The sequence below is a fragment of the Rhodococcus chondri genome, assembly GCF_036327435.1.
GTDB lineage: Bacteria > Actinomycetota > Actinomycetes > Mycobacteriales > Mycobacteriaceae > Rhodococcus > Rhodococcus chondri.
The window spans coordinates 1-51,012 of record NZ_JAUZMZ010000013.1 but is presented as its reverse complement, the minus strand read 5'-3'; the positions used below and the strand labels follow the sequence as shown (position 1 = coordinate 51,012).

At 65.5% G+C, this 51,012-nt stretch carries 52 protein-coding genes; 14 read left to right on the top strand and 38 right to left on the bottom strand.

The features are described from left to right. Positions 1–90: 90 nt before the first annotated feature. Together Q8814_RS04275 and clpB are read right to left on the bottom strand one after the other, a co-directional pair. On the bottom strand, positions 91–885 hold the full coding sequence (locus tag Q8814_RS04275; RefSeq protein ID WP_330150772.1) for a hypothetical protein: 795 nt from the start codon (positions 883–885) through the stop codon (positions 91–93). A gap of 67 nt (positions 886–952) precedes the next feature. Further along, positions 953–3,508, bottom strand: a complete 2,556-nt coding sequence (clpB, locus tag Q8814_RS04270) for an ATP-dependent chaperone ClpB (protein WP_330150771.1) — start codon at positions 3,506–3,508, stop codon at positions 953–955. Between the two features lie 237 nt (positions 3,509–3,745). Here clpB and Q8814_RS04265 point away from each other — a divergent pair, with 237 nt between their 5' ends. Further along, complete coding sequence (locus Q8814_RS04265) at positions 3,746–4,906, top strand: FAD-binding oxidoreductase (RefSeq protein ID WP_330150770.1); 1,161 nt, start codon at positions 3,746–3,748, stop codon at positions 4,904–4,906. Here Q8814_RS04265 and Q8814_RS04260 read toward each other — a convergent pair. Both Q8814_RS04260 and Q8814_RS04255 read right to left on the bottom strand, forming a co-directional pair. Then, positions 4,903–5,484, bottom strand: a complete 582-nt coding sequence (locus tag Q8814_RS04260; protein ID WP_330150769.1) for a hypothetical protein — start codon at positions 5,482–5,484, stop codon at positions 4,903–4,905. The genes Q8814_RS04265 and Q8814_RS04260 overlap by 4 nt on opposite strands. An 82-nt stretch (positions 5,485–5,566) precedes the next feature. Then, entirely contained in the window at positions 5,567–6,289 is a 723-nt protein-coding gene (locus Q8814_RS04255; protein WP_330150768.1) for a hypothetical protein, read from the bottom strand. Between the two features lie 84 nt (positions 6,290–6,373). Between Q8814_RS04255 and Q8814_RS04250 the strand changes: the two genes are divergently transcribed. The 3 genes from Q8814_RS04250 to Q8814_RS04240 are packed head-to-tail and all read left to right on the top strand — an operon-like array spanning position 6,374 to position 7,693. Beyond that, a complete protein-coding gene (locus Q8814_RS04250) occupies positions 6,374–6,697 on the top strand; it encodes a type VII secretion target (protein ID WP_330150767.1) in 324 nt (107 codons plus the stop codon). Continuing rightward, on the top strand, positions 6,694–7,392 hold the full coding sequence (locus tag Q8814_RS04245) for a hypothetical protein (RefSeq protein WP_330150766.1): 699 nt from the start codon (positions 6,694–6,696) through the stop codon (positions 7,390–7,392). Before Q8814_RS04250 ends, Q8814_RS04245 begins: the two co-directional genes overlap by 4 nt. Positions 7,393–7,411: 19 nt before the next feature. Further along, positions 7,412–7,693: a hypothetical protein gene (locus Q8814_RS04240; protein ID WP_330150765.1), complete on the top strand. Its 282-nt coding sequence runs from the start codon at positions 7,412–7,414 to the stop codon at positions 7,691–7,693. A 17-nt stretch (positions 7,694–7,710) separates the two neighbouring features. On the opposite strand, the gene Q8814_RS04235 is transcribed toward Q8814_RS04240, so the two are convergent. Continuing rightward, on the bottom strand, positions 7,711–8,928 hold the full coding sequence (locus Q8814_RS04235; RefSeq protein WP_330150764.1) for a globin domain-containing protein: 1,218 nt from the start codon (positions 8,926–8,928) through the stop codon (positions 7,711–7,713). Between the two features lie 398 nt (positions 8,929–9,326). On the opposite strand from Q8814_RS04235, the gene Q8814_RS04230 reads away from it, so the two are divergent. Next, entirely contained in the window at positions 9,327–10,697 is a 1,371-nt protein-coding gene (locus Q8814_RS04230) for an ISL3 family transposase (RefSeq protein WP_330150763.1), read from the top strand. Between the two features lie 64 nt (positions 10,698–10,761). Here Q8814_RS04230 and Q8814_RS04225 read toward each other — a convergent pair whose 3' ends face one another. From Q8814_RS04225 to Q8814_RS04180, 10 genes are all read right to left on the bottom strand, one after another. Beyond that, on the bottom strand, positions 10,762–11,238 hold the full coding sequence (locus Q8814_RS04225) for a hypothetical protein (protein WP_330150762.1): 477 nt from the start codon (positions 11,236–11,238) through the stop codon (positions 10,762–10,764). A gap of 217 nt (positions 11,239–11,455) precedes the next feature. Then, positions 11,456–12,991 (bottom strand): acyl-CoA synthetase, encoded by a 1,536-nt coding sequence (locus tag Q8814_RS04220; RefSeq protein WP_330150761.1) that lies wholly within the window; start codon positions 12,989–12,991, stop codon positions 11,456–11,458. A gap of 117 nt (positions 12,992–13,108) precedes the next feature. Continuing rightward, positions 13,109–14,338 carry a CaiB/BaiF CoA transferase family protein gene (locus Q8814_RS04215; protein WP_330150760.1) on the bottom strand — a complete coding sequence of 410 codons (1,230 nt, stop codon included), beginning with the start codon at positions 14,336–14,338 and terminating at the stop codon, positions 13,109–13,111. Positions 14,339–14,389: 51 nt separating this feature from the next. Then, the gene (locus Q8814_RS04210; RefSeq protein WP_330150759.1) at positions 14,390–16,057 is read right to left on the bottom strand and encodes a thiolase C-terminal domain-containing protein; all 1,668 of its coding nucleotides are present in this window, start codon (positions 16,055–16,057) and stop codon (positions 14,390–14,392) included. 21 nt (positions 16,058–16,078) lie between these two features. After that, complete coding sequence (locus tag Q8814_RS04205) at positions 16,079–16,321, bottom strand: hypothetical protein (RefSeq protein ID WP_330150758.1); 243 nt, start codon at positions 16,319–16,321, stop codon at positions 16,079–16,081. Positions 16,322–16,364: 43 nt separating this feature from the next. Next, on the bottom strand, positions 16,365–17,543 hold the full coding sequence (locus Q8814_RS04200) for an amidohydrolase family protein (protein ID WP_330150757.1): 1,179 nt from the start codon (positions 17,541–17,543) through the stop codon (positions 16,365–16,367). Positions 17,544–17,596: 53 nt separating this feature from the next. After that, on the bottom strand, positions 17,597–18,817 hold the full coding sequence (locus tag Q8814_RS04195) for a cytochrome P450 (protein WP_330150756.1): 1,221 nt from the start codon (positions 18,815–18,817) through the stop codon (positions 17,597–17,599). 57 nt (positions 18,818–18,874) lie between these two features. After that, positions 18,875–20,341, bottom strand: a complete 1,467-nt coding sequence (locus Q8814_RS04190; RefSeq protein ID WP_330150755.1) for an aldehyde dehydrogenase family protein — start codon at positions 20,339–20,341, stop codon at positions 18,875–18,877. Between the two features lie 30 nt (positions 20,342–20,371). After that, entirely contained in the window at positions 20,372–21,232 is an 861-nt protein-coding gene (locus Q8814_RS04185) for a mycofactocin-coupled SDR family oxidoreductase (protein ID WP_330150754.1), read from the bottom strand. Positions 21,233–21,360: 128 nt separating this feature from the next. Beyond that, on the bottom strand, positions 21,361–21,549 hold the full coding sequence (locus Q8814_RS04180) for a ferredoxin (protein ID WP_330150753.1): 189 nt from the start codon (positions 21,547–21,549) through the stop codon (positions 21,361–21,363). A gap of 246 nt (positions 21,550–21,795) precedes the next feature. Here Q8814_RS04180 and Q8814_RS04175 point away from each other — a divergent pair, with 246 nt between their 5' ends. After that, entirely contained in the window at positions 21,796–22,530 is a 735-nt protein-coding gene (locus Q8814_RS04175) for a TetR/AcrR family transcriptional regulator (protein ID WP_330150752.1), read from the top strand. A 26-nt stretch (positions 22,531–22,556) separates the two neighbouring features. On the opposite strand, the gene Q8814_RS04170 is transcribed toward Q8814_RS04175, so the two are convergent. The 11 genes from Q8814_RS04170 to Q8814_RS04120 form a co-directional block, all read right to left on the bottom strand. Further along, positions 22,557–23,486, bottom strand: a complete 930-nt coding sequence (locus tag Q8814_RS04170; protein ID WP_330150751.1) for a DUF7065 domain-containing protein — start codon at positions 23,484–23,486, stop codon at positions 22,557–22,559. A gap of 111 nt (positions 23,487–23,597) precedes the next feature. After that, on the bottom strand, positions 23,598–24,377 hold the full coding sequence (locus tag Q8814_RS04165) for a maleylpyruvate isomerase family mycothiol-dependent enzyme (RefSeq protein ID WP_330150750.1): 780 nt from the start codon (positions 24,375–24,377) through the stop codon (positions 23,598–23,600). Between the two features lie 123 nt (positions 24,378–24,500). Beyond that, the gene (locus Q8814_RS04160) at positions 24,501–25,289 is read right to left on the bottom strand and encodes an SDR family NAD(P)-dependent oxidoreductase (RefSeq protein WP_330150749.1); all 789 of its coding nucleotides are present in this window, start codon (positions 25,287–25,289) and stop codon (positions 24,501–24,503) included. Between the two features lie 10 nt (positions 25,290–25,299). Beyond that, positions 25,300–26,142 (bottom strand): enoyl-CoA hydratase/isomerase family protein, encoded by an 843-nt coding sequence (locus Q8814_RS04155; protein WP_330150748.1) that lies wholly within the window; start codon positions 26,140–26,142, stop codon positions 25,300–25,302. Then, the gene (locus Q8814_RS04150) at positions 26,139–26,543 is read right to left on the bottom strand and encodes a PaaI family thioesterase (RefSeq protein ID WP_330150747.1); all 405 of its coding nucleotides are present in this window, start codon (positions 26,541–26,543) and stop codon (positions 26,139–26,141) included. Before Q8814_RS04150 ends, Q8814_RS04155 begins: the two co-directional genes overlap by 4 nt. Further along, entirely contained in the window at positions 26,540–27,532 is a 993-nt protein-coding gene (locus tag Q8814_RS04145) for an NAD(P)H-dependent flavin oxidoreductase (RefSeq protein ID WP_330150746.1), read from the bottom strand. Before Q8814_RS04145 ends, Q8814_RS04150 begins: the two co-directional genes overlap by 4 nt. Beyond that, on the bottom strand, positions 27,529–29,187 hold the full coding sequence (locus Q8814_RS04140) for an AMP-binding protein (RefSeq protein ID WP_330150745.1): 1,659 nt from the start codon (positions 29,185–29,187) through the stop codon (positions 27,529–27,531). Before Q8814_RS04140 ends, Q8814_RS04145 begins: the two co-directional genes overlap by 4 nt. A 40-nt stretch (positions 29,188–29,227) precedes the next feature. Then, on the bottom strand, positions 29,228–30,043 hold the full coding sequence (locus Q8814_RS04135; RefSeq protein WP_330150744.1) for an enoyl-CoA hydratase-related protein: 816 nt from the start codon (positions 30,041–30,043) through the stop codon (positions 29,228–29,230). Then, positions 30,040–30,774: a tyrosine-protein phosphatase gene (locus Q8814_RS04130; RefSeq protein ID WP_330150742.1), complete on the bottom strand. Its 735-nt coding sequence runs from the start codon at positions 30,772–30,774 to the stop codon at positions 30,040–30,042. The genes Q8814_RS04135 and Q8814_RS04130 overlap by 4 nt, the downstream gene beginning before the upstream one ends. Beyond that, complete coding sequence (locus Q8814_RS04125) at positions 30,771–31,226, bottom strand: nuclear transport factor 2 family protein (protein WP_330150774.1); 456 nt, start codon at positions 31,224–31,226, stop codon at positions 30,771–30,773. The genes Q8814_RS04130 and Q8814_RS04125 overlap by 4 nt, the downstream gene beginning before the upstream one ends. Before the next feature lie 2 nt (positions 31,227–31,228). Beyond that, a complete protein-coding gene (locus Q8814_RS04120; protein WP_330150741.1) occupies positions 31,229–31,756 on the bottom strand; it encodes a DoxX family protein in 528 nt (175 codons plus the stop codon). 176 nt (positions 31,757–31,932) lie between these two features. Between Q8814_RS04120 and Q8814_RS04115 the strand changes: the two genes are divergently transcribed. The 4 genes from Q8814_RS04115 (at position 31,933) to Q8814_RS04100 (ending at position 36,181) form a co-directional block, all read left to right on the top strand. After that, complete coding sequence (locus Q8814_RS04115) at positions 31,933–32,697, top strand: SDR family NAD(P)-dependent oxidoreductase (RefSeq protein WP_330150740.1); 765 nt, start codon at positions 31,933–31,935, stop codon at positions 32,695–32,697. A gap of 154 nt (positions 32,698–32,851) precedes the next feature. Next, a complete protein-coding gene (locus Q8814_RS04110; protein ID WP_330150739.1) occupies positions 32,852–33,892 on the top strand; it encodes a phosphotransferase family protein in 1,041 nt (346 codons plus the stop codon). Between the two features lie 37 nt (positions 33,893–33,929). Beyond that, entirely contained in the window at positions 33,930–35,159 is a 1,230-nt protein-coding gene (locus Q8814_RS04105; RefSeq protein ID WP_330150738.1) for an acyl-CoA dehydrogenase family protein, read from the top strand. 77 nt (positions 35,160–35,236) lie between these two features. Then, on the top strand, positions 35,237–36,181 hold the full coding sequence (locus Q8814_RS04100) for a TetR family transcriptional regulator (RefSeq protein ID WP_330150737.1): 945 nt from the start codon (positions 35,237–35,239) through the stop codon (positions 36,179–36,181). A 204-nt stretch (positions 36,182–36,385) separates the two neighbouring features. On the opposite strand, the gene Q8814_RS04095 is transcribed toward Q8814_RS04100, so the two are convergent. Then, complete coding sequence (locus tag Q8814_RS04095) at positions 36,386–37,855, bottom strand: aldehyde dehydrogenase family protein (RefSeq protein WP_330150736.1); 1,470 nt, start codon at positions 37,853–37,855, stop codon at positions 36,386–36,388. Between the two features lie 39 nt (positions 37,856–37,894). Then, positions 37,895–38,728, bottom strand: a complete 834-nt coding sequence (locus Q8814_RS04090) for a mycofactocin-coupled SDR family oxidoreductase (RefSeq protein ID WP_330150735.1) — start codon at positions 38,726–38,728, stop codon at positions 37,895–37,897. A gap of 218 nt (positions 38,729–38,946) precedes the next feature. Here Q8814_RS04090 and Q8814_RS04085 point away from each other — a divergent pair, with 218 nt between their 5' ends. Next, positions 38,947–39,567 carry a TetR/AcrR family transcriptional regulator gene (locus Q8814_RS04085; protein WP_330150734.1) on the top strand — a complete coding sequence of 207 codons (621 nt, stop codon included), beginning with the start codon at positions 38,947–38,949 and terminating at the stop codon, positions 39,565–39,567. Between the two features lie 26 nt (positions 39,568–39,593). Here Q8814_RS04085 and Q8814_RS04080 read toward each other — a convergent pair whose 3' ends face one another. The 7 genes from Q8814_RS04080 to Q8814_RS04050 all read right to left on the bottom strand — a co-directional run bounded on the left by Q8814_RS04080 (position 39,594) and on the right by Q8814_RS04050 (position 44,815). Next, entirely contained in the window at positions 39,594–40,565 is a 972-nt protein-coding gene (locus tag Q8814_RS04080; RefSeq protein WP_330150733.1) for an aldo/keto reductase, read from the bottom strand. After that, the gene (locus tag Q8814_RS04075) at positions 40,562–41,215 is read right to left on the bottom strand and encodes a PaaI family thioesterase (RefSeq protein ID WP_330150773.1); all 654 of its coding nucleotides are present in this window, start codon (positions 41,213–41,215) and stop codon (positions 40,562–40,564) included. Before Q8814_RS04075 ends, Q8814_RS04080 begins: the two co-directional genes overlap by 4 nt. A gap of 57 nt (positions 41,216–41,272) precedes the next feature. After that, positions 41,273–41,896 (bottom strand): PaaI family thioesterase, encoded by a 624-nt coding sequence (locus Q8814_RS04070; protein WP_330150732.1) that lies wholly within the window; start codon positions 41,894–41,896, stop codon positions 41,273–41,275. Continuing rightward, positions 41,893–42,477: a PaaI family thioesterase gene (locus Q8814_RS04065; RefSeq protein ID WP_330150731.1), complete on the bottom strand. Its 585-nt coding sequence runs from the start codon at positions 42,475–42,477 to the stop codon at positions 41,893–41,895. Before Q8814_RS04065 ends, Q8814_RS04070 begins: the two co-directional genes overlap by 4 nt. A gap of 10 nt (positions 42,478–42,487) precedes the next feature. Further along, positions 42,488–43,309, bottom strand: a complete 822-nt coding sequence (locus Q8814_RS04060; RefSeq protein ID WP_330150730.1) for an acyl-CoA thioesterase — start codon at positions 43,307–43,309, stop codon at positions 42,488–42,490. Between the two features lie 88 nt (positions 43,310–43,397). Beyond that, complete coding sequence (locus tag Q8814_RS04055) at positions 43,398–44,165, bottom strand: enoyl-CoA hydratase-related protein (protein WP_330150729.1); 768 nt, start codon at positions 44,163–44,165, stop codon at positions 43,398–43,400. Further along, complete coding sequence (locus Q8814_RS04050; protein WP_330150728.1) at positions 44,162–44,815, bottom strand: PaaI family thioesterase; 654 nt, start codon at positions 44,813–44,815, stop codon at positions 44,162–44,164. The genes Q8814_RS04055 and Q8814_RS04050 overlap by 4 nt, the downstream gene beginning before the upstream one ends. 129 nt (positions 44,816–44,944) lie before the next feature. On the opposite strand from Q8814_RS04050, the gene Q8814_RS04045 reads away from it, so the two are divergent. Further along, a complete protein-coding gene (locus Q8814_RS04045) occupies positions 44,945–46,000 on the top strand; it encodes an acyl-CoA dehydrogenase family protein (protein ID WP_330150727.1) in 1,056 nt (351 codons plus the stop codon). Between the two features lie 78 nt (positions 46,001–46,078). Here the strand turns inward: Q8814_RS04045 and Q8814_RS04040 are convergent, their stop codons facing one another. Further along, positions 46,079–46,690, bottom strand: a complete 612-nt coding sequence (locus tag Q8814_RS04040; protein WP_330150726.1) for a TetR/AcrR family transcriptional regulator — start codon at positions 46,688–46,690, stop codon at positions 46,079–46,081. A gap of 162 nt (positions 46,691–46,852) precedes the next feature. Between Q8814_RS04040 and Q8814_RS04035 the strand changes: the two genes are divergently transcribed. Together Q8814_RS04035 and Q8814_RS04030 are read left to right on the top strand one after the other, a co-directional pair. Continuing rightward, positions 46,853–48,019, top strand: a complete 1,167-nt coding sequence (locus Q8814_RS04035) for an amidohydrolase family protein (RefSeq protein WP_408015827.1) — start codon at positions 46,853–46,855, stop codon at positions 48,017–48,019. Positions 48,020–48,102: 83 nt separating this feature from the next. Next, positions 48,103–48,312, top strand: coding sequence for a hypothetical protein (locus Q8814_RS04030; protein ID WP_330150724.1), 210 nt, complete (start codon positions 48,103–48,105; stop codon positions 48,310–48,312). A gap of 179 nt (positions 48,313–48,491) precedes the next feature. Here the strand turns inward: Q8814_RS04030 and Q8814_RS04025 are convergent, their stop codons facing one another. Together Q8814_RS04025 and Q8814_RS04020 are read right to left on the bottom strand one after the other, a co-directional pair. Beyond that, positions 48,492–50,012 carry an ABC transporter substrate-binding protein gene (locus Q8814_RS04025; protein ID WP_330150723.1) on the bottom strand — a complete coding sequence of 507 codons (1,521 nt, stop codon included), beginning with the start codon at positions 50,010–50,012 and terminating at the stop codon, positions 48,492–48,494. Between the two features lie 161 nt (positions 50,013–50,173). Further along, positions 50,174–51,012 (bottom strand): DUF2889 domain-containing protein (locus tag Q8814_RS04020; RefSeq protein ID WP_330150722.1); only part of this gene is annotated, 839 nt, incomplete at its 5' end.

The window sequence follows — 51,012 nt, the reverse complement described above, 5'->3', positions numbered from 1 at the left end:
GGTCGATGTAGAGCAGTACGAGCGCGCCGAGAAGCGCGATCGCTGCCAGAGCGAACCACATGAACGTCATCGCCAATCAGACTAGCGTCTTCAGTTGCCGGAGCGCCCGAACGCGGGCAGCGACGCGCTGACGACGGTCTCCGCGGTCATCCGGCCCTGTTCCACCGGGGTACCCGTCGCCACCGCGGTCGCGCCGATCGTGAGGGCGTCCGGGGTATTGCCGGCGAGGGCGATGATCTGCGTCTCGGGCGTCAACAGCACGGTGACGAGCGAGCCGCCGAGGCTGCTGAGCGTGAGGCTGGTGCCGTCGTTGGCGGTGATGGTGCCCACGACCGCGCCGGACGACCCGATCACTTCCCCGAGACCGCCGGGCAACTCGTCGAGCGGCAGGGCCGGGATGCTCGGTGCGTTGTTCGGTGCGGGCGCGGGGGCGGTAGTGGTGGGCACCGGTGCGGCGGTGGTGGTGGGGCCGGTTGCGGTCGCGGCACCGTCGCTGCCGCTGCCGCTGAGCAGGAAGCCGGCGAGAGCGCCCGACACGATCAGCACACCGGCGGCGAGGGCGAGCATTCCCCAGCGCGGTCCGCGAGGACGGCGCGACTCCGGATCGGGCTCGGCGGGAGGTGCGCCGGGAGGTTGGTATCCGGGCGGCTGGTACTGCGGAGGCGGATACCCCGGCTGCCCGAGTTGCTGCGTGGGGTTCGGCTGAGGCGCCGCCGGGTCGAACCGCGGGTCGTACTGCGGATAGACCAGGGTCGGGTTGCTCACCGGGCGCCCGTAGGCCTCGGTCGGGTCGGACGTATAGAGCACCCGGGTGTCGTCGTCGCCCGACTCGTCGAGCGAGTAGGCGCGCTCCTGCGGGGTGCGCGGATCCTTCGGATTCGTCATGGCCGTGTCCAGGATAGCCGTGCGCGGTTCCGGTAGCAGGTGCTACCGGAACCGCGCACGGGCGCCGTCAGGCGCCGATCACGAGATGATCGCCGTCCTCGCTGACCACGACCGGGACGGTGTCACCGTCCTTGATCTCCCCTGCCAGCAGTTTCCTGGCGAGCTGGTCGCCGATCGACTGCTGCACGAGCCGGCGTAGCGGGCGCGCGCCGTACTGCGGATCGTAGCCGCGCACGGCCAGCCAGAACCGGGCCGACGAGTTGACGTCGAGCACCAACCGGCGTGCCGCCAGCCGCGACGACAGCTGCTCGAGCTGGATGTCGACGATCTGCTCGAGCTGCTCTTCCGACAGCGGATCGAAGATCACCACGTCGTCGAGCCGGTTGATGAACTCCGGCTTGAACGCCGCGCGCACCGCCGCCATCACCTGATCCTTGTCGCCACCCGAACCGAGGTTCGAGGTGAGGATCAGGATGGTGTTGCGGAAGTCGACGGTGCGACCCTGCCCGTCGGTGAGACGGCCGTCGTCGAGTACCTGGAGCAACGTGTCGAACACGTCCGGGTGGGCCTTCTCGACCTCGTCGAACAGCACCACCGAGTAGGGGCGGCGACGCACCGCCTCGGTGAGCTGCCCGCCCGACTCGTAGCCGACGTAGCCGGGAGGTGCCCCGACGAGCCGCGCGACGGAGTGCTTCTCGCTGTACTCCGACATGTCGATGCGGACCATGGCGCGTTCGTCGTCGAACAGGAAACCCGCGAGCGCCTTGGCGAGCTCCGTCTTGCCGACGCCGGTTGGGCCGAGGAACAGGAACGAGCCCGTGGGCCGGTTCGGGTCGGCGACACCGGCCCGGGAGCGGCGCACCGCATCCGAGACGGACTGCACGGCCTTCGTCTGTCCCACCACGCGTTTGCCGAGTTCGTCTTCCATGCGCAGCAGCTTCTGGGTTTCTCCCTCGAGCATGCGGCCGGCCGGGATACCGGTCCAGGCGGCGACGACATCGGCGACGTCGTCCGGGCCGACCTCCTCCTTGAGCATCACGTCGCCGTCGGCGGCGGCACCGGAAGCGGCCGCGGCGGCTTCGAGCCGCTTCTCCAGTTCGGGGATGCGGCCGTAGCGCAGTTCGGCGACCTTACCGAGATCACCGTCGCGTTCGGCGCGTTCCTCTTCACCGCGCAGCGCCTCGAGTTGTTCCTTGACTTCGCGGACGGAGTCGATGGCGGACTTCTCGTTCTGCCAGCGGGTGGTGAGCTGGTTCAGCTTCTCCCGTTCGTCGGCGAGTTCGGAGCGCAGCTTCTCGAGCCGTTCCTTCGACGCTTCGTCGGTTTCCTTCTCCAAGGCCATCTCCTCGATCTCGAGGCGACGGACGATGCGTTCGACGGTGTCGATCTCCTCGGGACGCGAGTCGATCTCCATCCGCAGCCGCGACGCGGCCTCGTCGACGAGGTCGATGGCCTTGTCGGGCAGGAACCGCGAGGTGATGTACCGGTCGGACAGGGTGGCCGCGGCGACGAGCGCGGAGTCGGTGATGCGCACACCGTGGTGCACCTCGTACCGCTCCTTGAGGCCACGCAGGATGCCGACGGTGTCCTCGACGCTGGGCTCACCGACGAGTACCTGCTGGAAGCGACGTTCGAGTGCCGCATCCTTCTCGATGTACTTGCGGTACTCGTCGAGGGTGGTCGCGCCCACGAGCCGCAGCTCGCCACGGGCGAGCATCGGCTTGATCATGTTGCCGGCGTCCATCGCGGATTCACCGGTCGCGCCGGCGCCGACGATGGTGTGCAGCTCGTCGATGAATGTGATGATCTGACCGGCAGACTGCTTGATCTCGTCGAGCACCGCCTTGAGGCGTTCCTCGAATTCGCCACGGTACTTGGCGCCGGCGACCATCGACCCGAGGTCGAGGGAGATGACGGTCTTGCCACGCAGCGATTCGGGAACGTCACCGGCCACGACGCGCTGGGCGAGCCCTTCGACGATGGCGGTCTTGCCGACGCCCGGCTCGCCGATGAGTACCGGGTTGTTCTTGGTGCGGCGGGAGAGCACCTGCACGACGCGGCGAATCTCGTTGTCGCGGCCGATGACCGGGTCGAGCTTGCCTTCGCGGGCGCGGGCGGTCAGGTCGGTCGAGTACTTCTCGAGCGCCTGGAAGGTGCCCTCGGGGTCGGCGCTGGTGACGCGACCGGTACCGCGGACGGTCGTGAACGCTTCCCGCAGCACCGCGGGCGTGGCACCGTGCCCGGCGAGGAGCTTGGCGACGTCGGAGTCGCCGCTCGCGAGGCCCACCAGAACGTGCTCGGTGGAGACGAATTCGTCGGTCAGTTCGGTCGCGAGTTTCTGGGCCGCGGACAGCGCGGCGATGGCTTCGCGGCCGAGTTGCGGGGTGGTGGTCGCGCCGGTGGCGCTGGGGAGCCGGTCTACGAGATCCTGCGCCTCGCGGCGTACCTGGGCGGGATCGACGCCGACTGCTTTGAGCAGCGGGCCGGCGATGCCGTCGGCCTGGTCGAGCAGCGCAACCAGCAGGTGCGCCGGACGGATGTCCGGGTTACCCGCAGCGGACGCCGACTGGAGTGCGGCGGTGAGCGCAGCCTGGGTTTTCGTCGTGGGATTGAACGAGTCCACTACGGGCCCCTTCCTTCTCGTGGGTCTGTTTCGATTCTCCACCCGCGAGCGTGGCTACGGGCGTTCGATGGGTTCAACGGGACGAAAGTTGAGTTTGTTCCACTCAAGTTTATTGATATCAATGATGCGTGTCACATCGGCGCGGACACTGTGCAGTTACCGGGCGCCTGTGGCCGACCCGCGCGTCACCGACTACAGTGGCGGCGACCAGCAGGAATCGCACGTGGGAGGGATGGCGTGGAGGCATTCGCCATCGCCCGGGTACAGCTCAGTTTCGCGTCTATCACGGCAACCCCCACCGGCCCCGAACGGTTCGCCACGGCCTTCTACACCACCTTGTGGGCCGAGGCCGCCGGCACCCGAGACCTGTTTCCTGCGGGCATGGAAGGCATGCGACACCGGTTCACCACCGCCGTCGGCTGGGTGATCAACCGGCTGACCGATGTCGACGCCGTCGAAGCGTTCCTCGGCCAGCTCGCCCGCGACCACCGCAAGTACGGTGTCAGGCCCGATCATTTCCGCGCCGCCGGGCACGCTCTTCTCGTCGCGGTGCGCGAATGCACTCCGCTGATCCTGTGGACCGCCGCGCTCGAGCGCACGTGGTCGCGGGTCATCGGGCGGCTCGTCGAAGCCATGGCCGTCGCCTGCGAGGAGGACGACCTTCCCGCGTCGTGGGGTGCCACAGTCGTCGGCCACGAACGCGTGCTGCCCGACCTGGCGATCATCCGGCTCGAAACCGACTCCCCCATCCCGTTCCATGCGGGCCAGTACATGAGCGTGCAGATCCCTCAGCGACCCAACATGTGGCGATACCTGTCCGCGGCCATTCCCCCGAATCCGCACGGCCAGATCGAATTCCACGTGCGACGGGTCTCGACCGGCTGGGTCAGCCCCGCGCTCGTGGGCGAAGTCTCGGTCGGTGACCGCTGGACGATCGGCCCACCGCTGGGAGGGTTGGCCGTCGACCTCGAGAGCGGCCAGGACGCGCTGATGATCGCGTCCGGCACCGGACTCGCGCCCATGCGCGCCCAGATCATGGAGATGGCGATGCGCGGCAACAATCCGCGCGTGCACCTGTTCTACGGCGGCCAGTACCCGTGCGACCTCTACGACCTGGAAACGCTCTGGCACATCGCCATGACCAACCCGTGGCTCACCATCGTGCCGGTCATCGAGCAGCCGGAGAACCCGTGGTGGCATCCGTTTCCTCCGAAGGAAGCTCCGCCGGGCCTCAACCGTCCCATGTACGGCAAACTCGGCAAGGTCGCCGCGCAGTTCGGTACGTGGGCCGACCGGCAGATCCAGATCGCCGGCTCGCCGTCGATGATCCGCACCACGCTCTACGCGCTGTCCGCCGCGGGCACACCGCGGCAGAACATCAGGTTCGACCCGCTCTAGACCCTGCGTCCGGCCGCGACCGCGGCGGCGAAATCCGGATGCGCCTGCGAAACAACAATTTCCGTTCCGTCCTCGGTGACCGCCACTCCCAGCGCCGCCCGTCGCGGTTCGAGCAGCCGCAGCGCCATATAGATCGGAAGGAAGGACAGCCCGAATACCGTGAGCAGTCCGACCCCGTAGATCTTCGGCGCTCCCTGAACCAGGGCGAACACCAGCGCGAGGAACACCGCACCCAGGACGGTGCACGTCGCGGCGGCCGCGATCTGCCAGCGGATCCGGATGTCGACGCACCGACCGCACACCGGCCACTCCACCGCCGCGACCTGCACCGTGTAGGCGGCTTCCAGCGCCGAACCGAGCCTGCTCGCCCCGCCGGCCGCACCCGAGGACGTGTCCGGCGACTGATCCGACGAGATCGTCACCCGCGCCCGTTCCACCTCGGGTTCGCCGTGTCGTGCGCACACGGGCGGAACCGGCTCCACCGGCCGCAATGCCCCGTTTCGTGAGTTCGCTGCTGTACCGTGCGCAGTTTCGACCGCCAACCGCACCTCGACCCGCTGGGGTCCCCCGTTCGCCATGCGAGGCAGTATTACAGCCCGCTGCGGCGAGAGAAAGCCCGGGACACTCCGTCGCAGGAAACGCCCTCCGAGGACAAAGCTTTCACTCGTGCCGATGTCTCGGCGGATCGGGGAGCCCGGGCGAGGTATTCCGGCCTGCCTCCGCACGCAACCCCTGGACCGCTCGCACGAAGTTCGGGTGGGCGTCGGGAACGAGCAGAAACGATCCGTCGATCGGAAATTCGAGCCCCACCCACGACTGCTTGAACGGCACCGCCTGTGAACCGACGAACATGACCGGGAACGCCACCAACATCAGAATGGGAAGCGCCGGGTATTCGTCGAGCGACGCGCCCGACCAGAAGGCCCAGAGCAACGGGCACAGAAACATGGCGATCCCCAGACCCATGCCGGAGACCGCGACAATCGTCGCAATCGTCGCGATCCGCGCGCATCTGGCACACAGCGGCCACTCGACCCCCATCGTGTAGGTGGGGAACTCCTTGCGCCTGCCTCCCGGATGCCTCGGATCGGCGAGATCGCCGAAGAGCCTCCTGTCACCGGCACAGACCCCCGAGCTCATCCGATTCTTCATCGACGACACGGCCGCACTGTATCGGCGCACTTCCGGCAACCCGTGCAATGCACACACTTCGGGAATTGCTTCTCCGACCTCGAGTATTCGGTCCCGCCCCCAGTCGGACAGCGGCGCATCGTCTTCCTCGCCGTAGCGTTGCGCGACACTCAGCCGCACATGCATCCGTCCCGGAATCCCGGACTCCGGATAATTCGACCCCGAATAGTTCGACCCCCCGTTGATGTTCACGGCGGACAGTATTGCAAGCCGTGGCGGAACAAGATCATCCGATGTCGTAGACTCCCACCGATCACGACATTCGGGGGGAAAGTCATGACAGAACCGGGGTTCCGTGTGGATCCGGACGATCTTCGTGCCGCGGCGCAGCAGTTGCAGGATCTTGCCGACCAGTCACGAAGTGCGCGCAGTTACGCCGACAGGTGGTTGTCACCCGACGCCTCCGGTGGTGTCGTGTTCGGGGACATCATGGCCCGGCTGGCCGAACTTCGCCCTCGCCTGACCGCCGCCTACGACGAACTGGGCCTCGCCACCGACCGGGCGTCGACGGCCCTGAACACGAGCGCGGCGGAGTACGAAACGAGTCGAGACGCCACCGCCCGCCGGTTCGATCGACTACACCCGGATGTTGCCTGGTGACCGCCCCCGTCCACGCACTGGACGCACCCGCCGGCTCCGACCCGATTCCGGACCTTCTCGAAGAAGCACTCGGTCTCTACTACATCAGCCCGAGCTTCTACATCCAGAAGTTCTGCACCGGAGTCATCGGCGTCGATCCGTGGGCCATGGCATCCGAGAAGTGTTCCGGGGATTGGGGCGCGATCGCACGTGCGGGAGAGAGCGTGCACAACCTGGCGGCATTCGACCGGATCTACGCCGCTGGAATCGGCGCAGCCGCCGCGACGTCCGAGCCCTGGACCGGGACGGCCGCCGACGCCACCCGGGACTATCTCGCTCGGTTGCAGAACGCCGTCGATTCACGGGCGAACCAGCTCGACCGAATCGGCACTCAGCTGGAACAGATGGCGGTCGCGATGTACGAACTGGGCCGGGCGGTCGGCGACACCCTCGCCGCGATCACCGACAGCGCGATCATCGCGATCATCCATATCGCGGCCGCGAAGGCCGCGCTCCTGACCGGCGTGGGCGTGGTCGCCTCGACTGCGGCGAGTGGCCTGGCAGCCGTGGAGATTGCGCGCATCCTCGACGCCTGGAGCACGATCACGTCGGTGTGGACCAAGACCTGGACGCTCGTGCAAGCACTGATGAGCGGCCTGGTCGGGAGCCTGGCCACGATGGAGCGGATCGAGCTGCCTCCCCTACCGACCACCTGACCCGACGACGAAGGACACCGTGCAACCCGATTTCGTTCTCGACGTCGCGAACGGCAGCGCCGACCTGTCGCGGCACCTCACCGAGTCGTTGCGAACCCTCGCCGCCGCAGCGCCCGACCCCGAGTTCCGGCGCCTCGTCGAACAGGTTCTCGGCGGTGACCTCGGGGTGCGTGCGCTTGCCCGCACCGACGCCTTCGCTGCGTTTCTCGACAGTTTCGCCACCGATGACATCGCCCGGATGCAGTCGCTCTCACCCGAGGAGCTGGAGCAACTGGCAGCGAAGCACCGCACGGGACGCTGAAGGACGGGCCGCCGCTGCTATTGCGGCAACCACTTGTCGGGACCGAACACCTCGTAGTGGACGTTTCGTTCCGGGACCTCGCGCTCGATCAGCGCGGCTCGCACCGCCTCCATGAACGGCAGCGGTCCGCACAGATACACCTGACTGTCGGGAGCGACGTCGACATCGGTGAGATCGATCCGGCCCGCGCGCGTGGTGTCGGACGCGGGCCGCACCCCCAGGTCCTCGTACCAGTGGTGCACCCGGGCACCCGGTAGCCGCTCGACCAGTTCGGACAACTCCCGTCGGTGCGCGTGCCGGGACGGTGCACGGTCCGCGTGCAGCACGGTGACCAGCCGGTCGGATTCGGTACGGGTCAGGTAGTGCAGCATCCCGATGATGGGGGTGCACCCGATTCCGGCGGAGATGAACAGCAACGGGGCGGTGGTGTCGTCGAGAAGCAGATCGCCGAACGCACGCGACACCGTCAGCTCGTCACCCTCGAACATGTTGCGATGCAGAAAATTCGATACCTCCCCTTCGGGGATGATCCCACCGTCGGGATTGCTCATCTCGGGAATCGCCTTGACGGTGATGCCCCAGTACGCACGCTGCGGCGCCCGGGTGAGGCTGTACTGCCGGATCTGCCGCGCACCGTCCGGCAGGCGGACGGCGACGGAGACGTACTGTCCGGGACGTGCCGGCGGCAAGGGCGAATCGTCGGGAAGTGCCAGCGCGAACGAGACCGTGTCGGGTGATTCCTGCACTCGTTTCCGGATCGTGAGTTGCTGCCACACCTGCCCGGGGTCGACACCGGAGTCCAGATACAGCTGGGTCTCCATCGTGACCAGGGCCTTCGCCATGTCCCAGTAGACCTCGTCCCACGCCGCCGCGACCTCGGGGGTCACCGCGTCGCCGAGGACTTCGACGATCGCCTCGAAGAGGTGCTTGTGCACGATGTCGTACTGATCGGCAAGAATCCCGAGCGATGCGTGCTTGTTGGCTATTCGCGACAGCAGGTCGCCCGGTTCGGCGACATTGTCGGACACCAGCAGGCTCGCGTACGCGGCGATCGCTCCGGCCAGGGCGCGCTGCTGGTCGCCCTGGGCCTGGTTGCCGCGGTTGAACAGATCGCGCTCGAGTTCTGGATGCGCAGCGAACATCCGGCGGTAGAAGATCGGGGTGATATCACCGATGGCTGCGCCGACGACAGGAAGGGTCGCGCGCACTACCTCGGCGTTCTGTGCAGACAACATGCTCCCACGGTAGGCCCGCCCGCGCCCTCGTGAACCCCTTTCGGCCGGTCGTCGGGCCGACAGGCTTCGGACCATCGTCCGGATCTCTATGCGAGCCGGTCCCGCCGCAGACAGAGACGGCATGGCCGGCAACCGGGGTGGTCATCGCCCGACGAGCACAGCGGGTCGCACTCGGCGGTGTGCCGCTCCGGCAAATCGACGAAACGACCCGCTGGGCGGGAGCAGACGCTGTCGGCAGTCGGATACCTCCATAGCGTGAGGACATCGGAGTAATGCGAGATTCGCGGCTCTACTGACTGATCTGTGGGTGATCTGAGGGCCGTATAGAAACGCACGCCGTTGCCCCAGTAGCGTTCTGGCTTGTCTAGGGTCAGGTCGCTACAGATACGGGAAACGGCGTGCGCAACAACAGGATATGGGCTCGGATCCTCGGTGTCGAAAAGACGATCGTCGAGGGCGTCGAATACGACGACGACGCGGGATGCGTGGTGGTCTCGGTACGGCCGACGGCCAGAGCCCGATCACGATGCGGGGTGTGCCGGCGCCGGAGCCCGGGCTACGACGGTGGGGCAGGGCGCCGACGGTGGCGGGCTCTCGATGCAGGCCAGGTCACGGTGCTCGTCGAAGCACCGGCACCGCGGGTGATGTGCGGTGAGCACGGGGTGGTCGTGGCGCATGTGCCGTGGGCCCGGCACGGGGCCGGACACACGAGGCGGTTCGACGAGACGATCGCGTGGCTGGCCACACACTGCTCGAAGTCCGCGGTGTGTGAGCTGATGCAGGTCGCATGGCGCACGGTCGGGTCCATCGTCGATCGGGTGTGGTCCGACACCAAGCGCAAGATCGATCGTTTCGGCGGGCTGGCCCGGATCGGGATCGACGAGATCTCGTACAAGAAGGGGCACAAGTACCTGACGGTGGTCGTCGATCACGATTCCGGTCGGCTGGTGTGGGCGGCGGAAGGCCACAACGCCGACACCCTGCGCGGATTCTTCGATCTGCTCGGCGAGGCGCGGTGCGCGCAGATCACCCATGTCACCGCTGATGCGGCGGCGTGGATCGCGAAGGTCGTTGCTGAACGCTGCCCTGACGCGATCCGGTGCGCGGATCCTTTTCATGTGGTGGCCTGGGCGACCGCCGCGGTCGACAAGGTCCGCCGCGGCGCCTGGAACCGGGCTCGCGCGAAAGCGATCCCGCGCAAGAGGTTCGGTACACGAGGGCGGCCGCGGGCCGGGACGGGCAACACCGGCGATCCATACCGTGAGCGGGCCACCGTGGTCAAGAAGAGCAGGTGGGCGCTGTTGAAGAACCCGGAGAATCTGACCGAGAAGCAGACGGTGACGTTGCGGCTGATCGAACTCGAGGATCCCGCCTTGTACCGTGCCTATCTGCTCAAGGAGTCGCTGCGGTTGATCTTCCAGATGTCCCTCGAGGATGCTGTCGTCGAGTTGGGCCGGTGGATCGGTTGGGCTCGGCGATGCCGTATCCCCGAGTTCGTCGCGTTGGCGCGCAGCATCGTCACCCACCGGGACTCGATCCTTGCTGCGATCGAACACGGCCTGTCCAACGGGCGGATGGAGTCGATCAACACCAAGATCAGACTGATCACCCGTGTGGCGTTCGGATTTCGTAGCCCTGAGGCCCTCGTTGCCCTGGCCATGCTCGGGCTCGGCGGTCACCCGCCTCAATTACCGGGCAGAAATCACCCACGAATGAGTCAGGAGAGCCCGAAATTGTGGGGTTCGCACACACCGTCACATCCTTGGTAAAGAGACGGTCTGTCGCCGGCGGAAGCAGGACCCGGATCGCCTCAGCTCGCAACGTCTCACAAGTTCATTTAGCGGCATCGACGATGCGACCGGCAGACAGCGCGGACACATCGGATCGGTCTGCGACCTCCTGCTCGATGCCGGTATCGATACCGACCGCTGGACCGGCATCGACATCGCCCACGTCCTCAACCGCGACGGCATCACCTGCGGATTGATCTGGCCGACAGCCGAGGCGATGACCGCGCCGCTGCGGCTGGTGGCCTATCTGCTCGCCCGCCTCGACTGGACCGGCCCGTCCCCGAACGAACGCAAGACCCACGACCGTCAGCAGCGCGGCGAAACCGTTGCCGATGCGGCTCACCGGCTCACCGAGCCCTATCACCGTGTCCGTGCCGCCCACTCGACAGTGCAGAGACCACCGGCGTCCGACGAACATCGACGGGCCATGCTGGAGCAGTTGACAGCAGGGCTTGCGGCGAAGAAAGCGGCTGTTGCGGCCCGTGCTCGATGAAAGGCGCAACGCCCAGTTGGAGCCCATACAGACCAGCACCCGGAAGGTCACGAGCCACGCGCCGACAACCGTGCGACACGCCGAACCCAAATTCTCGGCGCGGCCCGACCGACTCAATCGTCCCGGGACGATCCTTTAGGACGCCGGCGGCACGGCCGCTGCGAACACGTTCAGACCGAGCGGAGAAGTGATGAGTCCGATTTCGCTCCAGCTCTCGAACGCAACCTGGGTAACACGACTGATATCACCGTGCTTCGCTGATGTTCTCGTAGCGGGCAAGCAGCTCGCGCTTGAGGATCTTGCCGCTCGGCAACCGCGGCACCTCATCGAATTCGACCGTGCGCGGCGCCTTGAAATGTGCGAGCTTGTTCCGCGCATTGCCGATCAACTCGGCCGCGAGAGCCTCGTCCGCAACGACACCTTCCGCCGGCGTCACGACCGCGTGCACCCGTTGGCCCATCTCATCGTCGGGCAGCCCGATCACCGCGACGTCGAGAACCGCCGGATGCATCGTGATTGCATCCTCGATCTCCTGCGGATAGATGTTCACCCCACCCGAGAGGATCAGGTCGGTGCGCCGCGCCGACAGGTAGAGGTAGCCGTCCTCGTCCACGTGCCCGAGATCGCCCAGGGTGCTCCAGCCCTTGTCGTTGTACGCGCCGGAGGTCTTGCCCGGGTCGCCGTGGTACTCGAATTTCGGGGTGCCACTCATCCAGATCGTGCCGACCTCGCCCGGACGGAGTTCGTGCCCGGCGTCGTCGCAGATATGCACCTCACCGATGGTCGGCCTGCCCACGGAGCCGCGATGCTCGAGCCACTCCGGCGTGCTGATCATGAAGAAGCCGTTGCCCTCACTGCCCGCGTAGAACTCGAGGATCTTCGGCCCGAGACAGTCTATCATGCTTTCAATGACCTCGGCCGAGCACGGCGCGGCCGCATGGATCACCACGCGCAGGCTCGACACGTCGTACCGGGCCCTCGTCTCGTCCGGGAGTTTGAGCATGCGTACGAACATCGTCGGCACGAGCTGGGAATGGGTCACCCGATACCGGTCGATCGTCGACAGTGCGTCCTCGGCGTCGAACTTTTCCATGACAATCGCGGTGCCGCCGTTGCGGACGGTCCCCATGGACCATGCGAGCGGAGCCGCATGGTAGAGCGGGCCTGGACTCAGATACACCGTATCCGAACCGAATCCGAACCCATCACGCATCGTCGAGTCGATCCTCAGCCCCGATCCGAACCGCGCGCCGGTCAGCTCGGGCAAGATCCCCTTGGGGCGCCCGGTGGTTCCGGACGAATAGAACATGTAATAACCCTCGACCTCGTCGTCGATCGGGGTTTCGGGAAGTGCGGCCACTACATCCGCGAGCCGCTCGGCTCCACTCGGCGACGTGGACCCCACTGTCAGCCTTGCTTCGACAGTGGGGTTTCCGGAAGCGATAACGGAAGCCAGCCGGTCGAGCTGTTCGGAATGGACGAGCAGACGGGCACCGCAGTTCTCCACCACGTACGCCGCTTCGTCGTCGGCGAGATGCCAGTTCACCGGCGTATAGAGAAGCCCGGCCCGCTGTGCGGCCCAGGCGACGGGGAACATGTCCAGGCAGTTTTCCATGAGGATTGCGATATGGTCGCCGACCTGGAGTCCACGCTGCCGAAACAGGTGAGCAATGCGGTTGGACGCGTCGTCGAGTTCGCGGTAGCTCAATGTGGCGCCGCTGCCAGCCATCACGATCGCCGGCTCGCTCTCGTAGATCGCCGCCAGGTCGGTCAGGTTCATCGCCGTCACGGCAATCCCTCCACACGGGCCACCTTCGGGACAGGCGGCAGGAAATACACCCTAACTTAGAACACTTTGTATACTATGTAGCGCGCATCACACAAAGCCCATGGGGCATTAGGTGACGGCACCGGCGATCTTCAGATCGATGAGCTGCTCGTCGTCCAGGCCCATTTCCCTCAGTATTTCGTCGGTGTGCTCGGCGAACTGGGGTGCCCGATGCATCTTCACGGGAGCGTTGTCGAATTTGACCGGACTGGCGACCAGTTTCTGAGGCTTGCCGTCCGCGTCGGTGATCTCGGCGATCCGGCCGTTGGCGATCAGCGCCTCGTCGTGGCCGAGGTCCCAGCCGGTTTGGACGGGTGCCCACTGTCCCGAGATGTCACGGAAGACCCCGAGCCACTCGTCGTAGGGCCGCTCGGCGATCGCCTCGGCGAACCAGCCGCCGATTTCTTCGGAGTGCTCGAAAATCGCCTCCATCGTCGCGAACCGCGGATCGTCGACGAGATCCTTGCGACCCAGCGCGGAAACGAATTCGTTCCAGTAGCGGGTGGGCTGCAGCATCGAGAATTGCAGCCAACGGTTGTCGGATGTGCGGTACGAACCGGTCAGCGGGTTACCTGGAGCGGCAGAGACCCTCTGCACCTTGGGAAGCGGCCCACCCGTGAACAACGCCAGGTTGACCGAGAACTGGGTCGCCCACGCACCCACGGCGAGCAGCGACACGTCCACGACGGACGGTTCGCCGGTGCGCTCGCGGCCGGCGATCGCCGCGGCGATACCCCCGGCGATGGTCATGCCCCCGATGTTGTCGCCGTAGGCACCGGACGGCATGAACGCCATGTGATCGGTATCGGGCGGCATCACGCCGTCGGCGCTGCCCCCACGTGCCCAGAACGCCGTGGCATCGTATGCACCCCTGTCGGCGTCGGGGCCCTCGGACCCGAACCCGTTTCCGGTGACGTAGATGATGTTCGGATTGATGGCGCGGATCTCGTCGAGGGTTAGCTGCAGCTTGGTGAGCGGGCCGGGCAGGTAGTTGGTCAGGAACACGTCACTGTTGCGGACGAGATGCTCGAGAACCGGTCGCGCTTCGGGCTTTGCCAGATCGATGCCGATGCTCCGCTTACTCCGGTTGGGGCCCTCCATGATCGGGGCGAACGACGATCCGGCCTTGTTCGCGTCGAGTCCGAGGACACGGACGAGCCCCCGCTGCGCGTCGCCCGTCTCCGCATGCTCCACCTTGATGATGTCCGCGCCCCAGTCCGCGAGCACTGCTCCGGCTGCGGGAACGAAGGTGAACTGGGCGACCTCGAGGATGCGGATGCCCTCCAGGGGACGGTCCATTACGACTCCTGATCGTGGGTGAGCGAATTAGTGGTCAGGCGTTGCGGGTGGTCAGGCGGTGCGGAGAAGAACGGCCCCCGAGGGCACCCCGCCGCCGGCAGTGACGACAGCGACGTGCGGATCGGCGACCTGCAGTCCCGGGGCCTGTCCCCGGAGTTGAAGCACTGCTTCCCGGAAGAATCCGTAGCCGTGGGTGCGTCCGGCGGAGAGCTGGCCGCCGTGCGGGTTGACCGGAAGCTGCCCGTCGACGGCAATGCCCCGCCCACCGTCGATGAAGTCACGAGCCGCACCGAACTCACAGAAACCCAGTCCCTCGAGCCACGACAGCGCGTTGAACGTGAACCCGTCGTACAGCAGCGCGACGTCGACGTCCTCGGGCCGCAGCTCGGTGCGGCTCCACAGGTGTGCGGCAGGACCGAGGGACTGCGGTAGGTGCGTCAGGGTCCCCTGATCCCACGACAGGTTCTCCAGCATCTGCGTGCCCACCGCCTCCACGAAGACGGGCTTGTGTGGCAGGTCGTCGGCGGTCTCGACGGCGGAGACTATTACCGCGACCGCACCGTCGATCGGGACGTCGCAGTCGTACAACCCGAACGGTGTGGAGACGATCCGGGCGTTCAGGTAGTCATCCATCGAGAACGGATCCCGATAGACCGCTTCGGGGTTCGCTGATGCGTTGGCGCGCGTGTTGACCGCGATCGCACCGAGCGCATCCTTGGCGTCACCGTAGCGGTGGAAGTAGTGCGACGCTTGGCACGCGATCCAGTTGGCGGCCGATATCGCACCGAACGGGTGCCGGAACTCGAGCATGCCCGCGGCGCGGCCGACGCCGGTGTCCCACCTTCCGGACCGCATCAACTCGGCGTGGCTCGACTCCCACACAGTGCGGAAGCACAGAACGTGCCGGCACAGTCCCGATGCAACGGCAAGCATCGCCGCGATGATCGACCCGTTCTGCCCGGGCAGGTCGCCGCCACCGTTGACCCAGGTCGGCCGGATCCGCAGCGACTGCTCGACGGGCATGATGCCGCCCTCTGTCATGCCACCGACGGCGACACCCGGATAGGTGGACAGACCGTCGATGTCCTCGACGGACAGACCGGTGTCCGCGATCGCCTGCAGGCACGCGTCGACCGTCAGGGTCAGGGGGTCGACCATGAGCCGCCGGCCGAGTCTGGATTGCCCGACCCCCGTGATCGCGACACGGTCTTCGAACTTCTTCGACGACACCGGCGGTCGCAGCCGGGACCGGTAGTTCTCGGGTTCGGGCAGTGGGCCGGCCGTGCCGTCGGCGTCCGGATCCGGTTCGAAAAGGGGCAGCCAAATCTCCGGATCGACCTGTTCGAACACGACCCGAACCTCGGTACCCACCGACACGTCGGTGGGCTCGCACCCGACGATGTTGGTCGTCAGGCGGACGCTTGGATCTTCCTCGAGCGCAACGATCGCAATGACATACGGCGGCGGAAGATTCGGTAGCCATTGCTGCACATTGATCGTCACGCCGACCACGACGGCGCGACCCGAGACCGGCTGCAGCGACAGGTCGCGTCCACCGCAGTCCGGACACAGCACCGTCGTCGGATGCATTCGCTTACTGCAGTCGCCGCACTGGGAAACTCGCAGGACACCGTCCGCTCCCGAGGCCCAGAACCCGGCGGTCGCCAAAGTCGGCTGCGGCAGCGGCCTACCCGTGTCGACGACGGTACTTCGGCTCACATGTCCTCCATAGCTGGTGCATCAGAACTTCACGGAATTCGGTGCGTCGACGCGTTTCCGGACTTCGAGCATCGCGGCCAGGCGCCGTTCCATGTCGGCGCGAGTCATGAGAATGTCCTCACCACTCTCGCCTCGATCGAGTCGCGCAAGGCGGCCTCGTTCGGCGGCGATCTCTTCGTCCAGCAGCTCGCCGGCCAGGCCCCTGGTGAGCAGGTCCTGGTCGACCCAGTCGTCCTCGGGTAGCTGTTCGATCGGTTCGGCCATATCGATCCTTCGGAAGGTGAAAGTTCCTGCCTCTGCCTTCAATTCAGGGACGAGGGAAATTGAGCAGCCGGCGAGCGTTCAACTCGACCATCTTATGCACGTCCTCGTCGGGAACATCGAGCATCGCATCGTGCACGCGTTTGCGGCTGTTCGGCCAGTTCGAATCGGAATGGGGGTAATCGCATTCCCAGGTGATGTTGTCGATTCCCACGCTGTGCCGATTGTCCACACCGAACCGGTCGTCGATGAAGCACCCGAAAATGTGCTCGGCGAATAGTTCCGACGGCTTCGCGGACTGATCGATGTTCTGATAGAACCGGTGTTTCTCCCACGTCAGGTCCATCCGTTCGAGCAGGTACGGCGCCCAGCCGATCCCCCCTTCGGACATCATCACCTTCAGATTCGGGTGATTGTGAAAGACGGGGGAGAACAGCAGATCGGCCGTCGCGTACATGGAGTTACACCCGAACAAGGCGATCATCACCGCCATCGGCGCCTCGGGAGCCGTGATCGGCGCCTGACCGGAGGTCCCGAAGTGCATGCACAACGGCATGCCGGCATCTTCCGCTGCCGAGAACACCGGGTCCCAATGATCGGTGTAGAACGAGGGCAATCCCAGCGGCACCGGATTCTCCGGGAAGGAAATAGCTTTCGCGCCCTCGGCCGCTGTCCGTTGGATCTCCTGGACGCATTCCTCCACCGACCACAACGGCAGGATCACGATCGGAATCAACCGGTCAGGTGCCGCCGCGCACCATTCGTCGAGCATGTGGTCGTTCCATGCCTTCACACACAGCAGGGCGAGTTCCTTGTCCTCGGCTTCGAGGAACACTGTTCCCGCGAACCGGGGAAACGAGGGGAACGACAACCCTGCCTGGACACCGTCGATGTCCATGTCCAGCAGCCGTGCCCGCGAGTCGTAACAACCCGGGAGCATATCTTCGTAACGAGTGGGTTCGACGCCGTACTGCTCCGGCTTCTTACCCGCGACCGCGTTCAGGCCGATGTACGGGTAGATCCGCCCCTCGTACTCCCACACTTCTGCCAACCGTGTCCCGACAGGAGCACCGGGAATGGGGAAAAGACCACTCGGCATGGACTTTTCGATGATCTTCGGACCGATATCGAGAAACTTCGACGGCAGCCGGTCCGACCACAACCGCGGATGTTCGATCAAATGATCGTCGGTCGAAATCAAATGCATGTGATCCTGCAGCGGCATAATTCGCCTCCGGGTCGAAGGGGTGTGCTGGTGTGATGCGGCAGCGAGCCGGACTAGCGGTCCCACTCGAGGGGAAGAGAAGTCAGCCCGAGCTGACCACCGGTTTCGACGAGCTCCGCGTCCGGAGCCAGCCGGTACTCCGGAATACGCTTGTGCCACTCCTCGAGTGCGATGCGCAGCTCGCGCCGCGCCAGGTGCGAACCGAGGCACCGGTGCGGTCCCGCACCGAACGCGATGTGATTGTTGGGAGTCCGCGTGATGTCGACTTCGGTACCGTTCTCGAAGGCGGCCTCGTCGCGGGTTGCCGCGGCGATAGCGAAGTTCACCATGTCGCCGGCCTTCATCGGGCAGCCCAGTAACTCGGTGTCTTTCATGACCTTTCGCGCCGGCACGACGATGGCGTACGCCCGCAGAATTTCTTCAAGCGCACCCGGGATCAGGTCAGGATCTTCGACGATGCGCGCACGGTCTTCGGGATGCGTCGCGAAGTGGTAGAACGCCCAGCCGAGCGTCACCGACACGGTGTCGAGGCCGGCCATGAACATCAGCAGGCAGAACGAGAGCAGGTCCTCGTCGCTCACCGGCTTGCCGTCGATTTCGAAGGTGAGTGCCCTGCTCACGATGTCGTCCTGGGGCTCGGCGCGCCGCTCGGCGATGACCGAGAAGAACCGTCCCATCACGGCTTGCATCGCCGCGATCTGGCCTGCCTCGCGCGCTTCGAGATCATCGCCGGAGGCATGGAGAATCGCGTTTTCCCACTCCATGAACTGCGGCAGCTCCTCGACCGGGAGTCCCATCAGTTCCAAGAAGATCGAGGTCGGGAACTGCTGCGCGAACTCGGCCATGAATTCGGTCGCGCCCCCGCCCTTCGCCTGGATCGCCTCGACGAGCTCGATCGCGCGCTCCCGGACCTTCCCGTCGAGCTTTTCGGTAGTTTTCGGGGAGAACAACGGCCCGAGCTGCTTACGCCACTGCAGGTGCTCGTCGCCGTCGAGCATCTCCGGAATCCACTTGAACGGCGGATTGGGATCGAGCGGAGTGACGACGCTGTTCGAAAACGTCTCCGCGTCCTGCATAACCGCGAGAATGCCCTCGTAGTTGGCGACGGTATAGAAGCCCGGACCGAACTCGTTCCGGAAAATCGGTGATTTCTCGCGGAACTCGTCGTACCGGGCGAACCACGTGCCGACGGGCTGGTACTCGGTGTAGTTGAAGTTGTGCACGGGGCAGGTGCCCGCGGCGGGCTTCGTCCCGGTGGGTTCTGTCTGAGTCATGGAAAGTCCTTACGGTCTGAATCGCTCGCGGTGGAGGTCGACGAAGAGCACCCCGCGTCAACCGCGGGCAGCACTCCAAGTGATGGCTTTGGTCTGCAGGTATTCTTCGAGGCCGGCCTCGCCCCATTCCCGACCCAGACCGGACTGCTTGTATCCGCCGAACGGCACGTGCGGGGTGACTCCCCCGCCACCGCCGTTGATCGACACCATGCCGGTGCGGATCCGCTTGGCGATACCCAGGGCTCGTACGGGATCGGCGGCGAAGACACTGCCGCCGAGGCCGAAGTCGCTGTCGTTGGCGAGGCGCACCGCGTGGTCGTCGTCGTCGAACGGGATGATGACGCCGACCGGGCCGAAGAACTCCTTCTGAGCGATGTCCATCGAATTGTCGACGTCGACGAACAGGGTCGGTTCGACAAAGAATCCCTTGTCGAGGGCCGGACGGCCGCCGCCGAAGGCCACCTTCGCACCCTGTTCGATGCCGGTGGCGATGAGCGATTCGACCTTGCTGCGCTGGGCTTCGCTGATCAACGGGCCCATGACGGTGTCCGGTTCCGCAGGATCGCCGACCTTGACGTGGGCAAGTCCTGCGGTGACGGCCGCGACGAGTTCGTCGTACCGGGAGCGATGCACGAGCGTCCGGGTGAAGAGCGCACAGCCCTGTCCCGCATGGGTGATCATGTTCCCGATTACAGAGGGGACGACGGCAGCGAGATCGGCGTCCTCACAGATGATGTTCGCGGACTTGCCGCCGAGCTCGAGAACCACCTTCTTCAGGCTCGGTGCGGCCTGCTCGTAGACGAGTCGGCCGACGGTGTCGGAGCCGGTGAAGCTCACGAGATCGACCTTCGGGTTCGTGGTCAGCTCCCGGCCGGCGTCGGTGTCGCCGGTGACGATGTTGAGTACGCCGGCGGGAAGTCCTGCTTCGTCGGCGATCTCACCGAGGACGAAGGCTTCGAGCGGTGTGGTCGGGGCCGGCTTGAGTACGACGGTGCAGCCTGCGGCGAGGGCCGGGGCCAGCTTCATGACATTGAGAAACAGTGGGAAGTTGTACGCCGAGATGAGCACCGCAACCCCGGCCGGCTCGCGGACAACGATGCCCTGGCCGATTCCGTCGCCCACTGTCGGCAGTACACCGCGCTCGAACTGGTATGTCGGCAGGATGCGGTCGGCCATGTCGCGGAAGTGCTGCAGCGGGATCCCTACCTGCAGGTATTCCGCCAGCATCCGGGTCGAGCCGGACTCCGCGATGTTCAGCTCGACGAGTTCGGCGCGGCGCTTGTCCATCGCGTCGGCCATCCGCAGCAGCACCTGGGCGCGCTCGCGGGGTGACATCGTCGGCCACGGACCCTCGTCGAAGGCGCGTCGTGCGGCGTCGATGGCCCGGGTCACTTCTCCGACGGTGGCCTGCGGGACGCGGCCGATCACTTCCTCCGTCGCCGGATTGAGGACGTCGAGGACGACCTCCGATTCGCTGTCGACCCATTTGCCGTCGATGTACAGCCGAGAGGTGTTCTGTGCCAAGGGATTCTCCGAACTCTGGATGGAAGTCGATCAGAAGGAGGGTTGCTGGGGGCGGTTGCGGACGTAGCCGCCGGCGTCGACGCGCATCTGCATGCCGGTGACGTACCGCGACGCATCGGACAGTAGGTACAGCACCATCTCGGCGATGTCCTCGGGCTCGACGTACGGAACGCCCATACCGGTCATCACGGGGAAGACGGGTTCCGCATCCTCGCGCGTCGGCGACTCGAGATCCGGACGGAACTGCCGGTACATGATCTCGCTGTGGAGCATGGGTGTGTTGACGTTGGTCGGGTGCACGGCGTTCACTCGAATACCTTTGGGCCCGACCACCACTGCCAGGTCGTTCACGAAGGCGGCGATCGATCGCTTGGCGAGCGAATACCCGAGACCACCGGCCCCGGTCGTCGGATTGTCGGTGGAACCCGGCAGCAGAGCTGCGAGGCTGCCGGTCGCGACGATCGAACCGCCGTCGGCCAGATGCGGGAGGGCTGCCTCGACCGCGTTGACGACGCCGACGAAGTCGATCGTGAATGCGTCAAGGAAGGCCTGCGGGTCGTCGGTTCCGAGCGGGCAGATGCCGGCTTGTGCGACGACGCCGTCGATGCGGCCGAACTCGGCGACTCCGGCCTCGACCGCAGCGGTCAGGGCCTGACGGTCGCGCACATCGGCGATTGTGGAAAGCATGCGGCCTCCCGCCGCTTCGACCAGACGTACGGTCTCGGCGAGATCGTCCGGCGTGGCCATCGAGTAGGCGTTGGTCTTGATGTCCTCGCAGAAATCGACGCCGACGATGTTCGCGCCCTCCTCGGCGAGCCGCACGGCGTGCGCGCGGCCCTGCCCGCGGGCAACGCCCGTAATGAAGACGACCTTGTCCTGTACACGTCCCATAGTTGTTGTCCTTGTTTCGAATTCGGCGGTGGGGAGAGCTGGGAGTACTGCGGTTCGAGAGCCTCTCCAGCCGCATGTGTGCAGCCGGAGAGGACGGTGGCGTGTGCCGGGAGGGATACGACTACGATTCAGTGGATGGAGATGGCGTGCTCGGGGCACGCCGCAATTCCGGCGGTGATTCCGTCGTCGACCGGTTCCTCGACCTCGCGGTCGAGCGGGACGGCATAGCCCAAGTCATCGATATCGAACACGTCGGGGGCCACCGCATAGCAGCGGGCATGTCCGGAGCATTTGGAGGTGTCGACCGTGAGCTTCATTGGATCCTGCCGTTTCGACGTGGGCGGCACGTGCATGCAGAGGAGCAAGAAGCACGAACCGCAACAATCCGACTCATCGTGAGACTCAGACCCTGCTCGATCGCAAGGTTTGAGATTTTCTGCGACGATCGTAGCGAGGATCGCCCGCTTTGTCGAGACCTATGTCACATCGATAGATAGGTGGTGTCGGCAATCACGCCACGGCCCGACACAGCACTGCAACCGTCCCGGCGTTAGAGTGACCGCATGCCGTCGCAGACACCCGACTCATTGCCCGCCTGCGATGAGAGCGTCCGAACGCGACTCGTGCGAGCCGCCGACGAAGAGATGCAGATCCAGGGGACCACTGCGGTGACGATGGCAGCAGTAGCCGAGCGTGCGGGTGTGTCCCGCGCGACCGCGTTCCGTCAGCTCGGCAACACACCCCGCATGATCATCTTGGTCGGCATCCACCGGGCCCGGAACCATATCGCTCGCACCCGCGAGATCATCGCAGCGCAACGCGACATCTTCGCGAAGATGGAAGAAGTCCTGGTGTACACGACGCGGGAGCTGCCCGAAGACCCTGTCATCAGGGCGTTGGTCGCGCAGCGCTCGGCCGCTGTGCTGGACGAGGACATCCGGTCGCTGACCGACGAGATCACCGGTCCGGTCCTGCTCGCGGGTCAAGCGGCCGGCGTCGTCCGCACCGACATCCCCATCAGGGAGATGATCGACTTCCTCCTCGAACAGACCTACCTTGCGGCGGAATATCCGGACCGATCCGAAAAGACCGCGCGTCATCGGTTCCGAACGTTCGTCGCGCCCGCTCTACGACCCCAACCCGCGGCCCACACCGCGGCCGGAACGCCTGGGCACCCCAATGCGGAACTCGAGCAGGCTCTCTCTGCGGCCGCCGACGCAATAGCTACCGCTCGCGACGCGGCAGTACGTATTCGTTGCCGCCTCGACGGAATCGACGAGCGGTTCGGCGACCTCTGATCACACTCCGCGAGGCGGCGACTGGTTCACCCCCGGTTCGAACGCGCCTGCCGGAAGAGGTCGATCGACCACACGTCCTGGTCTTCCCCGTAGACGGTCCGGCCGTCGATCTCGAACTCGATCAACGTGTTGATGCACACGCTGGTTGCACCGGGCAGAATCATCCGGCTGCGGGCCGTCCCGGTGGCGACGATCTCGGCACCGTGCTCGTCGATCACCGCGATCTCGAGCCTCTCCACCCAGGCACGAGCCGGATCGCGCACCACCTTCCGCTCACCGCGCACCAGACGTGAGACCTCGTCGCCGCGACGGATGTACCCCGAATGCACGTTGTCGGTCGCGTCGGTCGGCACCGAATAGGTCAGCAGGCTGCACTCGGGGTCGGTCAGCCAGGTGTATCCCACGCGCCCGTATCCGCGCTCGGTGCGCGGACCCCACGACCGGTCTCGCATTGCACAGCACTCGACCTCGATCCGTTCACCATCGAGAATCACGTGCCCGGTGACCCGGCCGGTCTGGTCGTAGTGCGATGCCTCCGGATAGGGCGGGGTTCCTCGGAGAAGCGCAACAGGACGTTCGAATCCGCGGAACGACAGCTCGACGTCGATACGCTTACGGTCGTTGTAGCGGAGGTTGTAAGCCATACCCGGCTCGACCACGTCGATCGTTGCGCCAGTCGGGCTGATCAGTCTCGGCCCGTCGAAGGTCGGCAGTTTCAGTGCCGAGAAACCCTCGTAGAAGGGCAGATCCCACGGCTCCACCGCTGTGTCGTCCCAGAGCCACAGCCCGCCGTGCGTTATTCCCGCGTTCTGCCGGACCCCGACATAGATCCAGGCGCCGATGTTGCGTTCCGGAACGAAGAACGAGAACCAGAACGTCTCGTTCTCGTAGAAGTTGTCGGAGACGGGGTGCAGGTAATCGTCGGACTCGACAAAACCGATTTCCTCTGAGGTCATGGTACGCCTTTCACGTTGCAGTCCTACACATAATCAAATGAAGATCGCTGTGCCGCCGTCGATCTCAAAGTCCTGACACATTCCGGCACCGAACCGACCGCCCTCGGCAGGTCAGACGCGAACCGCATCGAGCATCGCGCGCGCGATGGTCGCATCCCCGAAGACCCGCACCGATTCGAGAGGCCGCCGGTTCCACAACGTCAGCAGCAGGTCCGCCGCTGGGCCGCGCAGCGCCACATCACCTTTCGTGTGCTCACCCGTTACCCGCACGCCGTCTTCGGTGAACGTGATAGACCATTCCGCATCCGGGGTGTCGGTGCCGTGCACATGGACCGTCCGACCCCGCAGTTCGTCCGGTACCCCGACTGTTCCGGGCGCACCCGGATCCCCCACGATGCGCGCGAGCGCAAAACTCAGCCATTCGTCGACACCATCGGCCGCGACTGCCGGATCGAGTGGGTCGGGTTCGGGGCCACCCGCCGCATGCACAGCGTCGGCCGCGTCGATCCGATGCACCGTCGTCTCATGCGCCTGACGTCGCGCCCACCATCCGACAGTCCCCGAGCCCACGAACGCGGGACGCGGTGTGGCGGGATCCAGATGGGCGAATTCGGTCAACAGCCCATCGAGCACGGTTCGGTACTCGGTGAGACAGTCCGGCCCGTGAGACATCCTGCTCTTCGGGCGGATGTCACCGATCGGGGTACTCGGCTCCGACTGCAGCACAGCTGTCGCCCACGAGTGCACTCTGCCGACATGCCGGACGACGTGCTCGAGCGTCCATCCCGGGCAGGACGGTACCGCCGCGGTGAGCATGTCGGCAGGCATCGCAGCGATACGCTCACCCTCGACGCGTAGAACGGAAACGAACTGCGCGTGTGCAACGGACACCGGGGCATTCATACGATCACCATAGCCGCCCTACGTAGATGGCGAAATACCAAAGCAGCCAAAAGAACTGGACCGGACGACAAGCATGACGCTCGCCGATGCGGTCACACCGTCCCAGTCCGGCTATTCCCTCGGGACGCCCGGAACACCACCGTGCACCTCGATGCGCTGGCCGGTGACCTGATGTGCGCGATCCGAGACCAGGAACTCCACCGTCTCGGCCACGTCCTCCGGGCGCGTGACCCGCCCGAACGGCATCCGCGCGTCGAGCTCGGCCGCGTCCGCGGCGCCGGTCACGGCACGGGCCAGACGGTCGCCCATCTCGGTGGCGATGAGTCCGGGCGCCACGATGTTCACTCGAATGCCGTTGCGCGCCTCTTCGGCTGCGACGGTCCTGCCGAGTGCTTCGAGCGCCACCTTGCCGATCGTGTACGGCGCGTTGCCGGGAAGCATGGTGGCCGCTGCTGTGCTGGAGATGAGAACCACAGAGGCACGATCGGATTTGCGCAACAGCGGGATTGTCGCCGAGAGCAGGTGGAACGCACCGAAGGCGTGCACCCCGACCACGCGGGTCATCTCCGCCGGATCCGTGTCGGCCACGGCCTTTCCGCGACTGGCGATCCCGGCATTGTGGACCAGCGCATCGATGCGTCCGAAATCGGCCGACACCTGCTCGACCCGCTCCGTGACGGCGGCCGCGTCCGCCACATCGCACCGATACATCCGGCACCGCACACCGGTCGACTCCACTTCGGACCGAGTTTTCTCTGCGGCTTCGTCGTCCCGGGCATACAGGCCGGCGACCGCAAATCCTTCCCCCGCAAGACGCAGGGCGATCGCCCGACCGGTTCCGCGACCCGCACCGCTGATCAGGACAACGGGGGCGTCGGCCTTCGCAGCCTCATTTCTCATGGACACCATCTCATCGGCTCTCGTAGCCGGGGGCGCACTTTTCCACGAAGGCGGTTATCGCCTCCGATTGGTCAGCGGTCAGCGAGGTGAGCGCCTGTTGCCGGTTCTCGAATTCGACAGCAGTATCGAACGAGGGCATCTCGAGTGAGAGCCACATGCCGCGCTTGGTCAGCGCCAGAGACAACGGAGGCGCCGCAAGAAGGTCGTCGAGACACCGCGTAACACGTTCGGTCAGTTCCGAATCGGATACGACATCGGACAGCAGCCCGATCCGAAGCGCTTCGTCGGCGTCGAACTTCCTGGCCGTGAGCATCAATTCGTGCGCGCGGCCGGCACCGACGATCCGCGGCAGCAGCCACGACGTACCGATATCGCAGCCCGAGAACCCGACCTTGATGAACGACACTGCGAATACAGCGCTTCGGGATGCGATACGTACGTCACTTGCGCACACGAGGGCGAAGCCTCCACCGGCCGCCGGTCCGTTGACGGCTGCGACGAACACCTGCGGCAGTCGCCGGATCTTCTGCACCAGCGAGGCGATGTCCTCCTGGCGCGCCAGCGTCCGATGCACCGCACCGGAATGCTCGGTGCCGGGTACGTCACCGTATCCGTCGAGGTCGAGTCCTGCGCAGAAGCCCCGGCCGGCGCCCGTCAGCACAACGATGCGGGTCGACCGGTCGGATGCAAGCGCGTCGAACTCCCGGTGCAGCGTCGCAACAAGCTCGAGATCCAATGCATTGAGCTTGTCCGGGCGGTTCATCCGCAGGACCTTGACCCCTTCACGCGGATGTTCGATCGACAGCACGTCGGTCATGGTTGCCTCGGTTCCGTGACTGGTTGGTGATTTCATCGGGGCTCCAGATTCGCCAGTCGCACGTTTCCGCGGGCCACGAGCCGGCCGTCGGATCCGACGATCTCGACCTGCCACAGCTGCTGGGTCCGGCCGCGGTGGAACGGAGTCGCCTCAGCCCGGAGCACGCTTCCCGCGCCCACCGCGCGAATGAAGTCCGTCGAGTTGTTCACCCCCACGACGCTGCGTCCCGGACCCGAGAAATAGTGACCTGCCCCGATACTCGCCAAGGTCTCGATGATCGCGCAGTGCACGCCACCGTGAACGATGCCCGCAGGCTGTAGGTGTCCCTCGGCGATCTCGATCGTGGCGACGGCGCGGTCGGCCGTGACTTCGGTCAGCGTCATACCCAGACGTGCGTTGAAGCCGCTGAGTGTGGATGGTTGCGGGACATCTGTCATGACTGCTTCTCTTTCTCCCGCGACACCGATGCGGCGAGCGCGGTACGCCAGTTGCCCGCTTCGCGGGCCGAGTCGAACTCGTGCACCAGCCGGTCGACCACCCCGGCCACGGGCGGAACATCGTGGATCAACCCGGTCGAATGACCGCCGCTGAACACCGTCTTCCACGGTTTCACACCGGCAGGCAGGTTCGGGCGGTGTTTGGCCAGAGGTTTCGGCAGTTCGGCGGGGTCGAGCCCGTTCGCGGCGATCGACGGCGCGAGGAAGCTCGCGGGCAGTCCCGCAATCGCGTCGGTGAACACCACGTCCTCGCTGCGTGAATTCACGAGCATGCCCTTGTGGTCGTCGACCGTGCCCGATTCGAGTGTCGCGATGAATCGCGTACCCATCACTACGAGGTCGGCTCCGAGTGCGAGCGCCGCCGCGATACCGTTGCCGTCCGCGATACCGCCGGCCAGCATGATGGGCCCGTCGAACATGCGGCGCACCTGGGGCAGGAAGGCGAACGGCGACAACGTGCCCGCGTGTCCCCCGGCTCCCGCGCACACGAGCATGAGTCCGTCGACACCGGCCTCGATCGCTTTCTCGGCGTGTCGGATGGTCGTCACGTCATGGAACACCGTGCCGCCCCAGCCGTGCGCGGCGTCGACGACCTCTTTCGGATCCCCCATGTTGGTGAGGATCAGTGGCGCCTCGTATTTCGCGACGGTCGCGAGCGCACGGTCGCGCTTGTCCTTGTCGAGTGCAGACGACGCGAGCATGTTGACACAGAACGGCGCGAACGGCTCGCCACGGTCGATGCTGTCGCGCTCGGCAGCGCGGATGGCGCCGAGCCAGTCGTCGAGTGTCTCTGGTGCCCGCGGGTTCGCGGACGGAAATGCGCCGATGACACCTGCGCGGCACGCGGCGATCACCAGATCGAGATTCGAGACGATGAACATGGGTGCCGCCATGACCGGCAGCCGCAGATCCTGCCAGCGCACGCTCATCGGTTGCCGCCCTTCGGGAAATGCTCGGCCCGGAGCTCGGCCTTGCGAATCTTACCGAGCGCCGTACGCGGCAGCGCGTCGACAATGGCGAGTCGCTCGGGCGTCTTCTGTTTCGCCAGGCCGGATTTCGCGAAGTGCTCGCGAATACTGTCGAGATCGATCTCGGCCCCGGGCACCGGGACGACCACCGCGGCGACGACTTCTCCGTATCGAGAGTCGGGCGCCGCGACAATCGCGGCTTCGGCAACCGCCGGGTGCGCGGCGAGTACATCCTCGAGCTGGCCCGACGAGATGGTCTCCCCCGCACGGATCACCACGTCTTTGATGCGGTCGGTGATCGTGAGCCGTCCGTCGGCGTCGAGGTGGCCGAGGTCGCCGGTGCGCATCCAGCCGTCGGCGGTGAACGCCGATGCGTTGAGACTCGCGTCACGGTAGCCGACGAACTGGTCGGGACCGCGGGTGACGACTTCACCGTCGACTCCGGTGGGGGTGTCGGCGCCGCTTTCGTCGACGATACGTACCCGCACTCCGGGCAGCGGCGAACCGTCGGTACCGAGACGCGCAGCCTCCGGGTCGGTGGTGGAGCCTGCAGTGATAGTGGGTTGTTCGGTCGACCCGTAGCACCGGTATGTACTGATGCCGACGTCGGCGGCGCGGCGGACCAGGTCCTCGGGCACCGTCGCTGCTCCGATCAGGAATTCACGCAGCGTCGCAAGTCTTTCGGTCACGTCGCCGAGGTCGAGCATGCCGGTGAGGTGGAAGGGGGTGCCCGACGTCGCGGTGACACGATGCCGAGCGATCAACTCGACCGCCAGGGCGGGGTCCCACACGTCCATGTAGACCGTGTTCTGCCCGTGCAGCAGCGGACGCAGCACGCTGCCGACACCCGCGATGTGTCCGGGCGGGAACGACACGAGCTGAACCGCATCCTCACCCGCGCCCAGATACTGCGGTGCCGACTGTTGCTCGGCGAGCAGCGAATTGTGACTGTGCTGCACGCCTTTCGGAGCAGAGGTGGTGCCGGAGGTGTAGATCAGCAACGCGACGTCGTCGGCGTGCACAGCGGGTCGTGTGTACTCCGCAGTGGAGGTGACGAGGTCGGCCCACGCCGACGCACCGGCGGGAACGGAATCACCGACCACCACCACGTGTTCGAGCGTGGAAATGTCGGCGTATGCGGCGACGCGGTCGCCGTAATCGATCGAACGCCAGCGATCGGGCTGGACGAGGATCTTGGCGCCCGACTGTTCGAGGATGAACCGGACCTCGTTCGGTCCGTAGATGTGCACGATCGGCACGAGGACCGCGCCGGCAAGCAGGACCGCTTCGTAGGCGATCGACGCTTCGATCCTGTTGGACAGCTGCACCGCGACCGAGTCGCCCGCGCGGACACCACGATTCTGCAGTGCCGCGGCGACGCGCTGGGCGAGCGTGTGGATCTCACCGACCGTCGTAACAAGTTGTGCGCCTTCGACTCCGGCGTAGACGACGGTTGCCGACGCCCCCGTCACGCAGCTCTCAGCGAGCACATCGGGCCACGTGCGGTCGCTGTAGAAGCCCTCGCGGTACCACTGGTCGCGCAGCGCTGCGGGATCGTAAGTGGTGATGTCGGATACTGTCATCTCGGGAGCCTTCGTTCTGGTGGTCGACGTCATGCGGATACTGTGGTCGCGCGGATACTGCAACGAAATGGAGTTACCTTCCCTGCCACACGGGTCGTCGTTTTTCGGCGAACGCGCGGGGGCCTTCCTTCGCGTCCTCGGTGGCCCGGTTCGCGGCCACCTCGATCAGATTCCGTTCCCACGCATCGCTTTCGGTGACGAACTCGCGGCCGACGATACCCGCCACCATCCGCTTGGTGGCCTGCACCGCGAGCGGAGCCTGTCGGCCGATGACCTCGGCCATAGTGAGTGCTTCGTCGAGGGCACGACCGGGCGGCACCACACGGTTGACGAGCCCCCACGAGCGTGCCTCCTCCGCCGTGAAGCGGCGGCCGAGCAACAGGAGTTCCATGGCGATCGGCCGGGGAAGCCACGCAGGGAGCCGCACTGCCGCGCCGGACGATGCGACGAGACCGTTCCCGACCTCGGGGAGGGAGAACACGGCGTTCTCCTCGGCGACGACGAGGTCGCACGTGAGGACGATTTGAGCGCCACCACCGACCGCAAAACCATTGACCGCGGCGATGATCGGCTTGTCGATGGGGTGCCGGCACACTCCCCCGAAACCCCATGCCTCCTTGACCGGGTCGGCAGGTTCGAGGGACTGCCCTTCGGACATCGCCACGAGGTCGCCGCCACCACAGAACGCCTGGTCGCCGGCGCCGGTGAGGATCACGACCCGCACCTGTGGGTCGTGGTGGGCGCATTCGAGGGCGTCGCCGATCTGTTCGGCCATGTCCGCGTTCATCGCGTTGCGGGCGTGAGGCCTGTTCAGCGTGATGACGAGGACCCCGTCGCGGAGTTCGGTCAGCACCGCCGGTGCCACGACATCGGTTCGTGTCGGGGTCATGCTTTCTGTCCTTCCGAATCGCCGGTTGCCGGCGCAGCGACTCCGTGCAGCCGAGCCCGCCAGGTGTCGAGGTGGGCGGGGTTTGCGCCGTGATCGAGCATCCACTGTGCCGGTCCCCCGGGCGCCGACGTGAGTTGCTCGACGATCGGGGTGATCGCGTCGGCGGGTGCGCGCAGGAACTGCTCGGCGAGCGGCGGGGAATTGCGGGTACGGATACCGACATCGAGCCACCGGTCGATGAGGTCGAACAGTGCCTCTTCGCTGCGGACGTAGTCGTCGACGACGGCGTCCGGTTCGACACCGGCCGCGAGCAACAGCACAGCGACGAGGACGCCCGTGCGGTCCTTGCCGGCCGTGCAGTGCAGCAGGACGGGACCGTCGGGTTCGGCGACGAGCGCGAGGATTTCCCCCGCGCGGGTTTCGTTGTAGTGCAGCATGCGCGCGTAGAGCGACTGCAGATCGACCGGTCGGGCACCGGGGGCCGCCGAATCGAACAACGGCATGTTGTGCACCACCGTGCCGTCAGGCCAGCCATACGCGAATCGGTCGCGTTCGGTGTCACCGCGCAGATCGACGACGGCGCTCGGCGGCCAGGATTCGAGTTCCGGAAGCACCGAGTCGCCCGGGTAGGGGGCGTCGCCTCGGTACAGAACCCCGTGTGCGGTCACGCCGCCGTCGACGAGCGGCAGTCCGCCCACGTCACGGATGTTGACGAATCCGCGTGCGGTCACTGTGACCACCGGGCCGCGAGGAACGAACCGGGCGCCGTGGTGTCGACTGCCACGAAGCGGTGCGCGATGAGCCAGCGGTCACCGTCCGGGACGAACGCGTCCCGGTATCTGCCCCAGTGGTCCGCGCCGTCCGGGCCGAACACCACGAAGTAGGCACGGGTGTCGATGCGGTCGGGCGTGATTGCGTCGAACGTCAGATTGGCGACGAAGTGGCGCTGGAAGAACCTCGCTCCCGAGGTGGTCCGTGGCGCATCCGCAGGGGTCGCGCCTTCACCGAGCATGTCGACGATCGCGCTCCGGCCCGTCGCGCTGGACCGGCCCTTGACCTCGAGTGTGCCGTCGGGTGTGAAGCAGTCGGCGAGCTCGGTGAGCTTCCCGCCGTCGCCGGCGTGCGTGCATCGGGCGACCGTGTCGCGGACGGATTCGCGGGCGTGCAGCTCGAGGAAATCCATTGTCACGACGCGGTCACCGACTCGCCCCTCCGCTTCGGTGCGGGCCGGTAGCACGTCCCGAGCAGGAGGCCGGCCGCGGCCAGGCCGCCGATGAGCGCGATTGCGCCGCCGACCCAGCCGTCGAGCAGGTTGTCGCCGAAAATCAGGTGATCGAGGCTTGCGCTACCGGCGCCCATGATCGCGACGACCACTGCTCCCCCGGCGAGGACGAGGTTGTACTCCCAGCCGTCGGCGGCCACGAAGAAGCCCTTGCCTCGGTGCACGGTCCACGCGGCGACGAACATGAGGGAGACGAATCCGGCGGCCGCAAATGGGGTGAGCAGGCCCAGCGCGAGCGCGATACCCGCGCCGACCTCGGTGAGCGCGGCCAGCCACGCGTGCACCTTGCCGGGCCGCATACCCATGCCGTCGAACCATCCGGCCGTGCCGGGGATGCGGCCGCCGCGGAAAAGCTTGCCGTATCCGTGCGCCGCCATCGTCAACCCCAGCAGCACTCGGAGTATCACCAGGCCGGTGTCGATCGTGTCCACTTCAGCTCCGTTTCCCTCGACATGGTCGCTCGCGGACGGATGTGTTGCCGGTGCCACACCAATCCCGCTACACAAGTATTACCTGTATAACTAGGTCGTCGGCAAGGGTAGCCGTTTCGGTCCTGCGAGCACTACCTGTTTGTCGTTATCTTTTACGAACGAAAGGTCACCCTTCCATGGATCTCACCAACGCGTCTGCCGCGGTCACCGGCGGCGCCTCCGGCCTCGGACGGGCAACCGCCGAAGCATTCATCGCGCGGGGTGTCCCGACCGTCATCATCGACCTGCCGTCCTCCGACGGTGAGACCGTAGCCAAGGAACTCGGCGAACTCGCGACATTCGCGCCCGCCGACGTCCGCGACGCGGATGCCGTCGACGCCGCACTCGCCGAGGCCGAGAAGAAGGCCCCGCTTCGCGCCGTCGTGCACTGCGCCGGCCGTGGCGGCAAGCTGCGCCTCGTCGAAAAGGACGGCACGCCCGGCAGTCTCGAGCTCTACCAGGAGGTCGTCGACATCAACCTGGTCGGCAGCTTCAACGTGCTACGCCTGGCCGCGGCCCGCATGGTCAAGAACGAAGAAGTCGGCGGCGAACGCGGCATCGTCATCATGACCGCGTCCGTGGCAGCGTTCGAAGGCCAGATCGGCCAGGCTCCCTACGCCTCCGCAAAGGCCGGCATCGTGGGACTGACCCTCGTCGGCGCACGCGATCTCGCGCGCAAGCTCGTTCGCGTCGTCACGATCGCGCCCGGCACGTTCGAGACACCGATCCTGAACAACCTCTCCGACAAGGTCCGCGAATCCCTCGCGGCTCAGGTCCCGCACCCGTCACGTCTGGGCGTCCCGGCCGAGTACGCCAAATTGGCCCTGTCGATCGTCGACAATGCCATGATCAACGGCGAAACCATCCGGATCGACGGCGCAATTCGCATGGGCCCCGTGTAGTTCCGACATCCTGCTCGAACAGAGACGAGGCCGGCCGGTGATCGCAACCGGCCGGCCTCTTTCGTCTTCTGCCGGACGGTGATAATGTTTACACCGAACGATCGTTCGGTTTGCTGAGTCCCTCCGAAAGGTATCCCGATGACCACTGAAGTCGATGACCACTGAAATCGACGTGTGCGCGCTGACGAAGTATCTCGGTGGCGCACTCGACGGTGGCGTGAGTGGCGAGCTGACCGTCTCGCTGATCAGCGGTGGTCGCTCGAATCCCACCTATCGCGTCGCCGACACCGACCGGACGTGGGTTCTGCGACGTCCCCCGTACGGGCACGTCCTGCCGAGCGCACATGACATGAAGCGCGAGTTCACGGTGATCAAGGGACTCGCCGACTCGGCGGTCCCGGTACCCGACACGGTGCTGCTGTGCGAAGACACCGATGTTCTCGGCGCACCGTTCTACCTCATGGAGTTCATCGACGGAGTGCCCGTCGGGACGGTCGAGCAGGCATCGGACCTGACCTCGGACGAACGTCACCGACTCGGCTTCGACCTGGTCGACACCCTGGCCGTGCTGCACGGCGTCGACCCGGACGCCGTCGGCCTCGGCTCGTTCGGTCGCCCCGACGGCTATCTGGAACGCCAGCTCGGCCGCTGGGAACGGCAATGGGAAGCCTCACGCACCACCCATCGCCCCGAGGTGTCCGTGCTGCTCGACAAGCTCCGCCGCGCGCTGCCCACCTCGCACTTCCCGGGCATCGTCCACGGTGACGTCAAACTCGACAACGTCCTCGCGTCCCGGGACGACAAGGGGAAGATCGTCGCGGTACTGGACTGGGAAATGGCCACGCTCGGTGACACCCTCGCGGACGTCGGAATCATGTTGAGCTTCTGGGACCAACCCGGCACGATCGACAACCCGATCACCGAGGGTCTCGCTCGGCTCGACGGATTCCCCACCCGCACAGAGCTTCTCGACCGGTACATCACACAGCGTGGCATCGAGATTCCCGATGTCGACTGGTACACGGTGTTCGCCGACTTCAAGATCGCCGTCATCCTCGAGGGCATCAACGCCCGGCACGCGCAGGGCGGCACCGTCGGTGACGGCTTCGACGACATCGCCGACATGGTCGGCCCGCTGCTGCAACGCGCCCTCGAACTCGCCGCAACCTCGTCGGTCACCGAACTTCGCCGCTGAGCGCGGCCCCACCATCGAACCGGATCGGAGCACGGAAGTGGATTTCGAGTACGGCCCGAAAGTCCTCGGACTGCAAGAAAAAGTGTCGGCGTTCATTCAGGAACGGGTGCTGCCCGCCGAGGCGATCGCCGAGGAGCAACTCGCGTCCAAACCGGACCACTGGGGTGCGCCGCCGATCATGGCCGACCTCAAGGCCGCCGCAAAGCGCCAGGGCCTGTGGAATCTCTTCCTCCCCGCCCGCGAGGGTGCGGGGCTGACCAACCTCGAGTACGCACCCCTCGCCGAGCTCACCGGCTGGAGTCCGCTGATCGCCCCCGAGGCGTTCAACTGTTCCCCACCCGACACCGGAAACATGGAACTGTTGCACCTCTACGGCACCGACGCGCAGAAGAAGGAGTGGCTCGCCCCGCTTCTCGACGGCGAGATCCGGTCGTGCTTCTCCATGACCGAACCCGACGTCGCGAGTTCCGACGCCAACAACGTCCGGCTCGAGATCGCCGAGGACGGCGACGAATGGGTGCTCACCGGCCGCAAATGGTGGTCCACCGCGGCACTGCGCGACGACTGCCGGGTGGCCATGGTCATGGGTGTCACCGACCCCGACGCCACGGTCGGCAGCCGCCACAGCATCGTCCTCGTCCCCATCGACACCCCCGGATTGAACATCGTCCGGTCCACCACTGTTCTCGGCTTCACCGACCGCCACGAGGGCGGCCACGGCGAGATCGTCTTCGACAGCGTTCGTGTTCCCAAGGAAAATCTTCTCGGACCTCGGGGCAAGGGATTCGCGGTTGCGCAGGCTCGCCTCGGTCCCGGACGAATCCACCACTGCATGCGCTTGATCGGCATGGCCGAGCGCGCGATTGCATTGATGACCGAACGCGCCCGCACACGTGTCGCGTTCGGGCGGCCCCTCGCCGACGAGGGTGTGGTGCAGGCGACCGTCGCCGACGCCCGCATCCGACTCGACGCCGCGCGCCTGATGGTGCTGCGAGCTGCCTGGCGAATGGATGTCGAGGGCACCAAGGATGCCCGGCACGACATCGCGGCCGCCAAAGTGCTGGTGCCGCTCACGGTCAAGCAGATCATCGACGACGCGATGCAGATCTTCGGCGGCGCCGGGCTGTCGCAGGACACCATTCTGCCCGTGCTCTACGCACAGGCCCGTTTCCTCCAGATCGCCGACGGACCCGACCAGGTGCACCGTCGCTCGCTCGCCCGCGCCGAGTTCGCCGCGACGCCGGTATTGAAGGAAGTCCGAGGGTAGGCAGCGGAGTTGACGCCGGAGTCCACCCACGGACTGGCTATGTTTAGAATTTCTGAACGCAGGGAGAGTGGGTGGACATGGCGATCAGCGACGAAAGGCCTCGGCCGGCAGACGCGATTCTGGGGGCGCAGATACGCGCGGCGCGAATGTCGCGGCAGACCAGTCTCCGCGCGCTGTCGCGCGCACTCGGCGTCAGCCCGGCCACGATCAGCCAGATCGAGAACGGCAACACCGGACTCAGCGTCGTTCGACTCGGCCGGATAGCCGAAGCCCTGAATCTGGACGTGTCGCACATCCTCGCGATCGACGTCGACCCGGTGAATCCGAAACTCCCGCTCGCGCCGCCGTCGCCGAGACCACCCGCCCAACCTCGAAGCGCTGTCGAGCCGACGGGATCCGACTGGCGCACCTACGCGCCCCTGAATTTCGACCCCGTCCTTCAGGCGGCGCTCGACGAATTCGTCGCAATCGGCTATCACGGCGCGAACATGCGGAGCATTGCCGCTCGCTGCGGGTTGTCCGTCGCGGGGATCTACCACCACTACACGAGCAAGCAACAGATGCTGGTGACCCTCCTCGAATACGCTATGACCGACCTGCACCAACGGAGTGAAGCCGCGCGGGACGAGGGACGTAGTCCGGTCGAGCGATTCAGCCTGCTCATCGAAAACCTCACGCTGTACCACACGCACCGCAGAGAACTCGGCTTCGTCGGAGCGAGTGAGATGCGCAGCTTCGATGCCGAAAACCGGATCACGATCGCCGACAAGCGCAGTGTTCAGCAGCGCATGATCGACGTGGAAGTCGAAGCCGCAGTTCGCGAAGGCCGCTTCCGCGCTGATCATCCTTACGAGGCATCACGAGCTGTCGTCACCATGTGCACCGCACTGCCCACGTGGTGGCGTCCCGACGGACCGTTGAGCCCGGAACAGGTAGCAGAACACTATGTCGGGTTCGCGCTCGACCTCATGCGGTGCGCGTCATCGGAGGAACGGCCAGTACGCGTATCTGAAGATCGGTAGGCAACCTGAAGATGTCATCTGCGGTGAAGATGCCCGCAATGTGGCCGCGCATCTCATGTCCGGACCGACGAAAGCGCAATCGTCCTTCACGCTCTGAGCGCGGGTAGACCGGCGCGATTACATTCGAAGCCACCACGACGCACCTTTACGCGCTGAGTACCCGACTCCCGAAGTGCAGGAGCCGGGTATTCGACGTGGAAAGTGTCAGGCGATACCGATGCCCTTGGTGAACAGGAACTCCTCGATGCCAGCCTTGCCGCCTTCCTTACCCAGGCCGCTGAGCCCGAGACCACCGAACGGACGGTTGACCGCCAAGTTAGCGGCGCCGTTGATCAGCACCTCACCCGTGATCAACTCTTCGGCGACCCGCAGACCGCGCTTGAGGTCCTTGGTGTGCACGTAGCCGGACAGACCGTAACGGGTGCCGTTGGCGATCTCGATCGCGTGGGCCTCGTCGCGGAACGGAGTGATCGCGAGCACTGGCCCGAATACCTCGTTCTGCGCCAGATCCGACTGTGGGTCGACGTCGGCAAAAACGGTGGGCTGCAGGAAGAACCCACCCGCAAGTTCTCCGTCGAGCCGCGCCGGTTCACCGCCCGTCACAAGACGAGCACCGTCTTCCTTCGCCTTCGCGATCACGCCCTGAATTCGCTCGAACGCTGCCTGATTGACCACAGGTCCGGCGAAGGTGCCCTCGGCGAACGGATCGCCGACGACGATCTGCTCGGCGATCGCCTTCACCGTGGCCACCACCTGCTCGTAGATCGACTCGTGGACGAGCATCCGGGTGGGGAATGCGCAGCCCTGTCCGGCCATCGCACCGACCGACATGATCGTGCCGAAACCACACGCGGCCTGCAGATCCGCATCCTCGAACACGATGTTGGCGGACTTGCCGCCGAGTTCGAGCACCGCCGGCTTCATCGTCGGCGCGCACGCGGCGAGAATCTTCGACGCCGTGGCCGGGCCACCGGTGAACGAGACCTTCTTCACCTGCGGATGCTCGACGAGTGCCGCCCCGGACGCGGCGTCACCGGGCAGGATGTTGATCACGCCGGGCGGGAACCCTGCTTCGACAACGAGATCGGCGAACAGTTCCGCCGAGAACGGCGTCAGCTCGGACGGCTTCACCACGACGGTGTTGCCCGCGGCGACCGCGGGCGGGATCTTCATCGCCAGGGAAATCAGCGGCCCGTTCCAGGTGATGATGATGCCCACCACCCCGTAGGGCTGGCGCAGGGTGTAGCCGAACTCCCCGTCGGCAGTCAACGTCGAGGTCACCTCAGCGGTGATCTTGTCGGCCCATCCGGCGTAGTACCGCGTCCACGCGATCGATTTTTCGGTGAGACTCGCGACCGTACCCAGCGGGGTGCCGTTGTCCATGGCGCCCAGCCGGCCGAATTTCTCGGTGTTGGCCGCAATCAGATCTGCAAGTCGATGCAGCAACCGTGCCCGCTCCGCCGGTGCGGTGCGCTTCCACGATTCGAATGCCTCCGCGGCGGCTGCCACCGCACGATCGACCTCGTCCGGACCTGCCATGGGAATTGTCTTGTCGGACTTGCCGCTGGCCGGGTTCACGTGGTCGAACGTGCCCGCCGATCCCTCTGCCAATCGTTCGGCGCCGATGTGCAAGTGAACGTCGGGACGGGTCAGATCCGCTACTGCAGTGGTCATGGTTGCTCCTGTTGTCGTGCTCGGAAGTCGGGTGCGGCGCTAACGGACGTTGAAGCCGGCATCGAGCGGCAGTGCAATTCCGGTGACGAACTTGGCCTCGTCGGAGACGAGCCACGCGACCGAGTTGGCAATGTCTTCGGACTGCAGAATCGGAATCGGCAGAGCGTTCTGCATGGTCGCCATCCCGGAGTCCTCCCCCGCGGCGGCCGCGGCGAACAACTTCTCCATCGTCGCGTTCATCGTCATTCCGGTTGCCACACCGGTCGGATGGATGGTGTTCACACGAATCCACTCGGGCGCATACTGGCTCGCGAGCGTCTGCATCAGGCCGACGAGACCGCGTTTCGCGGCCGTATAGGCCTGCGATCCGGCTTGATCGGATGCGGTCCCCTTCAGTCCGGCGCTCGAACTGGTGAGGACGATCGACCCACCGCGTCCGCCCTCGCGCATGGCGGGCAACGCGACCTCGACCGTGTTCCACGCACCGGTGAGGTTGGTGTCGATGATGTCGCGCCACAGAGTTTCCCGCTCTTCCTCGGCGCACGGAGTCAGGCGCACGATGCCCGCGTTGGCGATGATGATGTCCAGCCGGCCGAACTCCGCAACGCCTTCCTGGAAAGCGGCGGCCAGCCCGGCACGATCCCGCACATCAGCAACTCGGCCGACCATCCGACGGCCCTGGCCCTCGACGAGGCGCACGGTCTCGTCCAGATCCTCACGCGAAGCGTTGGGATAGTCCATCGAATCGATGTCCTTGCAGATGTCGATACCGATGATGTCGGCGCCGAGCGAAGCCAGCTTGACCGCGTGTGCGCGGCCCTGCCCTCTGGCGACACCGGTGATGAATGCGACTCTGCCTTCGAGATCGGCCAACGAGATTCCTTTCGCAGGAGCGTGATACGACGGTTCGCGCACTGGTTGCACTCACGGCCACCGACGTGAGTGAAAGAAAATGCAGGATGACTTAGCTGAATATGTTAGTCAGATCACACAGTATTACGGACGCCTAGAGTCCGCAAGGGTGTGCCCGCAGGCAACCACAGAGTGTGAAGATTGGTTCGATGTGCAGTCACACTCGGAATCGAGGAGCAATGCCCGAGAAGCAGCAAAGCCCGACCGGGCGCCCGCGCGACCCCGACGTCAGCGAGCGCCTCATTGCTGCTGCTCTCGAGGAGTACGCCCGGACCGGCTGGCAGTCCTTCACCATGCAAGGGGTCGCGCGGCGCGCGGGAGTCGGCAAGTCAGCTCTCTACCGCCGCTGGACGACCAAGGAAGAATTGCTTATCGCCGGCGTCGAATCCGTCGCTCTTCCGCTTTCCGAGACAAGCGATTCCGGCAATCTCCGCGAAGATCTCACAGACGCCGCGACTCGGATCCTGCACCACTTCCTCGACCCGACAGGTTGGGCAACCCTGCGCATCTCGGTCGACTCCACCGCGAGCCCGACGATGCTCGACCCGTTCCAGGAGCGGGTCACCCAGGCAATCCGGTCCGGCATCACCGCGATCTTCACGCACGCCGCCGACCGCGGTGAACTGACCTCCGATGTACCCGTTCGTCCGCTCGTGGAATCACTCGTCGGCTCGATCCTGGTACACGTTCTCTCGATGCCGTTCGACGTACGCGACGACGCACGACAAAATGCCGCAGCCCACGTCGAACCTCTCGTCGATGTGATCATGAGGGCAGCAAGCCCCCAGCCCTGCCCCTGACCGGGTCGACGATCACCGGGCCGACTTCAGGCGAAGCCGACGACCGGCCTTGGACGGTAAGGCGATTCGAGCGCAGCATACTCCTCATCCGTTAATTCGAGTTCCAGCGCGGCCAGCGCGTCGGCGAGGTGCTTGGGCTTGGTGGCGCCGACGATCGGTGCCGTCACGGCCGACCGGCTCAACACCCACGCGAGCGCTACCTGGGCGCGTTCCACACCGCGCTCATCCGCGATGCGACCGACAACGTCGACAATCGGTTTGTCGTCGTCGCCGTACAGGCTCTTACCGAACTCGTCGCTCTCGGCACGCACGCTGGTGGTGTCCCACGGACGGGTCAGACGGCCGCGAGCCAGCGGACTCCACGGCAATACCCCGATTCCCTGGTCCTCGCACAGCGGCAGCATCTCGCGTTCCTCCTCGCGGTTGAGAAGGTTGTAGTGAGGCTGCATCGAGATGAACCGGGTCCAACCGTGCAGGTCGGCGGTGTACAGCGCTTTGGAGAACTGCCACGCGAACATCGACGACGCACCCAGGTACCGGACTTTGCCGGACCGCACGAGGTCGTTCAGTGTCTCGAGAGTCTCCTCGATCGGAGTGCGAGGGTCCCAGCGGTGGATCTGGTACAGATCGATGTAGTCGGTGCCCAGGCGGCGCAGACTGGCGTCCACCTCGGTCATGATCGCCTTGCGCGACGATCCACTTCCGTTGGGGCCCGGCCGCACCCGGCCGAACACCTTCGTGGCAATCACGACATTCTCGCGCTTGGCGTACTCCTTCAGCGCGCGGCCGAGGATTTCTTCACTCGTGCCGCCGGAGTAGCTGTTCGCGGTGTCGAAGAAGTTGATACCCGCCTCGACGGCCGTGCGAATGAAGGGCCGCGCGTCGTCCTCCCCGAGAGTCCATGAATGCTGACCGGTGTCGGGCGTGCCATAACTCATGCAGCCCAGCGCGAGCCTGGACACCTGCAGTCCGCTGTTGCCGAGTCGGACGTACTTCATGTGTCGTCTCCCGCTGACTGGTCGGCAGCCACGGAAGGGCGCCGAGCGATGAACAATCCTTCGGCGGTGGCGCTGACCTCACCGTCGACGACGATCTCTCCCACCGTGAACCGTTTGCGGCCTTCGTACCTCAACTGCTTGGCACGTACTGTGATGGGCCGATACAGCGGAGTGGGACGCTGGTACCGGATTTCGAGCTTCGCGGTCATGCCGTTGTTCCCGGCACGATGGTTGGCGACGGCAAGTGCGGCGTCGAGCAGTGCGGCGCAGATGCCACCGTGCACCGCGGCGGGCGGACCCTGATACGGCAGGCCCAGTGTCACTTCCCCTTCGACCCAGCCGTCCTCCGCGACATGCATGACCAGAGGCGGAGCAAGTGTGTTCTCCGGTCCGGTCACCGGATCGTGCCGGACGACACCGTCGCCATCCCACATCCCGAACAGGCGATCGGCTGGCGACTCGGCGTGCGCTTCGAGTTCGTCGGCGAGGTCGCGAAGTCGCTCGGTGACCGCCGACAGGTGCACTGCTTCGGGTTTCGTGAGCGACAACGCCTCGACGATTCGACGGAGCTGGGCTGCAGAGTCGTCGATCGGGGACTCTCCAGGGACGGATGTCAGGCACTTCTCAGTACCGGTGTAGTACCGCGACAGTTCCTTTCGGGCGTCCGGAATTCTCCAGGTGACCACACTTCCTCCTGACCGGCACGCCTATTGTGCGGACTTCAGTTTCTTCTCGATGAACAATCCCTCGGCCGATACCGCAACCTTGCCGTCCACGGCAAGTTCCCCTGTTGCCCATACCTTGCGTCCATCCCGATCCGTCTCGCGCGCGACCATGGTCACGGGCACGAACAACGGGACGGGTCGGTGGTATCGGATGGTGAGTTGTGCAGTGACGACAGGTACATCGCCTGGGGGCACAGCCGCGCTCAGGACATGGTCGAGGACCATCGCCGATATCCCGCCGTGCACAAAAGCGTTGGGGCCCTGATAGGGCAGGCCGAACTCGAACTCGGCTCGGACCGTCCGGTCGTCCTCGAACTCGAGCACAAGTGGGAGTGCGATCGCGTTCTCGACGCCGCTGACCGGGTCGTGACGCCAGCCGGGGTTACGGACGGTCTCGGTCACCGTGTCGACCGGATTTTCCAGCCGTTCCGACAACGTGTCCAGCCGTTCGGCAACTTCGAGAAACAGTGGATGATTGCTGTCGACCCGCTGCGTCAAGTCGACAATTCGTCGCAGTGCTGCGGCGTCCCGCTCGAGTGCCGCGGCGTAGTCCTGTTCCGCAGCCGACACGTCGAGGGGGCGGGCCCTGTGTTCGAGTGTGGTCATAGCGATAGCTCCTTCGAGATGAAAAGTCCGTCGCACACCACGGCTTCCTCGCCGTCGACTTCGATCGTGCCCCGAGCCCACATCTTGCGTCCGTCCGCGCGTAGGTGGCGGCCGCGTACGGTCACCTCCCGATGCAGGGGAACCGGTCGCAGATAGCGCAGCGTCATCTCAGCTGTCATGCCCGGTCTGTTCGAACCACTGTTCGCCACGGCCATGGCCACATCGAGTATGAGTCCCGACACTCCTCCGTGCACGAATCCTGCCGGGCCCTGGTACTGCGCCGGGAATTCGGCGGGCGCTGAGGCGTTTCCGTCGTCGTCGAGCTCGAATCGCAGGGGAATTGCCACCGGATTCTTGGGACCGCTCACCGGGCTGCGCTCGAGCGCACCGTCGTGTGTGCCGACCTTGCCGCTGATGCAGTCGACGGCGTCGACGGCCTCTGCATCGAGCAGGTCCGCGAGTTCGGAGATTTCGGCTGCCAGGTCCGGATCGACCGCCCCATGTGCGCGCGCGCTGAGAATCGCAGAGGTGAGCCGACGGACCGCGCGGGCAGCGACATCGGCAGGTTTTTCATCGGTCATCGAATTCTCCTCATGGGGCATCTGGAGCGGGGGCGTCGTCGCGGTACACCATTTCCTGCGCGAGGCTCGCGATGCGTCGGCCGGCCTCGTCGCGGATAGCTCCGGAATACCAACCGCGCTTGCCGCCCGCGGCACCCGGTTCGTAGTCGACCCGGAGCCAGCCGTCCCAGTTCGGCACATCGTGGAACCATAGGGAATGGTCGAGGCTCGGCCCGAGGACCTCTCCGCCGAGGAGCTTCGGTAGCCCTGCAGAGAAGTCCGACATGTACGTCAACGCGGCCGCATGCACGAGCACATCCCCCACCGGCAACTCGCCGATCGGACGGACATGAAATCTCGTCGGAAAGAACTGTGTGCGGTCCGGCCATACGTCGACGCGCGCATCGAGGGGTAGCCCACTCGGGATTGCGCGGCATTCGTCGGGCGGAGGCATCGACGCCGGGGGCTCGCCGTCCAACTCCGCACCGTCGGTGCGGACGCGGAACGAGGCAGCCATACTGAAGAGCACTTCACCGTCCTGCAGAGCAACGACGCGACGCGCGGAATAGCTGCGACCGTCGCGGTCGCGATCCACACGGTAGATGACGGGCCGCGCGGAATCACCTCTCCGAAGGAAGTAGCCGTGCAGCGAATGCGGATGCCGTCCTTCCGGAACGGTCGCGCCACACGCAAGGAGACACTGCGCCGCGATCTGCCCACCGAACAGAGGTCGGCCGTCGTGGTGGATCGGTAAGGCATGGAACAGATCCCTGTCGAGTTGCTCGATCTTCAAGACATCGTTCAACGTCGTCAGGTCCTCGGCATCGGTCGGACCGGTGTCGACTTCGGTCATGGGGGCCCTTTCAGCCTGGAGAACTCCGCGCGACTCCCCTCGATCCAATACAGTCAACGTAGTTTACTACGTTATGCACATCCCTGGGCTAGCGGCCCGTCCATTCAGGGGATCGCTTCTCGAGAAACGCACGTACGCCTTCGGCTGCATCCAGGGAACCGGCAATGGCACGCTTTGCGGCGTCCGTGGCCTCCCACCCGGCTCCGTCGTGAGCGGCAGCCATCTCGTTGACCGCACGAAGGGATGCCCTCACGGCGACAGGAGCGTTCTTGCAGATCCGCTCCGCAAGTTGCACTGCTGCCGACCGCGCCTCCCCGGCCGGTGTCAGGACATTGGCGAAGCCCGCCGCGTACGCACGCGAGGACGAGATGGGATCACCGGTCAGCGCGAGCTCACGCGCGAGATTGAGCGGCAGGGACCGCGGCGCGCGAAACAACCCAGCGCACGTCGGCACGAGACCGATCGCCACCTCGGGCAGTCCGAACACCGCCGCATCCGACGCAACAACGAGATCGCACGCAAGCACGATCTCGAAGCCGCCGCCGAGAGCCGGCCCGTCGACCGCTGCGATGAGCGGCTTCGTGCGGTGTCGCCGGATCACTCCGTATTCACCGCCACGTTCGGTGACGTAGTCGCCCCCGGCCGTCAGGTCACTACCCGCGCTGAACACGGGCCCATCCGCCGCAAGAACTCCGACCCACAGGTCGCCGTCCTCATCGAGGAGCGTCAATGCCCGGTCGAGCGCATCGGCCATCGCCCTGTCGATTGCGTTGCGCTTGTCCGCACGCCGCATCTCCACCACGAGGACATGCCCGTGTCGCGTGACCTCGACCGGAGACGCACCCTCGTCCGTCACGGTTGTCCCGGCTTGAGCTCGATGAACAGGCCCTCGGCTTCGGCGCACAGGACGTCACCGTGACGGAGTTCGGCGCGCAGGTACCTCTTGCGTCCTTCTTCACGATCGAACCATCCCGAGACCGTGAGTTCCTCGTCGATCGGTGTGATCGACCGGAAGTCCACGTGGAGATACGCCGTACGGCAGGGTGTGCGGTCGGTGCTCGCGAGACGGCCGAGCACTTCGTCGAACATCAGCGGGATCGTGCCCCCGTGCGCAGCACCGTTCCCACCGAGGTAGTACTTGCCGAAGGTGACGGTGCCTTCGAGACCGCCACGGTCCCATCTGTCGACCAGAAGTGCCGGCGACATGCATTGCGCTCGCCCCGGTACATCGAGATGCCCGAAGGGTCGACGGCGTTCGGAGACCTGATGGTCGGCGACCAGTTTTTGCACGTCGGCGAAGTGACCTGCCACTTTCTCGACGACCCCGAGGGGCGGGTTTGCTCCCGCCAGGTCGTCGAGCATGGCTCGGGCGGTGGCGATCATGGCGTCATACGGGGCGGGCTGTTCACGGTGGACACCGGCATCGAAACCGCGGTGACTCACCGAGCTCCAGCCACCGCCGACGTCGGAACTCTCGACTGCCGCGTCGGGACGATCGTGGGACATGCTGTACCTCCGTGCTCGTGTGACCGCTCGATCCGAACCTAGAATTCCAGTAGACGAGCGTCGAGCGCTACCCAAAAACGTAGGTGACATGGTTAACTACGTCAACAAACACGACGTTGGAGGAGTGTCATGGACTTCGCGCTGAGCGACGAACAAGAAGCCCTCGCCGAGGCCGAGCGCGCCTGGCTCACCAAGAACGATCCGATCGCCGCGCGCCGCCCGGTGATCGACGACGGCCCCGCGCGCACCACCGCCGCAGGCGTGCGGCACCTGGCCGAATCCGGCCTGATCGGGCTTCTGACTACAGACATGGGTGGCACCCACGTCGACCTCGCGGTGCTCGCCGAGGAGCATGGCCGTGCGGGCAGTCCGTTGCCGGTCGCCGAACTCGCGGTCGCGGCGCGGCTCCTCGAACAGCTCGCCCATCCTGCGCTCGAAGCTGCCGAATCCGGCGCCCAGCTCGTGGTGCCTGCGCTCGCCTCGCTCGAGAACTCCGCGCTGCACGCACAGGTCGACGGCGCAACGCTCCGCTTGAGCGGCACGACAGCTCCGACCACCGGCCTGATCGACGCGCACAGCATCCTGGTCGTCGCTACCACCGACACCGGCACCGAAGTTGCCGCCGTGCTGCCCGTCGACACGGTAACCGTCCGCACCCTGGAGACCCTCGACGTGACCCGGTCGTGGTCGGTGGCCGAGATGGACGCCGTCCTCGAAGAGGGCAACTGGTCGGTGCTGCAGTCCGGTACCGTCGCGCTCCTGCACGACGAGCTCGCCACATTCCGGGCGATGGACGCGCTCGGCGCGGCCGCCCGGCTGGTCGACACGACGGTCGAATATGCCGGACAGCGCACCCAGTTCGATAAACCGATCGCGAGCTTCCAGGCCATCAAGCATCACTGCGCGAACATGGCGCTGTCGGTCGAAGCCTCGCGCGCCGCACTGTGGGCCGCCGCCGTCGCCCTCGACGGCGACGATGTCGATACCCGCACCCGCGCGGTGTCTGCAGCGGCAGCGTTCACCGGCGACGGCGCCAGCGCCACCGCGCAGACTGCGCTGCAGGTACACGGCGGCATCGGATTCACGTGGGAGCACGACGTGCACCTGCTGATCCGTCGTATCAAGGTCGACGAACTGCTCGACGGCTCGGTGTCCTACCACCGCCGTCGGCTCGTTACCGCCTGACGAAGACACGACGAAAGGTGGGCAACGGTTCTCGAACCGTTGCCCACCTTTCGTTCGTATAAGCCCGAGACCGTGGCCTCAGGAACCGGCGCGGAGCCGCCGGAAGTACTTCTCCGTTTCGTCGATCAGAGCCTCGGCGTCAGCCTCGGTCATGGTTCCGAACAATGCAATCGTGGTTTCGTTGCGCATCGCGATGAGGAAGTCGCCGAACAGTCTCTCCTTGCGAGTCGGCCCCAGGCCGAGTATCGCGATCTCGCTGTCGCCGCCGACCCGGCTCGCCCTGCGACGCTGTGCGTCGAACCCCGGTGGCGTATCCCCCATCGCGATGACGCGGGCCTGCACACGGTTTTCCCATATCAGTGAGAGATATTCGCGGGTTCCGAGAACGAACAGCTCGAAGCCGTCGGTCTCCCCGTCATCCCGGGCGGCCTGCACCACCTCGTCGACGCGACCGCGCAGCAATCCGACGAAGTCCTCCCAGATGGCGTTGAAGACCTCGGACTTCCCACCGAAATGGTGGTAGATGCTGCCGACGCTGACGCCCGAGCGCTCGACGATCTCGGCCATGGTCGCCGCCGTGAATCCGCGTTCGCCGAAGACCTCGACGGCTGCGTCGAGCACCTTCTCCTTCGTCGCGGATGTACTCGTCCATGTGCGCGCCCGTGTGCGTCCCTTGCTCTGCAGCATCATTCCTCCGTTGTTTACACCGCCTGGGGTTGACTTCCGTCCCTCTGCATGGCAATAATCACTGTACATCCTAAAACGGCATTCTAGAATTTCCTCCAACATAAGCCGGTACCAGCACAGATCAGCCCGCTCGGTACCCCGCCATCATCAGCCGTGACAAAACGAATGGAGACCAAAGTGTCCGAAAAGCTGTGGGCCAATTCCGGTGATTCGCACTTCCTCGAGCCCGACGATCTGTGGCGTGCGCGTCTGCCCAAGGATCTGGCCGAGCTGGTTCCTCGTTCAGAAAAGGACCCCGACGGCAAGTGGGAGACCGTCTTCGTCGACGGCCAAGCGTTCCGTCGCCGGCTCCCCAATATCGCGCAGGAAGAGTTCTACGCCGCCAGCAACCGTGCGCCGGGCGCCGGCAACGTCGAACTGCGCCTGAAGGACCTCGACGAAGAGGGCATCTGGTCGGAACTCATCTTCCCGTCGCTCGGCATGTGGTCCAGCTCGTTCCGCACCCCGGAGGTCCTGCGTGAGGCACTGCGTGTGTCCAACGACTGGGCCAAGGAAACGATCATGGACTACTCGCCGCGCCTGATCCCCACAGCACAGGTCTCGACCCTGTCGATCGAGGACGCCTGCGCCGAGCTCAAGCGTTGCGGCGAGATCGGCTACAAAGCCGTCTTCATGCCGGTCAACCCGCATCCCCTGCAGAAGGACTACAACCGTGACGAGTGGGAGCCCTTCTGGGCCCTCGCCGAGGACATCGGTATGGTCATCGCGTTCCATATCGGCACCGAGCCCATCGATTTCTCGACCGGAGGCGCTCCCGGCGCAACTTATCGCGGCCCCGGTGGTGCGGTCCTCAACTACACCGAGACCACCTTCGGCGGCCAGCGCGCCGTGATGAAGCTCGTCGCCTCGGGCGCACTGGATCGTCATCCCAACCTGAAGGTCCTCGTCTCCGAAGGTGGCGCCACCTGGGTGCCGTTCGTTGCGGACCGCATGGAAGAGGGCTACCGCCAGCATTCGATGGCCGTGCGGCCCAAGCTGAAGCGCACCCCGAAGGAGATCATCTACTCCCAGGTGTACGCGTCGTTCCAGCACGACGAGTCGGCTGTCGCCGCAATGACCGGCATGGGCTACAACAACGTGATGTGGGGCAGCGACTACCCGCACATGGAGGGCACCTACGGTCACACACAGGTGACTCTGCACAACCTGTTCGACAACGTCGATCAGAAGGTCAAGGATCGCATCATGCACGGCACCTTCGAAGAGCTGTTCCCGGGCGGCCCCAAGCTCCCCGCGGCCGGCACGGAGAAGCCCGCGATCGCCACCGTCTGACGTTCTCCAGTAATCCATCGGCCGGTCCGCATCGAATGATCGCGGGCCGGCCGGCCCACTTCACCTTCTGAAAGAGCACTCCGATGAGCGACAGCGTTCTCTACGACCTGCCCGGCGAGTTCGTCTCCTCGATGGCCGAGTCCTCCGGGTACTGCGACGCCCAGGCCGTCCTGCCCAAGGACGACCACTACATCGCTTTCTGCACGTGCGGCCGGTGGCACACCACCACCCCGACCCGCGACGAGGGACTGGCTCTGGCCCGGGCCCACACCTCCGAGACCGACGGTCAGTAAACCGATCGGCCGACCACTCATACGAAATCCGGTCCGGAGCCTTGTTCAGGCTCCGGACCGGATTTCATGGTTGGTTCATCCGGATCGCAATTTCTGCACCAGGTTCCACCGATGCCGAAGTTCGACCGATAGCGAAATACCCCCGGCTTGTGGCCGGGGGTATCTCGATTCGGAGCGCTCTACTCGGAGACGGTCAGGTACCGCTGGTCGAACGGCCCGGTCGTCGTGGAGTAGTCCATCTCGGTGCTGAAGTTGCCGACCTCGTCGCTCATCACCCACGGGTAGGTGATCCACACGAGCGGAGCGCCCCACGCCTGCTCGACGAGGTAGGCGTTGAGCTCGACCGAGGAGGCTTCACGCTCCTCCGCCGAACGACGCGGATCGGTTGCGTCGGCGAGCATCTGCTCATACTCGGGTGTCACGCCGGACGGATTGAGGCGGGGGCCCCAGCGGTAGGTGGAGCCGGCCGTGAAGCTGGTCCCCAGCGGGGAGTAGTGCAGCAGGGCCGAGGCCTCACCGCGGCCGAACGACGTCGGGCCCTCGAGTCCGTCCTTCACGATCGGCGTAATCTTGATGCCGGCCTGCGAGAACTGCTCCTGCAGTACGTCGGCCACACCCGGGGTGATGACGTTGACGATGATGACTTCACCCAGGTCGATGCCGTTCGGATGGCCGGCCTCGGCGAGCAATTGCTTCGCCTTTTCGGGATCGTAGCTGTAGGTCTCGTCGAGCGCCGCCTCGTAGCCGGGCAGGCCGGTGCGCGAGTACTGGTGCCGGGCTTCGGATCCCGGATAGAGCGCTTCGACGATCTCGTCACGGTCGTAGGCATAGTTGATCGCTTGGCGAACCTTGACGTCGTCAAGAGGGGCCTTGTCCCGGTTCAGGAACAGTTCCACGCCGATACCGGTCGGGACGTCGACGGTGGTCAGTCCGCGGCGGTCTTCGACGGCGGTGACGGTGCCGGGCAGGAACTGGCCCAGTTCGATCTGGCCACCGGCCATGGCGTTCGTGAACGCCTGAGTATCGGAGATGGCTTCGTACTCGATCTTCGCGATCTGCGCAGCCTCGGTGTCCCAGTAGTCGGTGCGGTCACGGACAATGACGAGTTTTTCGCCAGCAGCGAAGCTTTCGACCGAGTACGCACCGGAGCCGTTGGTCTCGGTGGCAGGATTGCCGTTGGCGATCAGATCCGGGTGCATGATGAAGCCGGCCATTTCGGCCAGGACGTACGGCACGGTGTCGGTCGGCTCGGCCAGTGCCAGTGTGACCTGGTACGGGCCGGTGACGGTAACGTCGGTGACCGGCGTCATGCGCGATTTCACGGACGGGCTGTCGAGGGTGCGGGCCCGGTCGAGGTTGGCCTTGACGACGTTGCCGTCAAGCGGGGAGCCGTCGCGGAACGTCACATCCTCACGCAGGTCGAGCACGAGTTCCAGGCCGTTCTCGGAGTACGAGAAGTTGTCGACGAGCATGCCGTCGACGGTGCCGTCCGCCTTCACAGTGAACAGCCTGTCGTAGATCATGTTGAGCCCGAACCGGAACGAGGCGATCTCACTGGTCGCAAGGTGTGGGTCGAGGCTGGTGATGCCGGTGGTCCAGCCCGTGCTCAGCGTTCCCTCGGTGTTGGGTACACCGGAGTTGCCGGAGCCACCGGATTCGCTCGAGCCACAAGCAGTAGCCAGCAGTCCTACAGCGGCCACAGCGGCGGCCGTGCGAAGAGTGCGCCGTCGAAACATGTTCGGCCTTTCTCACAGGGTGATACGGATTTTCTCCGGCCCCTGGAGACACTTCCACGACCGGAATGTGTCAAGGCTAACATCTTTCTTAGTGAAGTTGTACTACTTGTATTACTAAGTGATGTTCATCGGTGGGACCGACCGAGCAAGGAGTCGACGAGCACGGGCACTTCCGCCATGGCGCGCATCGCGTCGTTGAGGTGTGTGCATCCTGAGGTGCCCGGAAATATCTCCAGCACAGCGGCTCTCAGATCACGAAGCGGGGTTCCGACGATGCGGTCGACCGTCAGTGACGCAAGTGGACACTCGTCGTACGGCAGGACGCGGGGATCGGCCGAGATCGACAGCAGCTCCCCTGTTGCGGGATCCGCGGTCGCCCTCACCAGATACTCGTGCACGGCGACACGCCCACCATCGGGCACCGTCGACGAATCCTGGAACATCGAATCGATCTCGATGACATCACCCATCGTCACGTCGATCCTGCGTGCACGCCGCATCGAGATCTCGGTGATCTCCGGGAGGTCGTGCCATCCGATCGGATCATCTTCACGCACCAATGGTCCGACCGTCTGCACCTGGTGGTTCCACTGGGACGAGCCGTCCGGCATCAACGCCCCCGAGCCCGGCTGGAACCCCGTGCAGATGCCCTCCATGTTGCGACGCGGACCGTTCGCCATCGCCACGAGCAACTGTTCGCGCGGCACCCAGCGGGAGTAGGCGAATCCGGCGACGAGGGACGCGCCCGCGATGTCGTCGAGCATCAGATACAGCGGGGTGCCGGCCGCGGCCTCATCGGGCAGCACCTCGGCAAGTACCTTGCGCGAACTGCCACCGCCCCGGGCGCCGATCATCCCGCGCACTGCGGGCCGCGGGGGATCGGCGGTGATGTCCTCGATCGTGCGGGTCGCCGAGTGCACCCCGGCCGTCATCGTGTCCTCGGCGAGGACGACAGGGGCACTCC

Excerpts from the sequence above, each read along its gene's own strand:
- Q8814_RS04275 (WP_330150772.1), bottom strand. The coding sequence starts at position 885 with ATGACGAATCCGAAGGATCCGCGCACCCCGCAGGAGCGCGCCTACTCG.
- Q8814_RS04260 (WP_330150769.1), bottom strand. The coding sequence starts at position 5,484 with ATGGCGAACGGGGGACCCCAGCGGGTCGAGGTGCGGTTGGCGGTCGAA.
- Q8814_RS04250 (WP_330150767.1), top strand. The coding sequence starts at position 6,374 with ATGACAGAACCGGGGTTCCGTGTGGATCCGGACGATCTTCGTGCCGCG.
- Q8814_RS04235 (WP_330150764.1), bottom strand. The coding sequence starts at position 8,928 with ATGTTGTCTGCACAGAACGCCGAGGTAGTGCGCGCGACCCTTCCTGTC.
- Q8814_RS04225 (WP_330150762.1), bottom strand. The coding sequence starts at position 11,238 with ATGGGCTCCAACTGGGCGTTGCGCCTTTCATCGAGCACGGGCCGCAAC.
- Q8814_RS04220 (WP_330150761.1), bottom strand. The coding sequence starts at position 12,991 with ATGAACCTGACCGACCTGGCGGCGATCTACGAGAGCGAGCCGGCGATC.
- Q8814_RS04215 (WP_330150760.1), bottom strand. The coding sequence starts at position 14,338 with ATGGACCGTCCCCTGGAGGGCATCCGCATCCTCGAGGTCGCCCAGTTC.
- Q8814_RS04205 (WP_330150758.1), bottom strand. The coding sequence starts at position 16,321 with ATGGCCGAACCGATCGAACAGCTACCCGAGGACGACTGGGTCGACCAG.
- Q8814_RS04200 (WP_330150757.1), bottom strand. The coding sequence starts at position 17,543 with ATGCCGCTGCAGGATCACATGCATTTGATTTCGACCGACGATCATTTG.
- Q8814_RS04195 (WP_330150756.1), bottom strand. The coding sequence starts at position 18,817 with ATGACTCAGACAGAACCCACCGGGACGAAGCCCGCCGCGGGCACCTGC.
- Q8814_RS04185 (WP_330150754.1), bottom strand. The coding sequence starts at position 21,232 with ATGGGACGTGTACAGGACAAGGTCGTCTTCATTACGGGCGTTGCCCGC.
- Q8814_RS04180 (WP_330150753.1), bottom strand. The coding sequence starts at position 21,549 with ATGAAGCTCACGGTCGACACCTCCAAATGCTCCGGACATGCCCGCTGC.
- Q8814_RS04175 (WP_330150752.1), top strand. The coding sequence starts at position 21,796 with ATGCCGTCGCAGACACCCGACTCATTGCCCGCCTGCGATGAGAGCGTC.
- Q8814_RS04170 (WP_330150751.1), bottom strand. The coding sequence starts at position 23,486 with ATGACCTCAGAGGAAATCGGTTTTGTCGAGTCCGACGATTACCTGCAC.
- Q8814_RS04160 (WP_330150749.1), bottom strand. The coding sequence starts at position 25,289 with ATGAGAAATGAGGCTGCGAAGGCCGACGCCCCCGTTGTCCTGATCAGC.
- Q8814_RS04155 (WP_330150748.1), bottom strand. The coding sequence starts at position 26,142 with ATGAAATCACCAACCAGTCACGGAACCGAGGCAACCATGACCGACGTG.
- Q8814_RS04150 (WP_330150747.1), bottom strand. The coding sequence starts at position 26,543 with ATGACAGATGTCCCGCAACCATCCACACTCAGCGGCTTCAACGCACGT.
- Q8814_RS04145 (WP_330150746.1), bottom strand. The coding sequence starts at position 27,532 with ATGAGCGTGCGCTGGCAGGATCTGCGGCTGCCGGTCATGGCGGCACCC.
- Q8814_RS04140 (WP_330150745.1), bottom strand. The coding sequence starts at position 29,187 with ATGACGTCGACCACCAGAACGAAGGCTCCCGAGATGACAGTATCCGAC.
- Q8814_RS04135 (WP_330150744.1), bottom strand. The coding sequence starts at position 30,043 with ATGACCCCGACACGAACCGATGTCGTGGCACCGGCGGTGCTGACCGAA.
- Q8814_RS04125 (WP_330150774.1), bottom strand. The coding sequence starts at position 31,226 with ATGGATTTCCTCGAGCTGCACGCCCGCGAATCCGTCCGCGACACGGTC.
- Q8814_RS04115 (WP_330150740.1), top strand. The coding sequence starts at position 31,933 with ATGGATCTCACCAACGCGTCTGCCGCGGTCACCGGCGGCGCCTCCGGC.
- Q8814_RS04110 (WP_330150739.1), top strand. The coding sequence starts at position 32,852 with ATGACCACTGAAATCGACGTGTGCGCGCTGACGAAGTATCTCGGTGGC.
- Q8814_RS04100 (WP_330150737.1), top strand. The coding sequence starts at position 35,237 with ATGGCGATCAGCGACGAAAGGCCTCGGCCGGCAGACGCGATTCTGGGG.
- Q8814_RS04095 (WP_330150736.1), bottom strand. The coding sequence starts at position 37,855 with ATGACCACTGCAGTAGCGGATCTGACCCGTCCCGACGTTCACTTGCAC.
- Q8814_RS04085 (WP_330150734.1), top strand. The coding sequence starts at position 38,947 with ATGCCCGAGAAGCAGCAAAGCCCGACCGGGCGCCCGCGCGACCCCGAC.
- Q8814_RS04080 (WP_330150733.1), bottom strand. The coding sequence starts at position 40,565 with ATGAAGTACGTCCGACTCGGCAACAGCGGACTGCAGGTGTCCAGGCTC.
- Q8814_RS04070 (WP_330150732.1), bottom strand. The coding sequence starts at position 41,896 with ATGACCACACTCGAACACAGGGCCCGCCCCCTCGACGTGTCGGCTGCG.
- Q8814_RS04065 (WP_330150731.1), bottom strand. The coding sequence starts at position 42,477 with ATGACCGATGAAAAACCTGCCGATGTCGCTGCCCGCGCGGTCCGTCGG.
- Q8814_RS04060 (WP_330150730.1), bottom strand. The coding sequence starts at position 43,309 with ATGACCGAAGTCGACACCGGTCCGACCGATGCCGAGGACCTGACGACG.
- Q8814_RS04050 (WP_330150728.1), bottom strand. The coding sequence starts at position 44,815 with ATGTCCCACGATCGTCCCGACGCGGCAGTCGAGAGTTCCGACGTCGGC.
- Q8814_RS04045 (WP_330150727.1), top strand. The coding sequence starts at position 44,945 with ATGGACTTCGCGCTGAGCGACGAACAAGAAGCCCTCGCCGAGGCCGAG.
- Q8814_RS04040 (WP_330150726.1), bottom strand. The coding sequence starts at position 46,690 with ATGATGCTGCAGAGCAAGGGACGCACACGGGCGCGCACATGGACGAGT.
- Q8814_RS04035 (WP_408015827.1), top strand. The coding sequence starts at position 46,853 with ATGGAGACCAAAGTGTCCGAAAAGCTGTGGGCCAATTCCGGTGATTCG.
- Q8814_RS04030 (WP_330150724.1), top strand. The coding sequence starts at position 48,103 with ATGAGCGACAGCGTTCTCTACGACCTGCCCGGCGAGTTCGTCTCCTCG.